We start from the raw sequence: 57671 nt of genomic DNA on the forward strand, positions 1-57671 counted from the left end.
GGCCGGGCCCGTCCTGAAGGAGAACCGCCGGGAGCGCCGCCGCCGCGAGGCGCCGGTGGCCGCCACCGCCGCGCTCCCCGCGCCGTCGGCGTCGTCGACGCCGTCCGCGCCGGGCCCACGCCTTGAGGACGAGCCGTCCACGCCCACCCCCGCTCCAGCCCCGCCGCCGTCGCCCGAGCCGGAGCCCCACGCGCCCGCCGCGCTGGAGTTCGAGGAGGCCGAGCCCGTCCTCGCCCCGCGCCGTCCGCCCAGGTCGAGGGCCCGTTTCGAGGACGATCTCCCCGGCCTGATCGACGGGCGCACACCGCCCCCCGAGCCGCCCGCGCCCAAGGCGCCCGTCCCGGCCCCACGGGTCGTCGAACACGCGTCCGAGCCGGAGATCACACCTGAGCCGGAGGTCACGTCCGGGCCGGATCCCGAGCCGGGCGAGACGGACGTCCCACGCCGGCGTCCCGAGGAGCCCGAGCGCACCGAGACCCGCGGCGGCGCGATCTACGTCCTCAGGGACGACCCCCGCGACGACGCTTGAACCCCTGTTGGAACAGAACGGGCCGGAACCGCACCAGCGATTCCGGCCCATCCGCGCTGCTCCGCGGCTCAGCGCGTCTCCGCGCGCTCAGCGGGTCACAGCATGCCCTTCAGCGGGTCGAGGTCCGAGACGCGGACGTGCAGCTTGTGCGCGATCTCGGGGAGCCACTTGTCCTCGCACGCCTGCCGGTCGGTCTGCGTGTTGGCCGTGGCCTTGCAGTCCTCCAAGCCGCTGACCTCGGGCCACAGGTAGACGGCGAAGCCGAGCATCAGCACGCCCAGCACCACCGAGATCGCCCCGGTGACCATGCCGCCCGCGAGGCCGGGCAGGGTCCCCGTGCGGCCGGACGCCAGGCGGCGCGCCTTGGTGCCGACGACGATCGCGGCGATCCCGAGCGCCAGGCCGAGCGGCCAGAAGAACAGGGTGATCACCAGGGAGCCGACACCCAGCCACAGCGCGCGCCGGGCGGTCTGCTCGGCCGGGCCCGGCGGGAGCGCGCCGCCCTGCTGCGGGCCCTGCTGGGGGCCCTGCGGCCCGGGCCGGCCCCACGGGTCCTGGCCGGTGGGCTGCCCGGTCGGCTGGCCGGACGTCCCCGGCTGGTCGTTCACTTCTCGTCCCCCCGCTGGCGTGCTGGTCGGTCGGTTCGGGCGCACGGCACCACGGGCCGGAGAGGCCGCGGGCGGGCCGGTGGCCTCATCGCGGCGCCGGGTGATGCGCGCCGAGCAGGGCCGATAGGCTTTGGTCGCCCGATCCGCCCCGACGTCACCGCTGAGGAGTCATGGTGTCCGCCCGGCTCGTCGTCCTCGTCTCCGGCGCGGGGACCAACCTACAGGCGCTCCTCGACGCGTGCGCAGATCCAGCCTACGGGGCGTCCGTCGTTGCTGTGGGCGCCGACCGTGACGGCATCGCCGGTCTCACGCGCGCGCACGAGGCGGGTCTCCCCTCCTTCACCCTCCGGATCCCCGACTTCGCCGACCGCGGAGGCTGGGACGCCGCGCTGGCCGACGCCGTCGCCGCGCACGAGCCCGATCTGGTGGTCTCCGCCGGGTTCATGAAGATCCTCGGCCCGGCGTTCCTGGCCCGGTTCGGCGGCCGGACGGTCAACACCCACCCCGCCCTGCTGCCCTCCTTCCCCGGCGCCCACGCCGTCCGGGACGCCCTGGCCTACGGCGTGAAGGTGACGGGCTGTACCGTGCACTTCGTCGACGAAGGCGTGGACACCGGACCCGTCATCGCCCAGGAGGCCGTCCAGGTGCTCCGGCGTGACGACGAGGACTCCCTGCATGAGCGCATCAAGCAGGTGGAGCGCCGCCTCCTGGTGGACGTCGTCGGTCGGCTCGCCCGGGACGGCTGGACCACCGAGGGCAGGCGGATCTCCGTGAAGAGCAGTGCCCGATGAAGCGCAGTGCTCGATGAAAAGCAGTACGTGAGAAACGTCCGCTGACGATTGAGGGGAGCTCGGCCGGTGAGTCGGGTGGCTATCAGGCGCGCGCTGATCAGCGTGTACGACAAGACGGGGCTGGAGCAGCTCGCCAAGGGGCTGCACGAGGCGGGGGTGGAGATCGTCTCGACCGGCTCCACGGCCGGGCGGATCGCCGCCGCGGGCGTCCCGGTGATGAAGGTGGAGAAGCTCACCGGATTCCCCGAGTGCCTGGACGGGCGGGTCAAGACGCTGCACCCGAAGGTGCACGCGGGCCTGCTCGCCGACCGGCGCAAGGACGACCACCTCCAGCAGCTCGACGACCTGCACGTCGAGCCGTTCGACCTCGCGGTGGTGAACCTCTACCCGTTCTCCGACACCGTGGCGTCCGGGGCGAAGCCGGACGAGTGCGTCGAGCAGATCGACATCGGCGGCCCGACCATGGTCCGCGCCGCCGCCAAGAACCACGCCAGCGTCGCCGTCGTCGTCTCGCCGGACGCCTACGGCGAGGTCCTGGAGGCCGTGAAGGCGGGCGGGTTCACGCTCGAGGAGCGCCGCCGCCTGGCCGCGCGGGCGTTCTCCCACACCGCGTCCTACGACGTGGCCGTGGCGTCCTGGTTCGCCTCGTCCTACGCGCCGGACGCCGAGGCCGCCGAGACCGGCTGGCCCGACTTCGCGGGCGCGACCTGGGAGCGCAAGAACCCGCTGCGGTACGGCGAGAACCCGCACCAGCGGGCCGCGCTGTACACCGACCCGGGCGGCGAGGGCGGCCTGGCGAACGCGGAGCAGCTGTACGGCAAGGAGATGTCGTACAACAACTACGTCGACACCGACGCCGCGCACCGCGCCGCCTACGACTTCACCGAGCCGTGCGTCGCGATCATCAAGCACGCCAACCCGTGCGGCATCGCGGTCGGCCCGGACATCGCGGGCGCGCACCGCAAGGCCCTGGAGTGCGACCCGGCGTCGGCGTACGGCGGCGTGATCGCGGCGAACCGGCCGGTCAGCGCGGCGATGGCCCAGCAGATCACGGGCAGCTTCGCCGAGGTCGTGGTCGCGCCGTCCTTCGACGACGAGGCCGTGACGATCCTCACCGAGCGGTTCAAGAACGTCCGGCTGCTGGTCTGCCCGGACGGCCCTGCGAACCCGACCGAGTCGCGCCGGATCGACGGCGGCCTGCTGATCCAGACCGTCGACCGGGTGGACGCGGACGGCGACGACCCGGCGAACTGGGAGCTGAAGACGGGCACGCCCGCCGACGAGGCGACCCTGCGCGACCTGGCGTTCGCGTGGAAGGCGTGCCGTCCGGTCAAGTCCAACGCGATCCTGCTTGCCAAGGACGGCGCGACCGTCGGCGTCGGGATGGGGCAGGTCAACCGGGTCGACTCGGCCCGCCTGGCCATCGCGCGCGCGGGCGAGGAGCGGTCGCGGGGCGCGGTCGCCGCGTCCGACGCGTTCTTCCCGTTCCCGGACGGCCTGGAGATCCTCATCGAGGCCGGTGTCACGGCGGTCGTCCAGCCGGGCGGCTCGATCCGGGACGAGCAGGCGATCGAGACGGCCGAGAAGGCCGGGATCACCATGTACTTCACGGGCGTCCGGCACTTCTTCCACTGATCCGGTTCCCCTGACCGGGTCCGCCCGGTGGGCGGAGAGACCCCGGTGGCCCTGCGGCCACCGGGGTCTTCGCGATCTTGGCGGGTTTTACTCTTCCGGTCGTTTAGCCTCGGTCGAGGCCGCGTCACTTTGCGTCACCCTGCCCATCGCGCGGCCGTCGCTTGGGAGAACCGCGCATGGAAAACCTCATCGGCCTCGTGCTGGGCTCCGTCCTCCAGGCCCCGGTGCTGATCTCGGAGTCCCGGCAGGTCGTCGGGCTGCTCGCCGCCGCCGCGGTGGCCGTCCTCGCCGCCCGTCTCGGCTGGCTCGGCACCGACCGGCTCATCGCCCGCCGCGGCCGCGCCGACCAGGACTGACCCCGCCCACCGCCTGCCCACCGCCTGCCCACCGCCCACGACGCACCGCCTGCGGGCGGCGGCGGATCAGCGGAGCTTGGCGCGCAGGGCCGCTCCGGCCTCCGGCCACTCGGTGTCGATCATCGAGAAGACCGCGGTGTCGCGGAAGGTGCCGTCCGGGCGGATCTTGTTCTTGCGGTGGAAGCCCTCGAAGGACGCCCCGAGGCGTCCGATCGCCGCGCGTGACCGCTCGTTCCTCCGGTCGGTGTGCCAGCCGACCCGCAGCGCCCCGAGCCCGTCGAACGCGCGTTCCAGGAGCAGCAGCTTGGACTCGGTGTTCAGCCCCGTCCGCTGCCAGCGCGGGCCGATCCAGGTGTAGCCGATGTACAGGTTCCGGTTCGCCGGATCGATCTCGTAGTAGGACGTCGTCCCCGCGATCTCCCCGGTGGCCGCGTCGATCTGCACCCAGGGCAGCCGCTCGCGGCGCTCGCAGGCGGCCAGCGAGTCCGCGACGATCCTCTTCATCTCGGCCGGGTCCGCGGGCGGCGGGGTGCTGAGCCACCGCCACACCTCGGGGTCCTTGCCCGCCTCGAACATCCCCTCGGCGTGCTCCGGCGAGAGCGGCTCCAGCCGCACATGACGGCCGGTCAGGACGGGTCGGTCGTACCACGCGTCGTTCATGCCACCGACCTTAGAAACGATTTCGGACAGCCGGAACGGCCACTTCGGCCCGATTCCCGGAGACCACTCCAGCCGGTCCCAGCCGGTCCCGGCCCGTCCCGGCCGAACGGCGAGGGCCCGGCCTCCGAACCGACGGGTAGCATGTGCGGGACGCGACTGGCGCAGGCAAGGTGGATTCGACCACCGGGGAGCGACGACGGTCCGGCCACCGCGCGCCTGGGTGGACGGAGTCTGCAGACCGAGGCGCGCGCGTGCGCGGCCCCGGCGAGATCCGGAGGTACCGATGACCGCGAACATCCTGGACGGCAAGGCCACGGCGGCGGAGATCCGCGCCGACCTGACGGTGCGCGTCGCCGCCCTCAAGGAGTGCGGCGTGAACGTCGGGCTCGGCACGATCCTGGTCGGCGACGACCCGGGCAGCCACGCCTACGTGAACATGAAGCACCGCGACTGCGCCGAGGTCGGCATCGAGTCGATCCGCCGCGACCTGCCCGCGACCGCCACGCAGGACGAGGTGGAGCAGGCCGTCCGCGAGCTCAACGAGGACCCGGCCTGCACCGGCTACATCGTCCAGCTGCCGCTCCCCAAGGGCCTGGACGAGTTCCGCGTGCTGGAGATGATCGACCCGGCCAAGGACGCCGACGGGCTCGCGCCGATCAGCCTCGGCCGCCTCACCCTCATGCAGCCCGGCTCGCTGCCCTGCACGCCCAAGGGCATCGTCGAGCTGCTGCGCCGCTTCGAGGTGCCGATCGCGGGCGCCGAGGTCGTGGTCGTCGGACGCGGCATCACCGTCGGCCGGTCGCTCGGCCTGCTGCTGACCCGCCGCACCGAGAACGCGACGGTCACCCTCTGCCACACCGGCACCCGCGACCTGGCCGAGCACACCCGCAAGGCCGACATCATCGTCGCGGCGGCCGGTGTCCCCGGCCTGATCACCGGCGACATGGTCAAGCCCGGCGCGGCCGTCCTGGACGTCGGTGTCTCCCGCGTGGACGGCAAGCTGGCCGGCGACGTCGCCGAGAGCGTCCGCGAGGTGGCCGGGTGGGTGGCCCCGAACCCCGGCGGCGTCGGCCCCATGACCCGCGCCATGCTCCTCGCCAACGTGGTGGAGCTCGCCGAGTCGACCGCCCGCTCCTGAGGACCCCGATCCGCCGAGGGCCCTGATCTCCTGCGGCCCTGAGCCTCCGAGGGCCCTGGGTTTCCGAGGGCTCCTGGTCTTCCGAGGGCCCTGGGTTTCTGAAGGTTCTGGGTTTCCGAGGGTTCTGGTCTACGTGTGATCCCGCCGGGGCCGGGTGGCGGCCCCGGCGGGGGAAAGCACGGTCGCTCCTTGCGCTGCCGGGTTCGGGAGCGACCGCGTGATCGTGCCGCCTGGAACAGGCCCTAGGTCAGCTCGCCCTGCGTGCCGCCGCGCTGTGGCGGCCGGGGCCGCCGTTCAGGGGGTGGCCGTGGGTCGCGCCCTGGGGCGGGACGGGCCGGCGGATCTCGCCGGTGGCCCTGGCGTCCGCGGGTGGCCTGCCCTGCTGCGGGACGTGCACCGGCGGCAGCGGCCGGACCAGTCCCATCGCGATCACCTCGTTGGCCAGCCGGGTGCGCCGGTTGGCGCCCTCCGGGATGCGGAACTTCTGGTAGAGGCGCAGCAGGTGCTGCTTGACGGCGGCCTCCGTCACCACCAGGTCGGCGGCGATCTCGCGGGCCGTGGCCGGTGCGACGAACGCCTCGTCCGACAGGGCGGGACGGCACAGCGAGGTCAGCACGTCGACCTCGCGGCGGGTGAGTTCCGGTGCCACGGCGCGCCGCAGCTCGACGTCGGGATCGACCTCCTCGCGGGGGATGCCCCCCATACGGCAGCGCGCCGTGCCGAAGCTCACGACGTCACCGTCCTCCAGGACACGGCGCGCGATCGGGCGGCCGTTGACACGGGTCCCGTTGCGGGACAGCCCCATGTCGACGACGTACACGTACGGGCCGCGTCGAATGATCTCTGCGTGCAAACGGGACACACTCGGGTCGTCGAGGCGGATGTCGACTCCTCGCCCTCGGCCGACCGTCGTTACGTCGGGGCGCAGCGGCATGACCAGTCCGCTGTCCTCGATCCGCATGAACGGCCCCTCCACGGCAGTCCTCCCAGCTAGTTAGCGACCCCTGTCTGCCGGGTTACCCGTGCCGATGATCGTCACACCCACCTACCGGTCAGTAGGGCCGATGACGCAGGGGTTTCCGTGTTCTCCGGTTTTCGTCGGAAATCGAGTCCGACGGGCGTTATCCGGAGGTCGGGACGCCTCCTCGACACGTGTTCGATAGCGCCGTGACCTCGGCCCGGACCGCCGCCCGTCGTGTCCATGACGGTTCGGCGCTACCGTGGAGGCGGAGAACGGTTCACTCCGGCGTGCCGCACGGCGGCGCGCCGTCCCGTGAGCCGGACCACCGGACCGTAGGACGAGGGGCCATTCGGCATGAGCACGCAACTGCACCGGCGACGGCGCACGCCGCGCGGCGGCGATGTGGGCCCGAACTGGCTCGGCCAGCTCCCGTACCTGATCGTCCTGTCCGGGGTCGGGGGCGGTCTCGTGCTGTGCGCCCTCCACTACTTCCGCAAGGGCTCCGGGCTGCTCGCCGCCGCCGTCCTGCTGGGCGCGCTCGCCCGGCTGGTGCTGCCGCCGAGCCAGGTCGGCATGCTGGAGACCCGCAAGCGCTGGGTGGACGTCACGATCATGGCCGGGTTCGCGGTGGCCATCGCCGTCACCGCCCTGGTCGTCCCGCGCTGAGGCCTTCGCCCGATCTCGCCGCGTGAGCCCGTACGGGGCCTCGGTGGGGTTCGCGGCGGCTTTGCGACGGGGTTCCGCGATGACCCCGGGTGACCGCCCCAGTGCGTGGGGTCACCGTTGAGTTTCGCGGCGTTTTCCCAGGTCAGAGCATGTGCAGGCAGAGGGCTTGGAGTGTGCTCGCTGGTCTACACCAGAGCCCGTCCGGAGGGGGCTTCAACACCGGATATCTTGATATCGAGCAATGATGCCGCCATGTAATGAGGGAGTGTCCGGGTGACAGACTCGACGATCATCTACACGCATACCGACGAGGCTCCGCTCCTGGCGACCTATTCGTTCCTGCCCATCATCGAGGCGTACGCCTCGACCGCCGGGGTGGGGGTCGAGACCCGCGACATCTCCCTCGCGGGCCGGATCATCGCGGTGTTCCCGGAGTACCTCGAGGAGGGCCAGCGCGTCGGTGACGCGCTCGCCGAGCTCGGCGACCTCGCCGAGACCCCCGGGGCCAACATCATCAAGCTGCCGAACATCTCGGCGTCCATCCCGCAGCTGAAGGCGGCCGTCGCCGAGCTGCGCGAGCAGGGCTTCGCGCTTCCGGACTACCCCGACGACCCGAAGACCGACGAGGAGCGCGACGTCCGCGCCCGTTACGACAAGGTCAAGGGCAGCGCCGTGAACCCGGTGCTCCGCCAGGGCAACTCCGACCGCCGCGCCCCCGCCGCCGTCAAGCAGTACGCCCGGACGCACCCGCACCGCATGGGCGCCTGGACGGCCGACTCCAAGACCAACGTGGCGACCATGGACGCCGACGACTTCCGCACCACCGAGACGTCCGCGGTCGTCCCGGCCGACGGGAGGCTGCGGATCGAGCTGGCCGCGGCGGACGGCTCCACGACCGTCCTGCGCGAGTCGGTGCCGGTGCTGGCGGGCGAGGTCGTCGACGCTTCGGTGATGCGAGTATCCGCGCTGCGCACGTTCCTGGACGCGCAGATCGCGCGCGCGAAGGCCGAGGGCGTCCTGTTCTCGGTCCACCTGAAGGCCACGATGATGAAGGTCTCCGACCCGATCATCTTCGGCCACGTCGTCAAGGCGTTCTTCCCCCGCACGTTCGAGACCCACGGCGCGGCCCTGGCCGCCGCCGGGCTGTCCCCGAACGACGGCCTCGGCGCCATCCTGTCCGGCCTGGACGCGCTGCCCGAGGGCGCGGCGATCAAGGCGTCCTTCGAGGCCGAGATGGCCGAGGGCCCCGAGCTCGCCATGGTCGACTCCGACCGCGGCATCACCAACCTGCACGTCCCGAGCGACGTCATCGTGGACGCCTCCATGCCCGCGATGATCCGCACCTCCGGCCACATGTGGGGCCCGGACGGCCAGGAGCACGACACCCTCGCCGTCCTCCCCGACTCCAGCTACTCGGGCGTCTACCAGGCCGTCCTGGACGACTGCCGGGCGCACGGCGCGTTCGACCCGTCCACCATGGGCTCGGTCCCGAACGTCGGCCTGATGGCGCAGAAGGCCGAGGAGTACGGCAGCCACGACAAGACCTTCGAGATCCCGGCGGACGGCACCGTCCGCGTCGTGGACGAGCAGGGCTCGGTCGTCCTGGAGCAGGCCGTCGGCGCCGGCGACGTCTTCCGCATGTGCCAGACCAAGGACCTGCCGGTCCGCGACTGGGTCAAGCTGGCCGTCACCCGCGCCCGCCTGTCCGGCGACCCGGCCGTGTTCTGGCTCGACGCCGACCGCGCGCACGACGCCGTCCTGATCGAGAAGGTCGGCAAGTACCTCGCCGAGCACGACACCGACGGGCTCACCATCGAGATCATGGCGCCGGTCGAGGCCACCGTGTTCTCCCTGGAGCGCATCCGCCGCGGCGAGAACACCATCTCGGTCACGGGCAACGTCCTGCGCGACTACCTGACCGACCTGTTCCCGATCCTGGAGCTGGGCACCAGCGCCAAGATGCTGTCGATCGTCCCGCTGATGGCGGGCGGCGGCCTGTTCGAGACGGGCGCGGGCGGCTCGGCCCCCAAGCACGTCCAGCAGCTGGTCAAGGAGAACTACCTGCGCTGGGACAGCCTGGGCGAGTTCTTCGCGCTGGCCGCGAGCTTCGAGCACCTGGCCCGGACGGCCGGCAACGCGCGGGCGCGGATCCTCGCCGACACGCTCGACCGCGCCACCGCCGAGTTCCTCAACGAGAACAAGTCGCCGACGCGCCGCCTCGGCGGCATCGACAACCGCGGCAGCCACTTCTACCTGGCCATGTACTGGGCCCGTGAGCTCGCCGGCCAGACCGAGGACGCCGAGCTCGCGACCGCGTTCGCGCCGCTCGCCGCGACCCTGGGCGAGCAGGAGCAGACCATCGTGGACGAGTTGCTCGCCGTCCAGGGCGCCCCGGTCGAGCTCGGCGGCTACTTCCGTCCGGACCCGGCCAAGGCCGCGGCCGTGATGCGCCCGTCCGCCACGTTCAACCGCGCCCTGGAGACCCTCGCCTGAGGTCCGCCTGAGAGGTTCGCCTGAGAGTCACCGCGCACGCGCGGCACGGAAGCGAGATGGTTCGGTGTAGGAACGATCTCCTCCGGCCGTGAGAGGGCCGCCCCCGCCGGGACACCCGGTGGGGGCGGCCCTCGCCCTTTCCGGGCCTTTCCGCAGGTGTGAGCCGTCAGTCATCGCAGGCGCGGCCCTGACGGACGGCGCGGGCCGGGGCGAGGTATAGCCTGGCCGGTGGATATCTCGATGGCGAGAGATCCTCGGGAAGGCCGCCTGAGCCCCGTCCAGCAGGAGATGAAGAAGGCTATGACGCGCACGCCAGTTTCCGTCACCGTCACCGGAGCCGCGGGCCAGATCGGCTACGCGCTGCTGTTCCGCATCGCGTCCGGGCACCTGCTCGGCGCGGACGTACCGGTCAAGCTGCGGCTGCTGGAGATCCCGCAGGCCGTGAAGGCCGCCGAGGGCACCGCCATGGAGCTCGACGACTGCGCGTTCCCGCTGCTGTCCGGCATCGACATCTTCGACGACGCCACCAAGGCGTTCGAGGGTGCCAACGTCGCCCTGCTCGTCGGCGCCCGCCCCCGCACCAAGGGCATGGAGCGCGGCGACCTGCTCGAGGCCAACGGCGGCATCTTCGGCCCGCAGGGCAAGGCCATCAACGCGGGCGCGGCGGACGACATCAAGGTCCTCGTCGTCGGCAACCCGGCGAACACCAACGCGCTCATCGCGCAGCGGAACGCCCCGGACGTCCCGGCCGAGCGCTTCACCGCGATGACCCGCCTCGACCACAACCGCGCGCTCGCGCAGCTGTCGAAGAAGGCCGGCGTCACGGTCTCCGACATCAAGAAGATGACCATCTGGGGCAACCACTCCGCCACCCAGTACCCGGACCTGTTCCACGCCGAGATCGGCGGCAGGACCGCGGCCGAGGTCGTCGGCGACCAGGACTGGCTGGAGAACACCTTCATCCCGACCGTCGCCAAGCGCGGCGCGGCGATCATCGAGGCGCGCGGCGCGTCCTCGGCCGCGTCCGCCGCGTCCGCCGCGCTCGACCACGTCAACACCTGGGTCAACGGCACCGCCGAGGGCGACTGGACGTCCATGGCCGTCGTGTCGGACGGCTCCTACGGCGTCCCCGAGGGCCTCATCTCGTCCTTCCCGGTCACCACCAGGGACGGCGAGTGGGAGATCGTCAAGGGCCTCGAGATCGACGAGTTCTCGCGCGGCCGCATCGACGCCTCGGTGAACGAGCTCGCCGAGGAGCGCGACGCCGTCGGCAAGCTCGGCCTCATCTGAGCCCGAACGCCTCGATCGCGCCGATCGCAGCGGATCGCCTGATCCGCCCGTGATCCGACAACGCGACGGAACGACCCCGGACCTTCGGGTCCGGGGTTTTCTCGTTTCCGCGAAAAACGGCCCCCGAAATTGTCGGTCGGACGCGGCATGCTTGGCGCTAGGGTGCGTGGACGTGCCAAAACGGGCGAATTGGGAGGCATTTCGGGTGGAACAGGCGTTCCAGGTCGATCTGCGGGGAGTGGTCGACCTGCTGAGCAGGCACCTGTACTCGAGTCCCCGCGTCTACCTGCGGGAATTGTTGCAGAACGCGGTCGACGCGGGCACCGCGCGGGCGTCGCTGGACGACCCCTCCGCCTTCGGCGGCGCGGGTGGCCGGACGGGCGGCGGGCGGGTGCGGATCGAGACCGGCGGCGGGGCGCTGCGCGTCCATGACGACGGCATCGGCCTGACCGAGGACGAGGTGCACCGGCTGCTGGCCACGATCGGCCGCTCGTCCAAGCGGGACGAACTCGGCTTCGCCCGGTCGGACTTCCTCGGCCAGTTCGGCATCGGGCTGCTGTCGGCGTTCCTCGTCGCGGACGAGATCGAGGTCGTGACCCGGTCGGCGCGTCCGGGCGGCGCCGCCGACGGAGGCGGTGACGGTGACGGTGAGCGGGGCGGGCACGCGGCCGTCCGGTGGATCGGCAACGCGTCCGGCCACTACCGGGTCGAGCCCGCCGAACGCGACGAACCAGGCACGACGGTCACGCTACGCCCGCGTCCCGGCGCGTCCGACCTGATGGCGCCCGCGACGGTCGCCGACCTCGCGCGGACCTACGGCGGCCTGCTGCCCATCGACCTGACCGTCGACGGCACGGAGATCACCGGCGAGGGCCCGCCCTGGCGCGCCTCCCACCCGGACCCGGCGCGCCGCCGCCGCGCGCTCGACGCCTACTGCCGCGAGGTGTTCGGCTTCGACCCGTTCGACGTGATCGACCTCGACGTCCCGGAGGCGGGCCTCAGCGGCGTCGCGTTCGTGCTGCCGCAGGCCGTCCCGCCGACCGCGCGCGGCGCGCACCGCGTGTACCTGCGCCGCATGCTGCTCGCCGAGAACGTCGAGGGCCTGCTGCCCGAATGGTCGTTCTTCGTGCGCTGTGTCGTGGACGCGGGCGAACTGCGCCCGACCGCCAGCCGCGAGGCCCTGTTCGAGGACGAGCTGCTCGACTCCACCCGGCAGGCCCTCGGCGAACGCGTCCGGCAGTGGCTGGTCGGGCTCGCCGAGACCGACCCGTCCCGCATGCGCGCGTTCCTGCGGCTGCACCAGCTCGGCGTGAAGGCCATGGCCCTGCACGACGACGACATGCTCCGCATCGTCGACCGCTGGCTGGAGTTCGAGACCTCCGCCGGGCCCATGACGCTGAACGAGTTCCGGCGGAGGCACTCCGACGCCCGGTTCGTCACCGGCGTCGACGAGTTCCGCCGCCTCGCGGCCGTGGCGGGCGCGCAGGGCGTCGGCCTGGTCAACGGCGGCTACGTCCACGACAGCGAGATCATCGGGCGGCTGCCCGCGATCGACCCGGACGCCCGGCTCCGCCGCCTCGAACCGGCCGAGCTGACCACCCACTTCGGCGTCGTCGACCCCGACACCGAGCTGCGGCTGCGGCCGTTCCTGGCCGCCGCGCAGCGCGCCGTGGAGCGGCTCGGCTGCGAGGTCGTCGTCCGCGACTTCGACCCGGCGTCGCTGCCCGCGCTGTACCTGACCAGCCGCGCCGCGCAGCACCGCGCCGAGCTGGAGGAGGCCCGCGAGCTGGCCGACGACCTGTGGTCGGACGTGCTCGGCGCGCTCGGCGGCATGTCCGCGGCCGACCGCCCGCAGCTCGTGCTGAACCACCGCAACCCGCTGACCCGGCGGATCGCCTCGCTGGCCGACCCGGCCCTGGTCGAGGTCGCGGTGCAGGCCCTGTACGGGCAGGCGCTGCTGCTCGGCCACCATCCGCTGCGCCCGGCCGACAGCGCCGTGCTGAACCGCTCGTTCCTCGGCCTGCTCGACTGGGCCGTGCACACCCCCGTCCCGGAGGCCGACCAGTGACCGCCGACGTCTACGAGCTGATGACCCGGGCCGAGGAACTGCCCTACGGCGAGGCCCGCACCCTCCTGGTGGAGGACGCGCTGCGCCGCGCCGAGGCCGCCGCCGACGCCGAGCTCGCCTTCCGCGTCCGGATGGGGCTGACCACCGCCTACCAGTACGGCGGCGAGCCCGCCAAGGCGTTCACCACGTTCAGCCGCTGCCTGGCCGAGTACGACCGCGATCCCGGACGGCACGACGCCGAGCACCGGCTGCTGTGGCAGATGAAGTGGATCGTCAACTCGCTCACGCTGTTCCCGGAGATCCCGCTCGACCGCACCCGCGCAGTCCTCGACGACATGGAGCGGCGGTACCGCCTCGGCGGCCACAGCCTCCAGGCCGTCCACCACTACCGGCACGTCGTGGCCCAGCACATCGGCGACGTCGAGGCGGCCGACGACCTGTTCGCCAAGTGGCGCGCGGCCGAGCGCGACGCGCTGTCGGACTGCGAGGGCTGCGACCCGTCCGCGCTGGCCGACCACCTGGCCGACCGCGGCCGGTACGAGGACGCGCTCGCCGTCGCCGCGCCCGTCCTGTCCGCCGAGCTGAACTGCACCGAGCAGCCGCAGGACATGCTCACCACGCTGCTGCCCGTCTACCTGCACACCGGTCGGCTGGCCGAGGCGCGCGACGCGCACCGCCGCGCCTACCGGCTGTTCCGGCCGAACCTCGGCGACATGACCCACGTCGCCGACCACGTGTGGTTCTGCGCGGTGACCGGGAACGAGCCGCGCGGCCTGGAGATCCTCCAACGGCACCTCGGCTGGCTCGACCGCGCGCCCAGCCCGTACGCGGAGATGCGGTTCGCCGCCGCGGGCGCGCTGCTGCTGCGCCGCCTCGCGGAGATCGGCGCGGACGACCTGACCGTGCACCGTCCGGAGGCGGGCGACCGTCCCGCCGCCGACGTCGCCCTGCCCGTCCTGCGCGCCGAGCTGGAACGCCGCGCGGTCGACCTCGCCGCGCGCTTCGACGCCCGCAACGGGACGTCCCACCAGAGCGGCGAGATCCGCGCGGTGATCGACGCCGAGCCGCTGGTCGAGCGCCTGCCGCTGACCGAGCACGCCCGCGCCGCCGCCGCTCCGCCGCGTCCGCCGGCGGTCGTCCCGCTGCCGCCCGAGCGGCCCGACCCCGCCGTCCTGGACGACCCGGACGAGCTGCTCGACCTCGCCGAACGCCGCTGGAACGAGCAGGACACCGAGGCCGCGCTCGCCGCCTACGCGCGCTTCGACGCGATCACCGGCACCGAGCCGGGCACCCCGCCCGCCGACGGCGCCACGCCCGCCGAGTGGCTGCGCGCCGCCCGCCGCCTGGACGGCCACGGCGTCGGCCCCATCGAATCCGGCGCCCTCCAGGAGGCCCACGACGTCTGGGAGAGGTCCCGCGCCTGGTTCGAGGAGGCGGGCGAACCGGCCCGCGCCCTGTCGGTCACCAGCCGCCTCGGCGCGATCCTCGCCAGGCTCGGACGCCGTGACGAGGCGCTCGTCATGCTCACCGAGGCCGCCGAGCGCCTCCCCGGGCTGGACGCGCCCCCCGAGCGCGTCCTGGGGGCCCGCCTGCGGCTCGCCCAGTTCCACCTGATGGGCGACGACCCGAGGACCGCCCTCGCCGTCCTCGAGACCGTCCGGGGCCCGGACGCCGAATCCGACTTCAACCTCGGCGAGGCCGACTTCATGCGCGGCCAGGCCCACGCCATGCTCGGCCACCCCGAGGAGACCGAGGCCGTGCTGCGCGCCGCCCGCGACGCCTTCCGCGAGGCCGGGCGCGGCGACCGGCTCGCCCAGGCGGCCATGATGTACGCGCAGGTCGTCGGGCACGGCCCTGCGGCCAACGAGCTGGAGGTCCACGCGGCGCTCGACGAGGCCGTCGCCCACGCGCCCGCCGCCGCCGAGGCGCCCCTCCTGCGTCCGTTCGCGCACTGGGAGCGGGGCCGCTTCCTGCTCGCCGACGAGCGCGCCGACCTCGCGGTGCCCGACCTGGTGGAGGCCGTCGCCGCGTTCACCGGCCACGGCCAGGGCGGCGACGCCGACCGGGCGCGCGTCGACCTCGCCGCCGCCTACCTGGGCGCGAGCCGTCCACTGGAGGCCGCCGAGACGATCGAGGAGGCCCTCGCGGGCCTGACCCCGGACGCCGAGGAGTGGCCGCGCGCCCGGGTGATCCTCGCGAGCGCCCAGCGGGACCTCGGCGAGGCCGAGGCCGCCGACACCTTCGCCGAGATCGCGGACGCCGAGACCGAGCCCGCCGCGGTCGGCCACTTCCTGGAGGAGTCCGCGAACGTCCTCACCGACCGCGACAGCGACGCGCAGGCCGCCGAGCGCTTCCTGGCGGCCGCCGCCGCGTTCACGCGGGCCGGGGAGCCGTTCCGGGCGATCGAGTGCCGCCGCCGCGCCGCGCTGTGCCACCTGTGGGCCCAGCAGGTCGACGAGGCCCTGGAGAAGATGGCCGAGGCCCGCGCGGCCCTGGCCGGGCTGCCCGCGGAGGCCCCCGCCGCGATCACCTGGCACACCGCCCGGGTCGACTACGACGAGGCCCGCCTGCTCGCCCGCCTGGGCCGCCTGTCCGAGGCCCTGGAACTGGCCGACGCCGCCGTCGAGGGCTTCCTCGCCCTCGACGAGACCGACGCCGCCGACACCGTCCGGGCCCTCCGCGCCCACATCGCCGACGACCTCCAAGCGGAGGACTGACCGCGCATCCGCCCCGCCCCGCCCCTGTCCCGCGCAGCGCGCGCGACAGGGGCGGATGTGCGTGTCAGGCGGCCGTCGCGGAGCGTCGCGCCTATGCTGCGGAGGGTGTTCTTCGGGGTGATGGCGCGGACGGTGGTCGGCGCGGGGGTGACCGTCGGGGTGCTCGGGGCCGGGGCGGGGCCGGTGCCCGCGGTGCAGGCCTCCGGACGGAAGACCGATCTCGGGGTGACGCTGTCGGCGTCGCCGCGTCAGGTGCGGGCCGGTGACCTGGTCGGATACACGCTGACCGTGTGGGACGCGGGCCCCGGCGCGGGGACGCGCGCGGCCGGGTTGCGGCTCCCGGACGCCGTCGACGTCGTCGGCCTGCGCGAGAGCGGCTGCGTCGACTCCGGCCGGACGGTCCGCTGCGCGTTCCCCAGGATCGCGCCGGGGCACGCGCGGTCCGTCCACATCCTGGGGATCGTCCGGCCCGGCGCGTCCGGGACGCTCCGCGCGAGGGCCCGCCTGCTCGGCCCCGCCGACCGGGTCGCGCGGGACGACACCGCCGAGGCCGACACCCCGATCGTGCCGAGCACGAACCTCGCCGTCCGTCTCGCCACCCCCAGCGCGGGGCACAGGGCCTCGCGGGAGGGGAGTAGAGGAGTCGTCCCGGTTCGGGCGACCGTGGCGAACCGGGGCCCGCGCGCGGCGGGCCGGGTGAACCTGGACCTCGGCGTCCACGGCGCCGACCTGGTCAAAGTGGCCGGCGCCCGGTGCGCCCACGTGCGGAAGAACAAGCTGGGACGGTTCCTGAGCTGCTTCCTCGGACGCCTGCGTCCCGGACGCGGCCGGACGGTCGTCGCCTACCTCAGGCACGGGTCCGGCACCGGGACGCTCGCCGCGTCCGCCGGGCTCGACCTGAGCGACAGCGACCCGTCCGACAACGTGGCCGTGGCCACGATCCGCTAGGCGAGCCGATCCGCTGAACGGGCCGATCCGCTAGGCGAGCCGGTGCGCTCCCGCGGAGGGGGCGGTGTCGGCGAGGAAGACCGGGGGAGTCCAGGAGCGGGACTCGTAGGCCGCGTTGATGCCGTCCCGGACGCGGTCGGCGCGGTCGGTGTGGGTGAGCACGATGACCGATCCGCCGAAGCCGCCGCCGACCATGCGCCCGCCTCGCGCGCCCGCGCGGACGGCCGCGTCGACCGTGACGTTCGCCTCGTCCCAGGAGACCTCGTACTGGTCGCGCAGGGACATGTGGGACGCGAGGAGCAGCCCGCCGATCTCGGCGACCGCGCCCGCGCGCAGCAGGCCCACGGTCGCCTCCACGCGGTGGTTCTCGGTCACCACGTGCTGGACGCGCCGCCGCAGCACCGGGTCGGAGAGCCGTCCGAGCGCGGCGGGCAGGTCCGTGACGTCGCGGAGCGCGTCCACGCCGAGGATCCCGGCGGCCTTCTCGCACTCGGCGCGGCGCTGCGCGTACTCGCCGCCGGTCAGCTCGTGCGAGGCCCGGGTGTCGATCACCAGGAGGGTGAGCCCGGCGTCGCCCGGAGCGAACGGGACGTTCGAGGTCAGGCCCGTCCGGCAGTCGAGCAGCAGCGCGCTGCCCGCGGTCGACAGCATCGAGGCCGACTGGTCCATGATCCCGCTGGGCACGCCGACGTGCTCGTTCTCGGCGCGCTGGGCCAGCCGGGCCAGCGCGGCGGGCGCGATCTCCACGCCGTGCAGGTCGCAGAGCGCGATCGCCGTCGCGCACTCCAGCGCCGCGGACGACGACAGGCCCGCGCCCTGCGGCAGGTCCGAGTCGATCAGCAGGGTGGCCCCGCCCACGCCGTGCTCGCGCAGCACCCGGGCCATGCCGACCGGGTACGCCGCCCACCCCCGGACGTCGCCGGGCGTGCCGGAGAGCGGGGCGGTGACCGTGCCGTCCGCCTGGAGCGACCGCACCTCGACCAGGTCGTCGTCCCGCCGGGACGCGGCGACCGAGACGCCGAGCGGTAGCGCGAACGGCAGCACCAGCCCGTCGTTGTAGTCGGTGTGCTCGCCGATCAGGTTGACGCGGCCGGGCGCCCGCCAGACGCCCTCGGGGGCGTGCCCGAACGCGTCGGCGAAGGCGGCGGCGAGCCCGGAGGGGGTGGGCGCGGTGGGGGTGGACAAGGCTTACTCCTACGAAAAACGTGCCGACTACAGCGTGCCGGCTGAGGAAGGCCTGGCGGCCGCCCGCCGCTCAGCGGCGGGCGAAGGCCCAGGCGTCGGCGACCATCTGGTTCAGGTCCCGCTCGGGCTTCCAGCCGAGCGCCGCGTTGATCCTCTCGGACGAGGCGACCAGCACGGCCGGGTCGCCCGGACGGCGCTCCCCGTACTCGGCCGGGATCGGGTGCCCGGTGACCGCGCGGCAGACCTCGACGACCTCGCTGACCGAGTAGCCGCTGCCGCTGCCCAGGTTGTAGATCTTGTGCGCGCCGGACTCGGTGTCCTCCAGCGCGAGCAGGTGCGCGCGGCCCAGGTCGACGACGTGGACGTAGTCGCGGACGCAGGTGCCGTCGGCCGTCGGGTAGTCGGTGCCGAAGACGCTGACCGCGTCCTTCTCACCGAGCGCGACCTTCAGGACGTTCGGGATCAGGTGCGTCTCGACCGTGTGCCGCTCGCCCTGGGCGCCGAGCGCGCCCGCCACGTTGAAGTAGCGCAGGGAGACCGCGCCGAAGCCGTACAGCCGCGCGTACTCGGTCAGGATCGTGTCGATCGCCAGCTTCGACGCCCCGTACGGGTTGGTCGGACGCGTCGGGTCGGTCTCCAGGATCGGCGTCGACTCCGGCTCGCCGTAGGTCGCGGCCGTGGACGAGAACACGATCCGGCCGACCCCGGCCCGCCGCATCGCGTCGAACAGCGCCAGGGACTCGCCGACGTTGCCGTCCCAGTACTTGGCCGGGTTCGCCACCGACTCGCCCACCAGGGACTTGGCCGCGAAGTGCAGCACCGCGTCGAAGCCCGCGCCGTCCAGCACCTCGAAGGCGGTCTTGCGCAGCGTCCCCCGGACGAAGCGCGCGCCCGCCGGGACCGCGTCGTCGTGCCCGGTGGACAGGTCGTCCAGGACGACCACCTCGTGTCCCGCCTCCACCAACTGCGCGGAGACGACGCTGCCGATGTACCCGGCGCCTCCCGTCACGAGCAGCTTCAAGGTCCGACCTTTCGTAGACGACGCGTGGCGGAGGCGTGCGCCCCCGGTCGGGCCCAGGGTATCGGCCGGGCCAGGGCTCCCGGCCCGTCCCGGCGACTCGGACCGGGCGGCGGGCGCGCATAGGATGTGGACGATTAGCGCGGGCGCACTTCGAGACGCCGGTCCCCGCGGCCCGCGGCGGTGATCGGCCCGACGACCCCGACTCCCGGGTCGCGGCGTGGGAGGCGGCCGTCCGCGCCGTCCGGCGGCCGCGCCCCGAGACGGACGGGTCGGCAGCCGCCGCCCCGGAAGGGGCCTGAGAGAATCGGTCCGTGCCCATGTCCGAGCCCACGTCCGGGCCCTCGTCCGCATCCACGACGCAGCCCGCGGACTCCGCGGACTCCGCCGCCACGCCGGGGTCCGGCCCCGCCGCGGCGCCCCGCGTCCTGTCCGGGATCCAGCCGACCGCCGACTCCTTCCACCTCGGCAACTACCTCGGCGCGCTCCGGCAGTGGGTCGCGCTCCAGGAGACGCACGACGCGTTCTACTGCGTGGTGGACCTGCACGCGATCACCGTGGAGCACGACCCGGCCGCGCTGAGGCGCCGCACCCGGGTGTCGGCCGCGCAGCTGCTCGCGATGGGCGTGGACCCGGACCGCTCGACCTTGTTCGTCCAGAGCCAGGTCCCCGAGCACGCCGAGCTGGCCTGGGTCCTGAGCTGCCTGACCGGGTTCGGCGAGGCCAGCCGGATGACCCAGTTCAAGGACAAGGCCGCCAAGCAGGGCACCTCCGGCGCCAGCGTGGGCCTGTTCACCTACCCGATCCTCCAGGCCGCCGACATCCTGCTCTACACGCCCGAGCCGGGCGTCGGCGAGCGGCTGTTCCGCGTCCCGGTCGGCGAGGACCAGCGGCAGCACGTCGAGCTCACCCGCGACCTCGCCGGGCGGTTCAACCACCGGTTCGGCCCCACGTTCATCGAGCCGGACGCCTACATCCCCCAGGGCGCCGCCAAGATCACCGACCTTCAGGACCCGACGAGCAAGATGAGCAAGTCGGCGTCCTCCCCGCAGGGCATCGTCGACGTTCTCGAGGAGCCCGGCCCGATGCGCAAGAAGATCATGCGCGCGGTCACCGACACCGGCTCGGAGGTGCGGTTCGACGAGGCGGAGAAGGCGGGCGTCAGCAACCTGCTGCGCATCCACGCCGCCCTGTCCGGCGAGACGATCGCCGAGCTGGAGGCCCGCTATGAGGGCTCGGGCTACGGCCGGTTCAAGAAGGACCTCGCCGAGCTGCTCACCGGGACCTTCACCCCGATCCGCGAGCGCACCCACAAGCTGCTGGACGACGAGGACGCCCTGGACAAGATCCTCGCGCACGGCGCGACACGGGCGGGCGAGGTCGCGGCGCGGACCATGGACGTCGTGCGCGACCGGGTGGGATTCGTCGGGCGTGGGCGCTGAGCACCGCTCGCTCGCGACCGATCCCGACCACGCCGGGACCATCGGCGTGTCCGTCCCGATCCCGGATCCGTTCGGCGCGTTCCTCCAGGGGAGGCGCGAGTCGTTCGGCGATCCGCTGGCCGGGAAGATCCCGACGCACATCACCCTGCTCCCGCCGACGAGGGTGGACGTCGCGGCGCTGCCCGCGATCGAGACCCACCTGACGTCGGTGGCGGGGGAGTTCACGCCGTTCTGGATCAGGCTGCGCGGCACCGGGACGTTCCGCCCGGTGTCGCCGGTCGTGTTCGTCGCCCTCGCCGAGGGCATCGGCGGCTGCGAGGCCGTCCAGTCCCGGGTGCTCACCGGGCCGCTCGCCCGGGAGCTGTCCTTCCCGTACCACCCGCACGTCACCGTCGCCCACCACCTGCCGGAGGAGGTCCTCGACCGGGCGTTCAAGGACCTCGCCGGCTACCGGGCCGACTTCGAGGCGTCCGGGTTCTCGCTCTACGTGCACGGCGAGGACGGCATCTGGCGCCCGCACCGCCACTTCGCCTTCCGCGGCCGTCCCTGACGTCCGCCGGACGCCTGCCGGAGCCCCAGGTCAGCGGCCGTCCCGGCGGGCCGGTCTCCGGACGGGCGTATTCGGACTGATCACCGATCCGCCGGGTACGTTGCGTGCATGCCCGTGATCGCATCGCTCCGGCGCGGGGCCGGCGCGCTGATGGACGCCGTGAAGGCCGTGATCGCGGCGCTCCGCGCCCGCTGGGCCTGGTTCGACCACCTCGGCCGCGCCTACGAGCGGTACCAGGACCGCGGCGGCGACCGGCTCGCCGCCGCCATGACCAGCTACGGGTTCCTGTCGTTCTTCCCGCTGCTCGCGCTCGCCTACGCGCTGCTCGGCTACCTGGTCGGGCTCAGCGAGAAGGCCCGCGACTACCTGATCAAGGCGATCGAGGAGCTGCTGCCGGGCCTGTCCGGCCCGCTGGAGGTCCAGCGGATCGCCGAGTCCCGCGCCACCATCGGGGTGTTCGGCCTGGTCGCTCTGGTGTTCACGGGGCTCGGCTGGGTCCGGGTCCTGCGCGAGTCGCTGCGCGGTGTCTGGGGCTACGAACCCGCCCCGGAGGGCAACTGGTTCGTCCTCAAGCTGCGGGACGTCGCCGTCCTGATCTTCCTCGGGACGACCCTGGTGGTGAGCGTGGCGGTGTCGTCGGTGGCGTCCGCGGCCACGCAGAGCGTGCTGGACGTGTTCGGCCTCGCCGACGTCGCCGGCGCCCGGACGATGCTGCGGCTGCTGTCGCTGCTGGTCGCGGTCGCCTTCAACACCCTGATCTTCCTGGTGCTGTTCAGCCGCCTGTCCGGGACGCGCGCGCCGTGGCTGCGGATCCTGCGCGGCGCCCTGTTCGGCGCGATCGGCTTCGAGGCGCTCAAGCAGGTCGGGACGCTGCTGGTCGCGCACACCACGCGCAACCCCGTCTACGCCTCGTTCGCGGTCCTCGTCGGGCTGATGGTGTGGATCAACATCGTGTCCCGGTTCGTCCTGTTCGCGGCCGCGTGGACGGCGACCCGCCGCGTCGTCCTCAAGGCGGACGACCAGCCCGACGACCCGGCCGACGAGGCCCGCCCCGCCAAGCACGGTCCCGCCAAGCACCGTCCCGTCGAGAACCGCTCCGTCGAGAACCGCCCCAGGCGCGAGCACCGGGCGGAGGCCCGTCGCACCGCGTGAGGGCGTGACCTACTGCGGGTGCTCGTCCACGGGGCGCGGGTCGAACGGCGCCACCCTCTCGGCCGGACCGTCCTCGTCGTGGAGGTCGGGCGCGTCCGCGGGCTGCCGCTGGGGCGGCGACGCGAGGCGGACGTTCCCGGACGGCGCGCCCGGCCCCCCGGCGACCGGGGCGTCCGGCTTCGGAAGCCGCAGGTCACCGCGCCGGTGGCGGCGGTGCAGCACGAGGAACAGCACCCCGATCGCGATCAGCGCGCCGACCGCGCCGCCGCCCACGACCATCCAGGTGCGGGACGAGCTGGCCTTCTCGATCGCCGACTGCCCGCCGTCCTTGCCGCCGGTGGCGTCGGCCTTCAGGCCCTCCGCGCCGGGCGAGACGAGCGTCCCGACCGGCTTGACCTTCCCGCGCGCCGCGAACCCCCAGTCGAGCAGCTTGGCCGCGTACGGGGACGGCGGGATGTCCGCCTTCATCAGCGAGACCAGGATCGTGTGCCCGCCGCGCTTCGCCTCCGCCACGAAGGTCTGCTCGGCGGTGACCGTGTAGCCGTTCTTGCCGCCGAGCATCCCGTTGTAGGCGTACGGCTGGCCCGGCAGCATCCGGTTGTGCGTGTAGATCGGGTAGCCGCCCGGCTTGTGCTTCTTCTTCTGCTGCTTGTCCGGCGGGGCCGGGAACCAGAAGTTCAGGGCCTGCACGTACTTGCGGTAGGCCGGGTCCTTCATGCCCTGGCGCAGGATCAGCGCCAGGTCGTAGGCCGAGGTGTGCTGCGTCTTGACGGTCAGCCCGAGGTCGACGTCCAGGCCGTTCGGGGACCCGGCGAGCGTGTCGTCGGCGTGCAGGGTGCGGGCCTGCTCGTTCATGTCGGCGACCGTCTTCTTCAGGCCGCCGTTGGCCTCCGACAGCGTGACGGCCGCGTCGTTCGCCGACATCATCATCAGCGCGTGGAAGAGCTCGTCGACCGAGTAGGACATCTTCGGCGTCATGCCGACCTTGGTGCCCTCGACGTCGCACGCCGACTGGGACGGCTTGACCTTGCGCGCCGCGTCCAGCTTCGGGACGAGGGTGAGCGCGGTCAGCGTCTTCAGTGTGCTCGCGGGGAGGTACCGGCCGTGCGGGTCCCTGGCGGCGAGGATCTCGCCGGTGTCGGCGTCGGCGATGACCCAGGACGCGGCGTGGATGTTCGGTGGCGCGGGCACCCCGGCCGCCGGGTTCACGATCACGCCGCGGCCGGCGAGCTGGGCTCCGCCGACCGGGCCGCCGTCCGCGCAGGCCGCGCCGGGGAGGGCCAGGACCGTCCCGGACGCGATCGCCGCGGCGGCGGCTAGCAGGCGGGTTGGACAACGCAGTGCCGTACCGGGTCGCTGTGCTCGCAAGCTCCTGCCGTTCCTCGCTCCGGCCATCTCGAACCGATGACGCATGTCCCTCTTGTCTTCCGGAAGATTAGGCGACCGGTCGCGGAGTCCGATACCCGTGGCGGACGAATGGGTTTCCCGGTCTGGCCAAGTACTAGTCACATTGGGGCATGTCCGCCCGGTACGTCGTGACCGAAACCGGTGACGCCGCGTGAAGGGCGGTCGTCCAACCGGGCCAAATGCTCCGCAAAGGACGGGGAACCCGGCGGCGCCGGGCCCCCGCGCGCCATGATGGGGGTCGCCGGGGGACGCGTACAGAACACGCCCTACCTGGGCAGGCGTTTGTCCAGGCTTAGGGACCCGCTGGCGGAATCGCCCCACGTGCCACGCATCGACCTGCAAGGATTGTGGACGGAGGTTGGCCGTGGCCATTGTCTTCAACCCGTCGCGCGGCGCGACGCTGGGTGTGGAGTGGGAGCTCCAGCTCGTCGACGTCGCGACCCGGCACCTGCGGCAGGACGCGCGCGAGGTGCTCGCCGCCCTGCCGTCGCTCAGCGCGGCCGGGCAGGACGCCAAGCTCCGCCACGAGATCATGGAGTCCACGGTCGAGGCCGTCACCGACATCTGCGAGACGGTCGCCGAGGCCCAGCGCGACCTCGCCGCCACGGTGGACGCGCTGCGCGCCGTCGCCGCGCCCCGCGGCATGGCGGTCGCCTGCACCGGCACGCACCCGATCTCCGACTGGCGGGACGCCGAGCTCTCGCCGCTCCAGCGCTACTCCGACCTGGTCGAGCGGGTGCGGTGGCCCGCCCGCCGGATCCAGACGTTCGGCGTGCACGTCCACGTCGGCGTCACCGACCCGGCGAAGGCGATCCCGATCGTCAACGCGCTGGCCGGCTACCTGCCGCACTTCCTCGCGCTCACCGCGTCCAGCCCGTTCTGGAGCGGGGACGACACGGGGCTGGCGTCCACCCGCGCGGTGGTGTTCGGCCAGCTCCCGACCGCCGGCCCGCCCCACCTGCTGGACGACTGGGCGGCGTTCGAGGACTATATGGACACCTTGCTGCGCGCGGGAACGATCCGCAGCATCAAGGAGGTGTGGTGGGACGTCCGTCCGCACCCGGAGTTCGGCACGGTCGAGATCCGGATGTTCGACGGGATACCCACACTCCGCGAGGTGGGGATGGCGACGGCGCTGTGCCAGAGCCTGGTCACCCTCTTCGAGCAGCAGCTCGACCGCGGCTACACGCTGCCGCGCCCGGCCGCCTGGGTGGTGCGCGACAACAAGTGGCGGGCCACCCGGTACGGCCTGGACGCCATCGTCATCACCGATGACAGCGGGCACACCGCACCCCTCCGCGACGAGGTGTACGAGCTGGTCGCGGAGCTGGAACCGGTCGCGGCCCGGCTCGGCTGCGCCGACGAGCTCAAGGTCGCCGGGGAGGTCCTGGAGCACGGGGCCCCCTACGAGCGCCAGCGCGCCATCCGCGCGGGCGGCGGCACCCTGGAGGACGTGGTCGACGCCGCGATCCTCGAGCTCGCGGAGGACCGGTTCGTCACCCGCGGGGAGGCCGGCCGTGCCGGGAACTGAGGATCCGGGCAGGTCGACCGTTCCGCGTACCGAGACAGGCGGGAGGCCGCGAGGCGGGCCCGCCCACGCGCAGGGGGCGCACATGACACACACGGGACCCGGGGTGATCCCCGGCCCTGGACCGGCCACCGCCCCGGGGGCGGCGAAGGCCGCCGGCCACTCCGGCGGGAGCGCGAGGCGGATGCCCGCGCGGCCGCCCGGGGAGGCGGAAGGGACGGGAGAGATCGTGCAGGTGGGAGACGCGGCACTGCGGGTGCGGCTCGACGGGTTCCTGGACGCCGCCGAGCCGGAACTGATCGCGTTCCGCCGCGACCTGCACGCGAACCCGGAGCTCGCGAACAACGAGTTCCGCACCACCGAGCGGATCGCGTCGCGGCTGAAGGAGGCCGGGCTCGAACCGCGGATCCTGCCCCGCGGCACGGGCCTGTACTGCGACATCGGCCCGGAGGACGGCTACACGGTCGCGCTCCGCGCCGACATCGACGCCCTCCCGCTCCAGGACGAGAAGGCGCACGCGCCGTACCGGTCGACCGTGCCGGGCGTCGCGCACGCCTGCGGGCACGACGTGCACACCGCGATGGTGCTGGGCGCGGGCCTGTTCCTGGCGCGGCAGGCGGAGGCCGGGCTGCTGCCGGGCCGGGTCCGGCTGCTGTTCCAGCCCGCCGAGGAGATGCCCGGCGGGGCGCTGGACGTGATCGCGGCGGGCGGCATCGCGGGCGTGGACCGGGCGTTCGCGCTGCACTGCGACCCGCGCGTCGAGGTCGGGCGCCTGGGGCTGCGGACCGGGGCGATCACCGCGGCCTGCGACAAGGTGTACGTGAAGGTCACCGGCCCCGGCGGGCACACCGCCCGGCCGCACCTGACCGCCGACCTCGTCTACGCGCTGGCCAAGATCGTCACGGAGCTGCCGGCGGCGCTGTCCCGGCGGGTCGACCCGCGGTCCAGCCTGTCGCTGGTGTGGGGCCGGGTGGCGGCCGGGTCGGTCGCCAACGCCATCCCGGACGACGGGGTCGCCGAGGGCACCATCCGCTGCCTGGACGACGAGGCGTGGCGCCGGGCGCCGGAGATGATGAGGGCGCTGCTCCAGTCGGTCGCGTCCGCCTACGACGTGGAGGCGTCGCTGGAGTACGTCCGGGGGGTCCCGCCGACGGTGAACGAGGCCGTCAGCGTGGACCTGTTCCGGGACGCGGCGACGCAGGTGCTCGGTGAGGAGGGCGTGGTGCCCACCCCGCAGAGCCTCGGCGGCGAGGACTTCGGCTGGTATCTGGAGTCGATCCCGGGGGCGCTGGCCAGGCTCGGCGTCCGCGCGCCCGGGTCGTCCGCCGAGTACGACCTGCACCGGGGCGACTTCGACGTGGACGAGCGGTGCGTGGCGGTCGGCGTCCGGGTGCTGGCGGCGACCGCGCTGACCGCGCTCTGGGACGGCCGGCTCGACGCGGGCCCGGACGCGCCGGTCGGCGGCGCCGCCGAGGGGGCGGCCTTGAGCTGACCCGACCCCCGTCCTGATCAGCGTCCTGATCAGCGTTCTGATCACCGCTCCGGACGCCGGACCCGTCGGCGCCGCGGTCACGATCTGATCGCCGGGCCGATCGCCCGCCCGGTCACCGAAATGATCGTCTCCGGAGTAGGGTCGCTTCCGTTCCTCCCCCCGAGAAGCGGGCCCCGGGCCGGATTCCGCCCCGGGTTTCACGCCCCGACCTGCGCCGATATTCCTACGCGTTGGTAACGGACGCGTTGCGAAACGGTGCACACCGGATGTTTCACCACCTACCTCGGGGTAGCGTCCGATCGGTTTGTGTGGCCGGGCACGCTCACGAGCGGGTCCGGCCGCGTTGTTCTGGGTGGGGAACGGAAGGAGCGCGGCAATGCGCCGTGTACTCAAGATCACGCTCGTCTCCGTGACGGGCGCCGTGCTGGCGCTGAACGCCGCCGCGTGTGGCGGTAAGAAGTCGGACTCCGGCAGCAGCGGTGGCGACGGCAAGAAGAGCATCAAGGTCGGTCTGGCCTTCGACATCGGCGGGCGCGGTGACCAGTCGTTCAACGACTCGGCCGCCGCCGGCCTCGACCGGGTCAAGAAGGACCTGGACGTCACCACGGAGGAGATCTCCGCCAAGCCGGACGAGCCGGACGCCGACAAGGAGTCCCGCCTGCGCCTGCTGGCCGGTAAGGGCTACAAGGCCATCGTCGGCGTCGGCTTCGCCTACACCAACGCGGTCATCAAGGTCGCCAAGGACTTCCCGGACACCAAGTTCCTGGTCGTCGACGCCGACCAGTGCCAGGTGACCGGCGCCAACGTCGAGGGCGCCTGCTTCTCCGAGGAGCAGGGCTCCTACCTGGTCGGCGCGGCCGCCGCGCTGAAGTCCAAGACCGGCACCATCGGCTTCATCGGCGGCGTGAACACCCCGCTGATCCAGAAGTTCGAGGCCGGCTACGTGGCGGGCGCCAAGGCCGCCAAGCCGGGCATCAAGGTCCTGCCGTCCAAGTACCTGACCCAGCCGCCGAACTTCGACGGGTTCAAGAACCCGGCGCTCGGCAACGAGGCCGCCAAGGGCCAGCTGGACGCGGGCGCCGACGTGATCTACCACGCGGCGGGCGGCGCGGGCATCGGCGTGATCAAGACCGTCGGCGCCGCGGGCAAGTGGGCCATCGGCGTCGACTCCGACCAGTACAACCAGCCGGCCGTCAGCTCGGTCAAGGACCACATCCTCACCTCCATGGTGAAGCGCGTCGACACCTCGGTGTTCGACTTCGTCAAGGGCGTCTCCGAGGGCACCTTCCAGGCCGGCATCAAGAAGTACGACCTGTCGAACGACGGTGTGTCCTACGCGACCACCGGCGGCTTCGTGGACGACATCAAGGCGAAGCTCGACCAGTACAAGGCCGACATCGTCAGCGGCAAGATCAAGGTTCCGACCAAGCCCGGAGCCTGACGCCGCACCGGTTCCGGCGTCGCCCCGCGCATGATCGCGGCGCGACGCCGGTCCGTGTTTCCACTGGCTTTTCTTCACAGGGGGGCACTCGTGCCTGACCAGGTGCCGGCCGTCCGGCTGACATCCATCACCAAACGGTTCCCGGGCGTGGTGGCCAACCGGGACATCGACCTCGAGATCCAGCGCGGCGAGGTGCACGCGCTCTGCGGCGAGAACGGCGCGGGCAAGTCCACGCTGATGAAGATCCTCTACGGGATGCAGCGTCCCGACGAGGGCACCATCGAGATCGACGGCGAGAAGGTGTCGTTCCGCACCCCCGCGGACGCCATCGCGCGCGGCATCGGCATGGTCCACCAGCACTTCAAGCTCGCCGACAACCTGACCGTCCTGGAGAACGTGATCCTCGGGGCGGAGCCGAGGAAGGCGGGCCGGATCGACTTCGGCGCCGCCCGCACGCGGATCCGCGCGATGTCCGAGCAGTACGGGATGCGTCTCGACCCGGACACGCTGGTCGAGGACCTGGGCGTCGGCGACCGGCAGCGCGTCGAGATCATCAAGGTGCTGTACCGGGGCGCCAAGGTGCTCATCCTGGACGAGCCGACCGCCGTGCTCGTCCCGCAGGAGGTCGACGAGCTGTTCGGCAACCTGCGCGAGCTGCGCGCCGAGGGCCTGACCGTGCTGTTCATCTCGCACAAGCTGGACGAGGTGCTGTCGGTCGCCGACTCGATCTCGGTGATCCGGCGCGGGACCACGGTCGCGACCCGGCTGAACCCGCGCGAGGTCACCTCGCGGCGGCTGGCCGAGCTGATGGTCGGGTCCGAGCTGCCGACGCCGGAGCTGCGCGAGTCCACGGTCACCGAGGACGTCGAGCTCTCGGTGAAGGACCTGGTGGTGCTCACCCCCGAGGGCCGTCCCGTCGTGGACGGCGTCACCCTGGACATCCGGCGCGGCGAGATCGTCGGCCTCGCCGGGGTCGAGGGCAACGGCCAGGGCGAGCTGATCGAGACGATCATGGGGATCCGCACCGCGGACTCCGGCACGATCGGCTTCGCCGGCGAGGACGTCACCGGCTGGACGACCCGCCGCCGCCGTGAGGCGGGGATCGCCTACATCCCCGAGGATCGGCACCGGCACGGGCTCGTCCTCGAGGGGTCGCTCTGGGAGAACCGGATCCTCGGCCACCAGACCGAGAAGCCGAACTCGCGGGGTCCGTGGATCGACCGGCGCGGCGCGCGCCGGGACACCACCCGGATCGTCCGCGAGTACGACGTGCGCACGCCCGGCATCGAGGTGCCGATCGGGGCGCTGTCCGGCGGCAACCAGCAGAAGCTGATCGTCGGCCGGGAGATGTCCGGCGAGCCGAAGGTGCTGATCGCGGCGCATCCGACCCGCGGCATCGACGTCGGCGCGCAGGCCGCGATCTGGGAACACCTGCGCCAGGCGCGGGCGGCGGGCCTCGCCGTCCTGCTCATCAGCGCCGACCTTGAGGAACTCATCGGTATGTCCGACACGCTGCACGTGATCCTGCGGGGGCGGCTGGTCGCCGAGGTGGATCCGGCGAACGTCACCCCGGAGGAGCTGGGCTCCGCCATGACCGGCGCCACCGTCGAGGACGCGTCATGAGCGACGACAAGCGCGAACCGTCCCCCGAGGACGTTCCGGCCGAGTCCCCGGCGGCCTCGGACGCGCCCGCGGTGGCGAAGCCGGAAGGGGCTCCGGACACGCCCGCGGTGGCGAAGCCCGAGGGCTCCGACCAGGTGCCCGGCTGGCAGGCGATCCTGCGGGGCCTCGGCCCGCGCGGGCTGGCCCTGAAGGTCGGCGCGCCCGTCCTGGCGTTGCTGATCTCGCTGCTCATCACCATGGGCGTGCTGCGGCTGACCGGGGCCGACCCGGTCAGCTCGATGCAGTCGATGGTCGACTACGGCACCACGTCCAACTCGATCGTGGACATCCTGAACCGCGCGACCCGGTACTACCTGTCGGCGATCGCGGTCGCCATCGGGTTCCGGATGGCGCTGTTCAACATCGGCGTGGACGGCCAGTACCGGCTCGCCGCGCTGCTGGCCGCCTCGCTCGGCGGCGCGATCGCCCTGCCCGCCCCGTTCGGGCAGATGCTGGTGATCGTCGCGGCGATGGTGATCGGCGGCGCGTGGGCGTCCATCGCGGGCATCCTCAAGGTCACCCGCGGTGTCAGCGAGGTCATCTCGACGATCATGCTGAACGCGATCGCGACCGGCATCATCGCCTACCTGCTGAACACCGACCGGCTCGCGGCGAACCGCCCGGGCAGCAACAACGTGTCCACCCCGGACATCCCGTCGTCCGGCCGGGTCGGCCCGCTGAACGGCTTCCTGTCGAGCATCGGCATCGACCTGCCGGGCCGGCTGTACGGCCTGCTGCCGGTCGCGGTCGTGATCGGCATCGTGTTCTGGGTGGTCATCAACCGCACCCGGTTCGGCTTCGACCTGAAGATCTCCGGGATGTCCCCGACGGCGGCGCAGGCCAGCGGCGTCTCGGCCAAGCGGATGGTCGTCATCACGATGGTCCTGTCCGGCGTGGTCGCGGGCCTGATCGGGATGCCCGAGCTGCTCGGCGCGTCCTACAACTACTCGCTGAACTTCCCGGCCGGGCTCGGCTTCACCGGCATCACCGTCGCGCTGCTCGGCCGCAACCATCCGGTCGGCATCGCGCTCGCGGCGATCCTGTTCGCGTTCCTCGACCAGTCCTCGGACATCCTCCAGGAGGTCGACGTGCCGAAGGAGATCGTCGGCGTGATGCAGGGCGTGGTCGTCCTGACCGTCGTCATCGTCTACGAACTGGTCCGCCGCTGGGAGATCAGACTCCAGCAGAAGAGCGTGGCCAGCGAGCTCGCCGCCGGTCACACCGTCGCGGGGGAGGCCGCCCAGTGAGTACCGCCACCGTCGCGGAGAAGGTCTCCGGCGCCCGCGCCAAGCTGAACCTGCGCTGGCCGCACTACCTGCTGATCGCGGGAGCGCTGCTGGTGCTCCTGTCGGCCGTCCGGGTCCTGGACGGCGCGAACGACGTCACCTCGTCCGGCACCGTCTCGGCCGCGCTGCGGCTCGCCGTCCCGATCTTCCTGGCCGGGCTCGGCGGGCTGTGGGCCGAGCGGTCCGGCGTGGTCAACATCGGGCTCGAGGGCATGATGATCCTCGGCACCTGGACCGGCGCCTGGGCGGGCTACCAGTGGGGTCCGTGGGCGTGCGCGCTCGTCGGGATCCTCGGCGGCATGCTCGGCGGCCTGGTGCACGCGATCGCGACCGTCACCTTCGGCGTCGACCACATCGTGTCCGGTGTCGCGATCAACATCCTCGGCCTCGGCCTCACCCAGTTCCTGGCCGGCCTGGTGTTCAACACCGGCCACGCCAAGGCGCTGGGCGGCGGCCCGCGGCAGTCGCCCCCGGTGGACGCGATGCCGACGCTGACCGTCCCGTTCCTGTCCGGCGGGAAGATCGGCTCCTGGCAGTCCCCGGACTGGCTGGGCTCGCTGGAGAAGCACCACTGGTTCCTGCTGTCGGACGTCGCGGGCGTGGTGCGCGGCGTCACCTCGGGCATGTCGGTGCTGACGCTGATCGCGGTCCTGCTCGTCCCGGCGACGTTCTTCGTCCTGTGGCGGACGCCGTTCGGGCTGCGCGTGCGGTCCTGCGGCGAGGACCCGTACGCGGCCGAGTCGCTGGGCGTCAACGTGTACCGGATGAAGTACGCGGCCGTGCTGATCTCGGGCGGCTGCGCGGGCCTGGCGGGCGCGTTCATGGTCACCGTGTCGTCCCTCTACCAGGACGGCCAGACCGGCGGCCGCGGGTACATCGGCCTCGCAGCGATGATCTTCGGTAACTGGCGTCCGGTCGGGCTCGCGTCCGGCTCGCTGCTGTTCGGCTACACCGACGCGATGAACGTCCGCGGCGGCGGCGACTCGGCGCACGCCCTGCTGCTGTTCGTGGCGGTCATCTTCGTCGCGGTGGCGGGCTGGCAGATGGTGCGCGGCTCCCGGCTGCGTCCGCTGGTCACGACCGACCTGGAGCGGCGCACGGTGCGCGGCGCCTACGTGGCGTCCGGGGTCGCGATCGTCGCCGCGGCGGCGCTGGCCGTCTGGTTCGTGCTGAGCAAGACCGTCCCGGGCGAGCTGGTCTCGACCATCCCGTACGTGACGACGCTGCTGGTCCTGGCCCTGGCCAGCCAGCGGCTGAGAATGCCCGCCGCCGACGGCCTGATCTATCGCCGCGGCGAGGCGAGGTAACCCTCCGAACCCGGGCCCGGCATCGCACCGTCGATGCCGGGCCCGATCCACGACCACCGAATGGGATCATTGTGCGATGAGTGAAATCGACTGGGATGTCCTTCGTGGCGCGGCCCGGGACGCGATGAAGCGGGCCTACATTCCGTATTCGAAGTTCCCGGTGGGAGCGGCCGCGCTGGTCTCCGACGGCCGTGTCGTCACCGGCTGCAACGTGGAGAACGCCTCGTACGGGCTCGGCCTGTGCGCGGAGTGCAGCGTGGTCAGCGCCCTGTACGGCCCGGACGCGGACCTGAGCGGCGACCGTCCGCGCCTCATCGCGATCTCGGTCGTGGACCGCCACGGCGAGCCCCTCATGCCCTGCGGGCGCTGCCGTCAGCTCCTCTGGGAGCACGGCACCCCCGACACCCTGCTGGAGTCCGTCTCCGGCATCCGGCCGCTGTCGGCGATCCTCCCGGACGCCTTCGGCCCGGACGACCTGATCACCCGCTCCTGAAAGAGGTCCCCGACGTGGACGCCATCGACGTCATCCGCGCCAAGCGGGACGGCCACGCGCTGTCGAACGAGCAGATCGACTGGGTGATCGACGCCTACACCCGGGGCGCGATCGCCGAGGAGCAGATGTCGTCGCTCGCGATGGCCATCCTGCTGAACGGCATGACCCGCGCCGAGATCGGCCGCTGGACCGCCGCGATGATCGCCTCGGGCGAGCGGATGGACTTCTCCTCGCTCAGCCGCCCGACCACCGACAAGCACTCCACCGGAGGCGTCGGAGACAAGATCACGCTGCCGCTGGCCCCGCTCGTCGCGGCGTGCGGCGCGGCCGTCCCGCAGCTGTCCGGACGCGGCCTCGGCCACACCGGCGGCACGCTGGACAAGCTGGAGTCCATCCCCGGCTGGCGCGCGAACATCACCAACGCCGAGATGATGGACGTGCTGGACAGCGCGGGCGCGGTCATCTGCGCGGCGGGCAGCGGCCTGGCCCCGGCCGACCGCAAGCTCTACGCGCTGCGCGACGTCACCGGCACGGTCGAGTCGATCCCGCTGATCGCGTCCTCGATCATGTCCAAGAAGATCGCCGAGGGCACGGGCGCGCTCGTCCTGGACGTCAAGGTCGGCTCCGGCGCGTTCATGAAGACCGTCGAGCAGGCCCGCGAGCTCGCCGAGACCATGGTCGCCATCGGCACCGACCACGGCGTGAAGACGGTCGCGCTGCTCACCGCGATGGACCGTCCGCTCGGCCGCGCCGTCGGCAACGCCGTCGAGGTCGCCGAGTCCGTCGACGTCCTGGCGGGCGGCGGCCCCGAGGACGTCGTCGAGCTGACCGTCCGGCTGGCCCGCGAGATGCTCGAGGCCGGCGGCATCACCGGCAAGGACCCGGCGGACGCCCTGCGCGACGGCTCCGCCATGGACGTGTGGCGCCGCATGATCTCCGCCCAGGGCGGCGACCCGGACGCGGCCCTCCCGGTGGCGCCGGAGACGCACACGATCACCGCGCCGTCCTCGGGCGTCCTGACCAGGCTGGACGCGTTCGCCGTCGGCGTCGCCGCCTGGCGCCTCGGCGCCGGCCGCGCCCGCAAGGAGGACGCGGTGTCCGCGGGCGCGGGCATCATCTGCCACGCCAAGCCGGGCGACAAGGTCACCGAGGGCCAGCCCCTCCTCACCCTCCACGCCGACAACGCGTCCCTCTTCGAACGCGCCCTCGATTCCCTCGAAGGCGGCTACGACATCGGCCCCGGCACCCCCGACCTCCTCCCCTTGATCATCGACCGCCTGTCCTGATCCGAGTAGCACTCATGTTCGAAGTTCACACTACGCATGTCTTCGAACACCCTTAGTGTTCGAGCATGCCGACTCGAGAGCATGAGTTCCCCCTCGCTCTGATCGAGGAAGACCCACCCCTGGCCGCCCGCCTCCTGCACTGGGCGGGCGGCCCCGCCATCTCCCCCAACGCGAGGTTCCGCCTGGAATCGGCGGACCTCTCCGAGTTCGACCCCACCGAGTACCGCGCCGACCGTGTCGTCGGCGTCTACGCGAACGCCGACGGCCACCCCGAATGCGGTGTGATCGTCGAGTCCCAGCGTCGCCACGATCCGGACAAGTTCTGGTCGTGGCCCGCCTACGTCGCCAACTTCCGCGCCCGCCGCCGGTGCGAGGGCTACCTCGTCGTGCTCTGCTACGACGAGAAGGTGGCCGAGAGGTGCCGCATGCGCATCCCCCTCGGCAACCCGGGCTCCTACCTGTACGTGCTCGTCGTGGGGCCCGGCGAGATCCCCCTCATCACCGACCCGGACGAGGTCGAGGACCCCCTCGACGCCGTCCTGTCCACCCTCGTCCACGCCGCCGGCCCGCACGGCCGGGACGTCGCCGAGGCGATGCTCGACGCCCTCGCCCGTCTCGTCCCGGACGGTGACCGGCGCAAGACGTATATTGACAACGTCACCGCCCTGCAGTCCGACGACGTCCGAAGCATGCTGGAGGAGCTCATGATGACCCGCGACACCGAGCCCAAGACCCAGCTCTTCAAAGACTGGAAAGACGAAGGCAAGGCCGAGGGCAGGGCCGAAGGCAAGGCCGAGGGTAGGGTCGAAGGCAAGGCCGAGGGCAAGCTGGAGGAATCGCGGCAGCTCCTCCTGGATCTCATGGACGCGCGCGGGCTCCGGGTCGACGATGCTCGGCGTGAGCTCGTGGAGGCCTGTGCGGATCGGGAGCGGCTGCACGCGTGGTGCCTCCGCGCCGCGGTCGCGTCGTCGGTTGACGAGGTGTTCGCGGACTAGGGCTTCTCAGAGGTTGAAGCGGGTCTCGATGCCGTCCAGGACGGCATTGAGGCCTGTTTCGAATTGCCAGTCGTTGTCGTCCTTGCGGACGCCTTCGTGCAGGTAGCGGCGGTAGGTGGGGTAGCGGCCGGTGTCCATGAGGTAGCGCATGTGCGGGCCCAGGGCCGCGCGCAGGTGGCCGGGGGACTCGAAGTCGTGGCGCTTCATGAAGTGCTGGTAGGAGAGCTCGGAGTTCGTCGCGCCGTAGGTGTAGTAGTCGACGGAGCGGTAGACGGCCATCATCGTGTCGGCGTCTAGGCCGAGGCCGTCGAGGGAGGCGAGGGCCTGTTCGGCGGCCGCCATGCGGTTGGGTGACAGCGGGGAGATCGTTGCCGGGAGTTCCGTCAGCCACGGGTGGGCGTGGAGGAGCGCGCGGGTGCGCACGGCGTGCTCGCGGAGGGTCTCGCGCCAGGTGCCGTGCTGGACGACCTTCAGCTCGCGGTAGACGCGGTCGACCATGACCTCCAGCAGTTCGTCCTTGTTCTGGACGTGCCGGTAGGGCGCCATCGGCGCGACGCCCAGCTCGTTGGCCAGGCAGCGCATGGTGATCGCGTCGAGGCCCTCGGCGTCGGCGACGCGGACGGCGGTGTCGGCGATCCGGTCGAGGGTGAGCGTCTGGCGGGGCGCGGCGGCGGGGCGCTCCAGGCGCTCCCACAGCGGCGGCAGGTCGGCGGGCATGTGTACATCGTATCCGGAGTAGACGGTGTACACATCGATGTGTACGCTGTATTTCGCCGGATACGACGTACACACTCAAGGGGTTTCCATGTTGAAGGTCGCGGTCATCGTCGGCAGCACCAGGGAAGGACGCTTCGGGGGCACGGTCGCCGCCTGGATCGAACGGCATCTCGCGAAGCGGGACGACATGGAGGCGGACGTCGTCGACCTCGCCACCACGCCGCTCCCGACCGTCCTGCCCGAATTCGGGAAGCCGCCGTCGGACCCGGAGGCGTTGTCGCAGCTCGCGGCCGTGTCGCCCCGGCTCGCGGCCGCCGACGCGTTCGTGGTCGTGACGCCCGAGTACAACCGGAGCTTCCCGGCGTCCCTGAAGAACGCGATCGACTGGCACAACCAGGAATGGCACGCCAAGCCGATCGGATTCGTCTCCTACGGCGGCTTCTCGGGCGGGACCCGCGCCGTCGAGCAGCTGCGGCTGGTCTTCGGCGAGCTGCACGCCGTCACCATCCGGGACGGCGTCGGGTTCAACGGCGTGTGGGGCGCGTTCGGTCCGGACGGCGAGGTCACCGACCCGTCCTCCGACGCGGCCGCGACGAAGATGCTCGACCAGCTCGCCTGGTGGGCGGAGACCCTGCGTGAGGCCCGGGCGGCGCGCCCGTACGCGGCATGAGCGCCCCGGAGGAGGCGGCACCCGCGGAGGACGGCTCGGCGTACGACCGGCTCGGGGTGTTCGGGCTGCTGCTCGGGATGTTCCTCGCCATGCTGGACGGCACGATCGTCGGCACGGCGCTCCCGACGATCGTCGGCGACCTCGGCGGCGTGAAGGAACTGTCGTGGGTGGTGACGTCCTACCTGCTGGCCGCCGCCGTCACGACGCCGCTGTGGGGCAAGCTCGGCGACCTCGCCGGACGCAAGGGCGCGTTCATGGCGTCCATCGGGGTGTTCCTGGCCGGCTCGGCGCTGTCCGGGATGTCCGGGTCGATGGCCGAGCTGATCGCGTTCCGCGCGGTGCAGGGGCTCGGCGCGGGCGGGCTGATGGTCGGCGCGATGGCGATCATCGGGGAGCTCGTGCCGCCCCGCGAGGGCGCCCGGCTCCAGTCGATGATCGGCGTGATCGTGCCGGTCGCGTTCGTGGGCGGGCCGCTGCTCGGCGGGCTCCTCACCGACCACCTGGACTGGCGCTGGACGTTCTACGTGAACCTGCCCGTCGGGGGGATCGCGCTGCTGGTGGTCGCGACGCGTGTCCGGCTCGCCGCGCGGCGCGTCCGGGCGCGGATCGACCTCACCGGGGCCGCGCTGCTGACCGGCGGGATCGTCGCGCTGACGCTGCTCGGCAGCTGGGGCGGCGTCCGGTACGGCTGGACGTCGCCGCAGATCATCGGGCTCGCGGTGGCCGCGGCAGTGGCGCTGGCGCTGTTCGTCCCGGTGGAGCGGCGGGCCGCCGAGCCGATCGTCCCGCCGCGGCTGTTCGCGTCCCGGAACTTCGCGCTCGCGCAGGTGCTGAGCTTCCTGGCGGGCGCGGTGATGCTGGGGCTGATGACGTACCTGCCGCAGTACATGCAGGTCGTGCGCGGAGCGTCCCCGGCGGGCGGCGGGATGCTGCTGCTCCCGCTGATGTTCGGGATGCTCACCGCGCAGCTCGGCACCGGGCGGATCGTCGGGAAGACCGGCCGCTACCGCTGGTTCCCCGTGCTCGGCGGCGCGCTGGCGGCGGCGGGCTCGCTGGTGATGCTGCCGCTCGGGACGCACACGCCGACGCCCGTCGCGTCCGCGCTGACCGCACTGGTCGGCGTCGGGATCGGCCTGCTCACCCAGTCCACGATGCTGATCACGATGTACGGCGCGGACCCGCGCGACATGGGCGCGGCCAGCGGGACGGTCAACCTCATGCGGACGCTCGGCGGCTCGCTCGGCGTCGCGCTGCTGGGCGCGATCTACGCGTCCCGGCTGGACGGCCCGGTGAACCTCACCCCGGCACAGGTCAACGCGCTGCCCGAGGCGGCGCGGGACACCGTCCGGGACGCGGTCAGCTCCGGCCTGCACGGCGTGGTGATCGGCTCCGCCGTGGTCGCGCTGCTGGCCTTCGCCGTCGCCTGGCTCGTCCGGCAGGAGACGCTGCGCGGCGACACGCCGGACGCCGGAACGGAGGGGGAGGACAACGGAACGGAGGGTGAGGACGCCGCCGAACCTGCGCATTTGTGAAAATTAACCGTTGACGGGCACCGGAACGATCGCCAGGCTTTCTCTGATCTTCACACCCCCCGAGGAGTTCAGCTTGCGCCTTTCCCGACTCGTCCCCGTGGCGGCGGTCCTGGGTGCGTCCGGCCTGGTGGCCGGGGCCCTGCCCGCTGTCGCCGCGCCGGAGCGCCCGCACGTGACCGTCAAGGACGGCCGCACCCAGCCGACGTTCTCCTTCCAGGACGCGATCCGGCAGCAGGTCTACGTCGAGACCGACGTGGACAGCGACAACGACGGCAAGAAGGACCGGGTGGCGGTCTTCGTCACCCGGCCGAAGGAGACCGACGGCGGCCTCAAGGTCGCCTCGATCATGGAGGCCAGCCCCTACTACGCCGGCCTCCAGGACCCGCCGTACCACCCGGCGGACGTCACCGACTACCCGCGCCTGTCGCCGTGGACGCCGCCGACCGAGCCGCCCGCGCCGACCAGCTACACGCGGATGTACTACGACAACTACTTCGTCTCGCGCGGCTACGCGGTCCTGGCCGCCGACACGCTCGGCACCGGGAACTCCGACGGCTGCCCCACCGCCGTCGGCCCGAACGAGGTCGACGGCATGAAGAAGGTCGTCCTCTGGCTGACCGGCAAGGCCAAGGCGTACGACGCGTCCGGCAAGGAGATCCGCGCGGACTGGTCGACCGGTGACGTCGCGATGGCCGGCAAGTCCTACGACGGGACGCTGCCGCTCGCGACCGCCGCGACCGGCGTCAAGGGCCTCAAGACCGTCGTGTCGGTGTCCGGCGTGGCGAGCTGGTACGACTACTACCGCGCCAACGGCGGCGTCGTCGCCCCGGACGGCTACGAGGGCGAGGACCTCGACCTGCACGCCAAGGCCGTCCTGAGCCGGAAGAACCCGCAGGTCTGCGCCCCGGTCATCCACGACCTCGAGCAGAAGATGGACCGGGTCACCGGCGACTACAACGCCACCTGGGACGTCCGGAACTTCGCGAAGAAGGTCGGGAACTTCAAGGCCAGCGTCTTCATGACCGGCGGCCTGAACGACTGGAACGTCAAGCCGTCCGAGATGGCGCTGCTCTGGAACTCGCTCAAGAAGACCGACCTGAACCGCAAGCTCTGGCTGCACCAGGGCCAGCACGACGACCCGCTGGACGTCCGTCAGGGCGCCTGGCTGGACGCGCTCAACCTGTGGTTCGCGCACGAGCTGTACGGCGTGAAGAACGACGTCATGCGTCAGCCGAAGGTCGACATCGAGCGCAGCCCGGGCGCCTGGGAGACCTACCGTGAATGGCCGTCGCCGTCGGCGCGTCCGGTCTCACTGGGCTTCACGCAGGGCGTGGACGGCGCGTCCGGCGCGCTCGGCGCCCGCGGCAAGGGCGAGGCGGGCTTCGTGGACGCCCCGGCCCGCGCCGCCGAGGACCTGGTCACCGCCGAGTCCCAGGCCGACCCGAACCGCCTGCTCTACGTCACCCCGGCGCTGAAGCAGGCGACGAAGTTCTCCGGCACCGCGAACATCAAGGTGCGCGCGTCGGTGGACGGCCGTTCCCCGTACCTGTCGGCGATCCTGGTCGACTACGGCACCGACACCCGGCCGAAGGCGCTCGTGTCCACCCAGGACAAGTGGTGCTACGGCGACTCGACGCCGACCGACCCGGGCTGCCGCGCCATCCGCAAGTACACGACCGAGACCGCGCCGTTCAAGATCGTCACGCGCGGCTGGACGGACATCCGCAACCGCACCTCGATCAGCCACCAGAAGTCCGTCAAGGCGGGCAAGGACTACACCTACTCGTGGAACCTCGTCCCCGAGGACTACGTGTTCAAGGCGGGCCACCGGATCGGCGTCATGCTCGTCGCCACCGACCACGCCTACACGCTCCGCTACCCGGCGGGCACCAAGGTCCAGGTCGACCTGGGCGCCAGCGCCATCACCCTGCCGCTGACCAGCGACATTCAGGGCTGAGGTAGGAGATTCCGCCGCGATCGTCCTTGTGTGGGCGGTCGCGGCGGGTATCTTGCGTAGATGAACGAACGTCTGACTCTTGAGGACATCAGGCGCGCCCCGAAGGTGCTGCTGCACGACCACCTCGACGGTGGCGTGCGGCCGGAGACCGTCGTGGACCTGGCGCGCGAGGGCGGCTACGACGACCTGCCCAGCACGGATCCGGCGAAGCTGGGAACCTGGTTCGCCGAGGCGTCCAACTCCGGATCGCTCGAACGGTACCTGGAGACCTTCTCGCACACCGTCGGCGTGATGCAGTCGACCGAGGCGCTCGCCCGCGTCGCCTACGAATGCGCCGAGGACCTGGCCAAGGACGGCGTCGTGTACGCCGAGGTCCGCTACGCGCCCGAACTGCACACCCGCACCGGGCTCGCCCTGGAGGAGATCGTCGAGGCGGTTCTCGACGGCTTCGAGCGCGGCGGACGCGACCACGGGATCCGGGTCGGCGCACTGGTCACCGCGATGCGGCACCAGGCCCGGTCGATGGAGATCGCCGAGCTGGCCGTCCGGTACCGGGACGCGGGCGTCGTCGGCTTCGACATCGCCGGCGCCGAGGCCGGGTACCCGCCCACCCGCCACCTGGACGCGTTCGAGTACCTCCAGCGGGAGAACGCGCACTTCACCATCCACGCGGGCGAGGGCTTCGGGCTCCCGTCGATCTGGCAGGCCATCCAGTGGTGCGGCGCCGACCGGCTCGGCCACGGCGTCCGGATCATCGACGACATCGAGGTGGACGCCGACGGGCGGGCGACGCTCGGACGGCTCGCCTCCTACGTCCGGGACAAGCGGATCCCGCTGGAGCTGTGCCCGACGTCCAACATCCAGACCGGCGCGGCCACCTCGATCGCCGAGCACCCGATCGGGCTGCTGCGCAAGCTCCACTTCCGGGTCACGGTCAACACCGACAACCGGCTGATGAGCGGCACCTCGGTCTCCGAGGAGTTCGCCAAGCTCGCGGACGCCTTCGGCTACGGCTGGGACGACCTCCAGTGGCTCACGGTGAACGCGATGAAGTCCGCGTTCGTCTCCTTCCCGGAGCGGCTGGAGCTGATCAACACCGTGATCAAGCCCGGATTCGCGGCCCTGAAGGCCGAGCGGACGAACTGAGCCTGGCCGCCGGACCCGGTCACGCGTGTGGCCCGGTCCGGCCCCGGGCCGCCGGACGGCGTGAGCATCCGGGTCGCGATGGCATGATCTGAGCCATGACCCCGCTCTACACCGTCCGGTCGCCCGTCGCGCGGGTCGCGGCCTGGGCCTGGGTGGCCTTCACCGTGCTGAACCTGCTGGACCTGGGCCTCGGGCTGACCGGAAAGCCCGTCCGGGACACGACCGGCGCGGTCATGGCCGCCCTGCTGCTGGTCGGCTGCGGCATCGCCTACGTCCTCGGGCTGCGGCCCGGGATCGTCGCCGACGAGGCCGGGGTGACCTTCCGCAACCCGCTGCGCGACGTCCGCGCGCCGTGGCGGGCGGTCCGCGAGATCAAGGCCAAGGACGCCATCACCGTCACGTTCGCCCAGGCGGACGGCACGGACCGGACGATGCGCGCCTGGGTCCTCCAGACCTCCCCGCGCGCCGCCGCCCGCGCCGAGGCCCGCAGTCAGCGGGAGGCCGCGAAGCTGCCGAAGGGCGCGGAGAAGGCCCTGAAGGGCCGCACGCCCACGCTGTACGCCGTCGAGCAGCTCACCGAGATCGCCGAGCGCGAGCGGCCCAAGACCGACGAGGACGCCACGACCGGGACCGTGAAGTGGTCCCCGGTGGCCGTGGCGTCCCTGGTCGTGCCGCTCGTCCTGCTGGCGGTCGCCGGCGTCCTCTAGGCGTTCAGGCTCGCCGGCGTCCTCCGGGCGTTGCGGCCGGCCGGCGTCCTCCGGGCGCTCAGGCGAGGAGCCCGGCGAACGCCTCGCGGAGCGCCGCGAGGTCCGCCGCCGCGCGGGCGCGGGCCGCGTCCACGTCGTCCCCGGCGGGGGCGACGACCTCCAGGTAGCACTTCAGCTTCGGCTCGGTCCCGGACGGCCGCACGACCACGCGCGCGCCGTCGAGCCGGAACCGCAGGCCGTCGGTCGGCGGCAGGCCGTCCACGCCCTGGGCGAGGTCGTCGACCGCGTCGACCGGGCGTCCGGCCACCTCCTTCGGCGGCTCGGCGCGCAGCCGGGCCATCGCGTCGGTGATCAGCGACAGGTCGTCCACGCGGATCGACAGCTGCGCGGTCGCGTGCAGCCCGTACCGGCGGGCCTGGTCGTCCAGCAGGTCGAGCAGGGACCTCCCCTGCGCCCGCGCCTCGGAGGTGAGCGACGCGGCCGCGACGGCCGCGCTCACACCGTCCTTGTCGTGGACGATCACGCCGCCCTCGGCGCCCACGCTGTAGCCGAGCGCCTCCTCGTAGCCGAAGACCAGCCGCCCCTCCGCCTTCATGATCCACTTGAAGCCGGTGAGGGTCTCGGCGAACCGCACCCCGTGCCCGCGCGCGATCGCGCCCAGCAGCGAGGACGACACGATCGTCGTCACCACGAGCCGGTCGTCGCCCGAGGTGTGCCGCAGGACGTGCTCGGCGAGCAGCCCGCCGACCTCGTCGCCGGTCAGCGCCCGCCAGCCGCCGTCCCGCGTCGGGACGGCGAGGGCGAGCCGGTCCGCGTCCGGGTCGTTCGCGATCACCAGGTCGGCGCCCGTCCGCGCGGCCAGCGCGAGGACGAGGTCCATCGCGCCCGGCTCCTCCGGGTTCGGGAACGCGACGGTCGGGAAGTCCGGGTCGGGCTCGGCCTGCTCGGCGACCACGGCGGGCGCCGGGATCCCGGCCCGCTCGAACGTCCGCAGCAGCACGTCCCGCCCGACGCCGTGCATCGGCGTGTAGGCGACCTTCAGCCCGTCCGCGTCCGCGACCGGCAGCACGCCCAGCGCGTCCAGGTACGCCTCGACGATCTCGTCGCCGAGGACCGTCCAGCCCTCGCCGAGGGGCAGCCCGTCCACGCGTCCGACCGCGTCGATCGCCTCGGAGATCTCCCGGTCCACCGGCGGGACGATCTGCGCGCCGTCCGACCAGTACACCTTGTAGCCGTTGTCGCGCGGCGGGTTGTGGCTGGCGGTGACCATGACCCCGGCCGCCGCGCCCAGGTGCCGGACGGCGAACGCCAGCACCGGCGTCGGCAGCGGCTCCGGCATCAGCCAGGCCCGCAGCCCCGCCCCGGTCACGACCGCCGCGGTGTCCTCGGCGAACCGGCGCGAGTTGTGCCGCGCGTCGAACCCGATCACCACGCCGGACCCGGCGGGCAGCCGGGCGGCGAGCCCGGCCGCGGCGCGCATCACCGTCACCCGGTTCATCCGGTTCGGGCCCGCGCCCAGCTCGCCGCGCAGGCCGGCCGTCCCGAACGCCAGCCGCGTCCCGAACCGGTCGCGCAGCTCCGCCCCGCCGTCCAGCGGCTTTGCTTCGTTGCTCAGCGGCTCCGCCGTGTTGTTCAGCGGCTCCGCCGCGGCGTCCAGCAGCGCCGACAGCTCGGCCCGCGTCTCCGGATCCGGGTCCTGGGCGAGCCAGAGCTCCGCGCGCGCCCGCAGCTCCGTCAGGTCGGGAGCGGTCATGCCTTGGCCAGGACGTCCGCGAGCAGGCGGCCCATCCGGGACGCGGCGGCCTGTCCGGCCTCCAGGACCTCCTTGTGGTCCAGGAGCTTGTCGCTCAGCCCGGCCGCGATGTTGGTGACGAGGGAGATGCCCAGCACCTCCGCGCCGCCCTGCCGCGCCGCGACCGTCTCCAGGACGGTCGACATGCCGATCATGTCCGCGCCCATCGTGCGCAGCATCCGGATCTCGGCCGGGGTCTCGTACGTCGGGCCGCGGAACGCCGCGTACACGCCCTCGGCGAGCGTCGGGTCGGTGGCCTTCGCCAGGGCGCGCAGCCGCTTGGAGTACGCCTCGGTCAGGTCGAGGAACGTCGCGCCGGTCAGCGGGTTCGCGCCGGTCAGGTTGAGGTGGTCGGAGATCAGCACCGGGTCGCCGACCGACTGCGTCTCGGGCCGCAGCCCGCCCGCCGCGTTCGTCAGGACCACCGTCTTCACCCCGGCGGCCAGGGCCGTCCGGACGCCGTGCACGACCGGCTCGACGCCGCGTCCCTCGTACAGGTGGGTGCGGCCGAGGAACACCAGGCAGCGCCGCCCGCCGACCTCCACGATCCGGATCCGGCCCGCGTGCCCGGCCACCCCGGGCGCGGAGAACCCGGGCAGCTCGGTCACGGGGATCTCCGCGACCGGCTCGCCCAGCTCGTCCGCCGCCGGGACCCAGCCCGACCCCATCACCAGGGCCACGTCGAAGGCGTCGAAACCGCTCATCCGGCGGATCTCGCGCGCGGCGGCCTCGGCCACCTCAAAAGCGTCGTTGCTCACGACCCGACATTACCGGCCGAGATCACCCGGCCGGACGGGCGCCCTGACCGGGCGCCGGCCGGGCCGCCGTCAGTCGCCGAGGGACTTGCAGGGCCGCTCGCGCAGGGACTTGACGTAGTCGTCCGGCGCGCCCGCCCTCTCCGCCGCGTCGGCGAGGATGCCCAGGTAGCGCGCGGACGGCAGGCCGCCCTCGTAGTCGTCCAGGACGTAGATCCACGCCAGCGCGTCGCCGTCGAGGGTCTGCACCCGGATCCTGATCTTGCGGTAGACGCCGAGCGCCGCGCCCTCCCAGGCGTCGAGCTCCTGCTCGTCCCAGGACGGCACGTCGTACAGGACGACGAACACCTGGTCGAAGCGGTCCTCGACGACGGTGGCGAGAGCGCCCTCCCAGCCCTTGTCCTGACCGCCGAAGGTCAGCCGCCAGCCGGACAGCCAGCCCGTCCCGCGCATCGGCGAGTGCGGGGCCCGGGAGGCCATCTGCTCATGATCCATGTTGGAGGCGTACGCCGCGTACAGTGCCACGTCCACCGAGGGTACGCCCCTCCATACCCGGTCGGGGTCCGAGCATCGGACCGCGTGCAGAAGAATGGGAGGCGTGACGCGCATTGTGATCATCGGAGGAGGCCCAGGCGGCTACGAAGCCGCCCTCGTCGCCGCGCAGCTCGGCGCGGACGTGACCGTGGTGGAGCGTGACGGGCCCGGCGGCGCGTGCGTGCTGACCGACTGCGTGCCGTCCAAGACGCTGATCGCGACGTCCACCCGCATGGCGGTGATGAGCGAGTCGTCGGCCCTGGGCCTGCGGTTCAACGGCGGCCCGGACGGCATCGTCGGCGGTCTCGAGGTCGACATCGAGACTGTGAACAAGCGCGTCAAGGACCTCGCCCGCGCGCAGTCGTTCGACGTCGCCGAGCGGCTCGCCTACGAGGAGGTCAAGATCGTCCGGGGCGAGGCGCGGCTGGTCGAGCCGCACGTCGTCGCCGTCGGCGACCGCCGCATCCGGGCCGACATCATCCTGCTCGCGACCGGCGCGACCCCCCGGGTGCTGCCCAGCGCCGAGCCGGACGGCGAGCGCATCCTCACCTGGCGGCAGCTCTACGACCTGCCCGAACTCCCCGAGCACCTGATCGTCGTCGGGTCCGGCGTGACCGGCGCGGAGCTCGCCGGCGCCTACCTGTCGCTCGGCTCCAAGGTCACCCTGGTCTCCTCGCGCGACCGCATCCTGCCGTCCGAGGACGCCGACGCCGCGTCCGTCCTCCAGGAGGTCTTCCTCCGCCGCGGCATGAAGGTCATGTCCCGCTCCCGCGCCGCGGGCGCCGAGCGCACCGGCGACGGCGTGACCGTCACCCTCGAGGACGGCACGAAGGTCGAGGGCTCGCACTGCCTGATGACCGTCGGCATGATCCCCAACACCTCCGGGATCGGCCTGGAGGACGTCGGCGTCGCCCTCGACAGCCGCGGCTTCGTCGTCGTCGACAAGGTGTCCCGGACGTCCGTCCCGCACATCTACGCCTCCGGCGACTGCACGGGCGTGCTCATGCTCGCGTCCGTCGCCGGCATGCAGGGCCGCATCGCCATGTGGCACGCCCTCGGCGAGGCCGTCCAGCCGCTCAAGCTCGGCTGGGTCTCCTCCAACATCTTCACCGACCCCGAGGTCGCGTCCGTCGGCGTCACGCAGCAGATGGTCGACTCCGGCGAGGTCAACGCCCGCACGGTCATGCTGCCGCTGTTCACCAACGCGCGCGCCAAGATGCAGGGCTTCGAGGACGGCTTCGTCAAGCTGTTCTGCCGCCCGTCCACGGGGATCGTCCTCGGTGGCGTCATCGTGGCCCCGCGCGCGTCCGAGCTGATCCTGGGCGTCTCCCTGGCCGTCCAGCAGCACCTCACGGTCGACCAGGTCGCGCACACCTTCGCGGTCTACCCGTCCCTGTCGGGCTCGATCACCGAGGCGTCCCGCCGCCTGATGTCCGAACACGCCTTCTGATCTCGTCGCGACTCGAGCGGCCCGTCCCTCCCGGGGTGGGCCGTTTCGCGTTTTCGCACGTCAGCGGCGCTGGCCGGGTGGGACTTCGAGGCCGTGGCGGTGGAGGCGGGAGCGGCGGAGGTCGTCGGCGCTGACGGCGACGGTGAGGGTGCTGGCCATGAACGCCAGCAGCGCGACCATGAGGCGCACCCACCAGGGGCCGGGGAGCAGGGCGAGCGCCAGGGAGACCGGGATCATCAGCGCGATGTGCCGGACGACCAGCCGCGTCCGCCAGCCCGCGTCGGTGAGGTCGTGCCGGACCCAGTCCAGGTTCTCCCGGGGCAGCCGGAACCCCAGCGTGTACCGCACACGCCGCAGCGGGCCCGGGTCACCCGGAAGACGCCTCATGATCGTCCTATCTGTCCCGACAGGGGTTATGTGCCCGGTTCGGACGGCCCTGCACCCCCCGACCGCGACGGCCGGTCCTGTTCTCTCTCCGGGGCGCCGGACGGGGACGGGAACGGGACCGGCCCGCGTCCTCCGGTGAGGAGGACGCGGGCCGGTCCGTGGTGTTCGCGCGGTGCTGCTCGGAACAGGTGCTCAGAACGGGCGCTCGGAACGGGGAGCGAGGGTTACCAGTCGCCTCCGCCGCCGAAGTCTCCGCCTCCGCCGAAGTCGCCGGAACCGAAGTCCCAGCCGCCGCCGGCGTCACCGGAGTCGCCGCCGAAGCCGCCGAACCCTCCGCCGCCGCCACCGATGTTCGCCATGTCGTGGTGACCGCCCCAGCCGCCCATCATCGAGCCGAGCATGGTGCCGATCATCATTCCGGACAGCAGGTCCATGCCGCCGTACGACTGGTAGTAACCGCCCGCGTAGGGCGCGTAGGCAGGGCCCGCGTCCCAGTAGGGACGGCGTCCGTCGCCGTAGGGCACCATGCGGACGTCGGGCTGCCCGCCGCTCAGCACCGCCTGGGCGTCGGACGCGCAGGCCGGGACGGAGCGCGGGGCGCCGCCCGCCGGGGCCCACATGACGTCCTGGACGGACGGCCCGTGCTGCGGGTTGAAGAAGCAGGGCGCGCGCCGCTCGGGCACCGGACGGCCGTCCAGCAGGGCGCGGCAGGCGATCATGTGGAAGCGGCCGCCCTCCAGCGCGGTCGTGACGGCCTGCATGTCCTCGGGACGCCGGGCCCCGTCGGTGGCCGTCTTCGCCGCGTCGTAGGAGTTCATCGCCTGCTCGTACTCGGACTTGGCCTCGGCGTTCAGGCTCGGGTCCATGACGTTGAGGTCCAGGGCGGCGATGTCCTCGCCGAGCTTGGTCACGTCCTCCTCGACGCCGCGCTTGAGCTCGGCCATCTGCCGCTCCTGGCGCGTCCGGCGGCGCTTGCGCACCACCAGGAACGCCGCGACGCCGCCCGCGACGACCAGGACCAGCAGGCCCAGGACGACGAACATGCCGACCGTGCCGGCCTTCTCCTTGTCGGCGGCCTTCTGCTCGGCCTTGTCGGAGAAGTCGATCACGCGCTGCTTCAGCGGCTCGCCGGACACCTGCGACACCAGCTTGTTGGCGTCCTTCGCTGAGAGGTACGAGCCCTTCTTGGTGAGGGCGAGCATGTGCTTGCCGTCGGACGCGATGGCGACGTAGACCTGTCCCTTGTCCACGCGCGTGGCGACGGCCTTCAGCATCGACACGGTCCCCGACTGGGAGTTGTTCCCGTCGGTGACGACGACCCTGATGTCCGCCTTCGAGTTCTTGTCGAGAGCCGCGTTCATCTCGGCCACGTCGGACGACGGGACCTGAGAGGCGACACTGGTGTCCACGTAGACGCGCGAACTCGTCAGGCCCTTGGCGATCTGGCTCGCCGAGTCGTCCGCGCGGGCGCCGGTGCCCCACAGACTCACCAGCAGGACGGTCAGTACGGCGACCCCCGCCGCGAGAACACCACGCCTGGCCGTACGCCGTGGTCTGTTTTCGGATCTCATGATGGTCAGTGTGCCTCCTTGCTGAATAAGACGAGCTCAGCCCCGTGGTCGTTCCGGCGCCGCCCGCGACTCCGCGGCTTTTGGTGAGACCTTCGTCACACTCTCGCGGTTTTCACCCCGGAAAGGTCCCGCATTCCCCTCAACACCGGCAACCCGCCCGGACCATCCCCGACCCGGAGCAGACGGCCAGGATGAAACGCCTGAACACGCACGAAACCCGCGCCCTGCGGCCGCAGGACACGGGTTCGTGGACGCGAGGAGACCCTGATGTGGCCCCCGCGGGGGTCAGGAGTCCTTGATCTCGCAGATGACGGCGCCGCTGGAGACCGTCTGGCCGACGCCCGCGGACAGCCCGGTGACGGTCCCGGCCTTGTGCGCGGTGAGCGGCTGCTCCATCTTCATGGCCTCGAGGACGACGATGGTGTCGCCCGCGGCGACGGCCGCGCCGTCCTCGGCGACGATCTTGACGATCGTGCCCTGCATGGGGGAGACCAGGGCGTCACCGGACGCCTGCGCCGCCGCCCCGCCCTTCCTGCCGCCGCGCCGCCGGGCCGGGCCCGCCTTCGCCGCGGGAGCCGCGGAGACGCCCAGCGAGGACGGCAGGGTGACCTCGATCCGCTTGCCGCCCACCTCGACGGTGACGGTCTCACGGGCCCCTCCGGCCTCGTCGTCCTCACCGGCGGCCGGGGTCGCGAACGGCTCGATGTCGTTGGCGAACTCGGTCTCGATCCACCGGGTGTGGACGGTGAACGAGGACGCGTCGTCCGCCGGGACGAACGCCGGGTCGTCCAGGACGCGGCGGTGGAACGGCAGGACGGTCGGCATGCCGTCCACGACGAACTCGTCCAGCGCGCGGCGCGCCCGCTCGACGGCCTGGCGGCGCGTCGCGCCCGTCACGACCAGCTTGGCGATCAGCGAGTCGAACTGCTGCGGGACGGTCTGCCCCTTCACGTACCCCGAGTCGAGCCGGACGCCCGGACCCGACGGCGGCTGCCAGTCGGTCAGCGTCCCGACGGCGGGCAGGAACCCGCGGCCCGCGTCCTCGGCGTTGATCCGGAACTCGATGGAGTGGCCGCGCAGGACGGGGTCTCCGTAACCGAGCTCCTCGCCGTCGGCGACGCGGAACATCTCGCGGACGAGGTCGATCCCCGCGACCTCCTCGGTGACGGGGTGCTCCACCTGGAGACGCGTGTTGACCTCGAGGAACGAGATCGTGCCGTCCTGGCCCACGAGGAACTCGCAGGTGCCCGCGCCCACGTAGCCCGCCTCGCGCAGGATCGCCTTCGACGAGCTGTACAGCAGCTCCATCTGCGCGTCGGTCAGGTAGGGGGCCGGGGCCTCCTCCACGAGCTTCTGGTGGCGGCGCTGGAGCGAGCAGTCGCGCGTCGACACCACGACCACGTTGCCGTGCTTGTCGGCGAGACACTGCGTCTCCACGTGCCGGGGCTTGTCGAGGTACCGCTCGACGAAGCACTCGCCGCGTCCGAACGCGCCGATCGCCTCGCGGACCGCCGACTCGTACAGCTCCGCGACCTCGCCCAGCTCGCGGGCCACCTTCAGGCCGCGCCCGCCGCCGCCGAACGCCGCCTTGATCGCGATCGGCAGGCCGTGCTCCTCGGCGAACGCGACGACCTCGTCCGCGCCGGACACCGGGTCCTTGGTGCCCGCGACCAGCGGCGCGCCGACCCGCTGCGCGATGTGCCGGGCCTGCACCTTGTCGCCGAGCGCCGTGATCGCCGCCGGGGGCGGGCCGATCCAGGTCAGCCCGGCGTTCTCCACCGCCGCGGCGAAGTCGGCGTTCTCGGCCAGGAACCCGTACCCGGGGTGGACGGCGTCCGCGCCGGCGTCGGCGGCGATCTTCAGCAGCTTCTCGATGTCCAGGTAGGACTCGGCGGCCGTCGTCCCGCCCAGGGCGTACGCCTCGTCCGCCACCCGAACGTGCAAGGCGTCCAAGTCCGGCTCGGCGTACACCGCGACACTGGTCAACCCGGCGTCGCGGCAAGCGCGGGCAATACGGACCGCGATCTCCCCGCGGTTGGCGATCAAGACCTTGCGCACGTGGGTCTCCTCCCTCGACTCGCACGCGCAGTCTAGATAAGAGCCTCGAAGTCGCCGACGGTAAGCCCCTCCTTATGAACCGCCCGGTCGCGGGCGTCCGTCCCCGGGGATGGCGAGCCCGCTCACGGGGCGGCGGCGAAGGGCCGTCCGAACCGGGTAGGTGAGCGTTCACTTATGGCCTGCACGCTGGGCGGACGCGGCCATGCCCGGCTTCTCCCGCGATTCCTCGGGACCTGCTCCGCTCCGCCCGGGTGAAGGGGGGCGCCGGGCGGGCGAGCGCTCAAGATCACACTGCGTCGGGGGCGTTCACCGCGTCACGGCGTACGCGGAAGTGCCGTCCGCGAACGTGCGGACATGAGGAAGCCCCCGGCGTCGCGCCGAGGGCTCCTGGGGTGACGGGGTGCTCTTGTGTCAGCTCTTGCGGCTGTAACGCCGGTTGAACTTCTCGACGGCTCCGGTCGAGTCGACCAGGCGGCTGCGCCCCGTGTAGAAGGGGTGGCTCGCCGCGGACACGTCGACGTCCACCACCGGGTAGGTGTTGCCGTCCTCCCAGGTCACCGTCTGCGACGGCCGGACCGTGGAGCGCGTGAGGAACGCGAACCCGGCGCCGCGGTCGCGGAACACGACCGGCTGGTACTCGGGGTGGATGCTCTGCTTCATGATCGCCTCCGGGGTGGACGGATGGTCGGTGGTCGCCGCGCTGCCGGTGGGACGGTTCAGGCGGTTCGCCCCGCCCGCATCGCGGACGCCCCGTACAACCGGGTGGCAATGGTTTTCATTCCAGTCATCCGAAACGGGTCTCCCTGAGAGGTGATCAACCGGTGTATCTTCTGCGGGGATCCGCGGAGATTCGCAGGGAGACGCATGGTTCGGCACGGATCGCGGCTGGTGCTGCTGGCCGCGCTGGCCTGTTTCGTGGCGGTGCCGTCGTCGGCGCGCCCGAGCCGTCCGTCGGTGGACGCCGACACCACCCGGCAGCTCACCGTCGCCGCCGGGGCCCTGCTCGAGTTCCGCTCCCAGGCGCTCGTCGACCGCCGCCGCCAGGACCGCCGCCCGCCGACCGAGGTCCTCGGCGTCAAGATCGCGCCCGACCTCGCCGAGGACCAGGAACGCGCCGTCCGCGAACTGTCCAACCGCAACCGCGCGCCCGTCCCCGGCGGCCCCGCCTACGTCGCCGCGAAGACCCGGCTGTCCGCGGGACGCGCCGTCCGGCACGGCGACCACATCACCCTGGACGTCACCGAGCACACCGACCTCAGCTACGGCGGCGGGCGCATCGAGCAGTCCGTCCGGCGCCGGTTCGAGTTCGTCCGGCGGGGCGAGCAGCTCGTCCTCGTGGGGGAGCGGGTCACCGACCCGGGCGCGCACCCCGTGAACGACCCGGACCCGGTGGACGAGCCGTCCCCGTCCACGCCGAGCCCGGAACCCGAGCCGCCGAAGCCGTCCGCGCCCGAGACCGTGACGCCCGACCCCTCGCCGACGCCGACCACGCCGAGCCCGACGCCGTCCAGCCCGTCGGCGACGCCGACGGCGCCGTCCGGCTCGCCGACCTCGCCGACCCCGTCCCCGACGCTCCGCACGCCGGAGCCGGGCCCGGTACCGGTCATCCCGCCGATCACGCTGACGCCGCCGTCGTTCTGACCGTCCGGGATGTTGCGCATTCCTCTTTCGTCCGTCAGAAGGCGGGTCAGAATCCGTCCGGAATGCGATCTCCTGGCCGCATCCGGCCAGCGCGAGCCGACCTGAAAGGGGCTCAAACGGCGCGGGAGGACCGTGGCGCGCCTGGCCTCCTGTGATCCGTGGGGCGTAGGCTGGCGGGCATATTCTTCGGGGCCCGGAGAACGCGCCACGGCGAGGCGGCGAGCGCCCGGCGTGGTCCAGCGATCGCAACCAGCGACGAAAGGGTCGGAGCATGAGCGGTGACAAGCGCGGCGCCAGCATCGGGGCACTCGAAGACATGTCCCGGATGTTCAGCAAGCACTCCCGGAACCTCGACGCCCTCATCAAGGACCTCAACGGCCGCACCGTCGGCAGCACCGAGGTGTGGTGGGGCCCCGGCGCCGACCGCTTCCGCAGCGCCTGGGCGGAGGCCAAGACCGCCTTCGACAAGATGGCCCTCGCCCTCGAGGAGGGCGGCCAGGACATCAAGCGGTCGCAGCAGAACATCGAGGCCGCCACCCGCTGACCGCACCCGCTGACGGCACCCGCTGATCGCGGGCCCCCTGGACCGCGGGTCCCGGCCCATCCCCCCGAGGCCGGGACCCGCACCCGCGGTCCTCACCCCGTTCCTCGTGACATGTCGGGACATCCGTCGCGACACGGAGTCACGATCCAGGAACAGGCCGCCGCGCGCACCGGCGCGCGTGCGACAGTCGTCCTCGTGACGACGGAGGGTGACGATGAGCGGACCTGACGCGCTGGAGCTCCGGATGCTCCTCGGCCGGGCGCAGAACCTCTCGGACGAGCACTGGCGCCTGCTGACCGGACCGCGCCGCGCCATGGACGACCACGCCTGGGTCGGCGGCCCGTCCGCCACCGGCTTCGCGTCCCGCCTCGAGGACGCCGAACGCCGCCTCCAGACCCAGCTCGCCAAGGCCGTCCAACTGCTCCGCGACAAGTCCAACACCCCGGCCCTCTGATGGGCGACGCCTGGCTCGCCCCCGACACCTGCGGCGTGAAGCTCGCCGAGTTCGAGGCGATGACCCGCCAGATGACCCGTGCCGCGCCCGCCCTCGCCACCCTCGCCGACCAGCTCTGGCAGACCCTGCACGCCGCCGGCGTCTCCACCGCCCCCGCCCTGGAGATCCGCCGCCTCGCCGCCTGGGCCACCGACGCCGCGTCCGACCTGCGCCGCCGCAACCTCCTCGCCCACGACATGGACCGCCGCACCACCGCCCCGAAACTCTGCGCCCCGGACGGCACCTACCTCACCCTCCCGGACCGCTTCGGCGACCAGGTCTCCCACTTCGAGGGCATCAGCCTGGCCGACGTCCTCCGGCGCGCCGCCGCAGGAGACCGCTCCGCCTGGAAGGAACTGGACCGCATCCGTCCCGAGGACGTCACCCCCGCCTTCGCGAAGGCCCTGACGACGTCCCTCGGCGCCGACGGCCTCCTCGCCGTCCCGGTCGCCCTCGCCGAACGACTCGCCGCCGACATGAACCTCGAACCCGCCGACGGAAGCCTCCACCTCGTCAGCGACACCCAGATCAACGCCGACGCCGAACGAGCCCGCGGCGCCCTGTCGATCCTCACCCGCTGCCTCGCCCTGACAACGGACCCGCAAGGCAAAGGCTCCATGGGCGACCAATTCCTCATCCGACTCCGCGAAGCAGGCCGCTCCCGATTCACGAATGGCGTGGACGGATACCAGTCCCTCTCCACCCTGCTCGCCGCCGACGCCACCACCGCGTTCTCTCCGGCCTTCTTCCGCGTCATCGGCCACGACATGATCGCCTACGACCGGGACCGCCGAAAGACCTCCCCCGACGTCGTCACCGACCTCAGCGGCCACTTCCACCTGGGCAACGCCCTCGACGCGGGCACCACCAAGGTCGTCCGCGAATCCGGCGGCCTCCTCGACCGCCACGACGTCCACCCCCAGCGCGAAATCCTCTCCCCGCTCCTCGAGACCGCCGCCCACTCAGGCCGCGACGCCGCCCAAACCCTCCTGACCGGCTGGCACGGCCCCTTCGCCCCCAAGGACCCCACCCTCAAACCCGACTCCGACCTCTACTACCTCATCCACGACCTCCGTCACGACTGGGGCCGAACCGACCACGGCAAGTCCCTCGGCAACGCCCTCCGCACCGCCACCACCTCCCAAGACGAAGCCTCAACAACCCTCACCCTCCAAGCCGCCAAGGTTCTGGCCGATGACGCTCGCACTCACTTCGGCGTCGATGTGTCGGGAAACAGGATCACGATCGGGGACGGCGCCGATGACCTGGCGGCAATGCGTCCTGCCATGGCTGATGTCCTTGCCCAGCACATCGGCAAGGTTCAAGAGGTCTATCGGTTCTTCCAGAGCACGACGAGAGAGGAAGGGGCGACACCTCTCCGCAACGGCGATCTCGACTATGCGCTGCTCGACATCTGCCGTGACGCCAACGCCTACGACACCTTGCTCAAGGCCCAGGTCGCTCACGCTCGCATCCAGATCGACCGGACGATCGCGGAGGGACAGGACCTCCCCAACGCGCTGAAGGGCGAGGGCCGGATGCTCGGCCATCTGATCGAGGCCCGCAACCGGGCGGTCGGCGGAGAGAAGGCACGGCTCGCAGAGGACCTGGCCAGGTTGAACGCCGAAGCGGACAGATTGACCGGCCTCATCCCTGTCGCGGGAACCTACGCCCGGTACGCGGCAACGCTGCCCAAAGGAGAGCAGGCGGCGACGTGGCTCACGGGCAAGGTCATGGCGGCGATGAAGGCGCAGGTCGTCCAGCACCTCGCGGAGAAGCCCGACCCGACCGTCCTCGCCTCCAAGGACAATGCCGAGGCCGTCGAACGCCTCTTCACCCAGATGGTCACCTCCAGCCTCGTGGAGCACGGCAAATACTCAGCGGCAGACGTGAGTGGACAACCATTCGCCGACCCGACCCATCCTGGCAAGATAAAGGCGATCGATTCGATGAGCGGGACTGAGCTAAACTCTCTGCTTTCCTGGGCGAATGAATCGGTGAGCCTAGGCAATATGAGTGATGATCTTTCTGGTGCACTGGAGCGTGGAAGGGTAGATACTTCGGGCCACTATCGTGATGATTCCGGTGATAATCTGCCGCCGAGTGTGAGTAGGTGATCCTTGTTCAGAGGGGTTCTCGGCGTCTGCTGCTCTGTTGCTCTTGTCGCATCCTGCTCGGGTTCTGGCGGTGAGCGGTCTGTGAGGCTGCCGTCCAAGCCCTTGGTGGAGAGCGCTCCATACCTGTGTGACCTGGTGCCGAAGCTGGCGTTCCAGATGGCCGTCGGCATCACGGGGGATATTGATGCCCGATGGGTCAGTGCACCGCAGGCGGTCAAGCACATTTGCCTGGGTGATGTCGATGGTAGATTCCCACTCGGGGTGAATTGGTCCTTCGCTGACGGGGATACGGTTATTGAAAATCAGTGGAGGCAGCGAAATGGGGTGGGGGTGCATCGGCTGCCACGAGAGCTTGGGAACGGCATTGCCTCGACGTCCCCTGGGAGATTTACGCCTGAGCGTCCCAACTATGTGATTGCTGCCTTCTCGTGTGGTCGGCGTCGGCCCTTCCTGCGTATTGATTTTGTTTCGGTGGTGGGGGGGCGGGATGCTTTGGGGGACATGGTGGGGTTCATGCGGATTGCTGAGAGGCGGTTCGGGGAGATTCATGGGTGTACGCCGCGTCCGGAGTGAGGCGTGGGTGGTGGAGTGGAGGTCGTGGTGGGGGAGAAGCGGTCGTGGGGGGAGTTGAGTGTGGGGCAGCGGCGGATGATCGTGGGGGCGGCTGTGGTGCAGTGGGGGCTGGCCATCGCGGCGCTGGTGGATCTGCGGCGGCGGACGGCTGAGGAGGTTCGGGGGTCGAAGCGGGTCTGGCGGGTGGTGGCGTTCGTGAACTTCGCGGGGCCGTTGGCGTACTTCCTGTTCGGACGGCGGAAGCGGGACGGCTGAGAATCGGGGTTGCATCTCCAGCCGCTGGAGGTCGCAGGGTTGGGGTCATGGCGGACGGACTGGTCTTTTCCATCGGGGAGTTGGCGCGGCGCACCGGGTTGTCGGTGAAGACCGTGCGGTTCTACTCGGATGAGGGGCTGGTGCCGCCCGCCGGACGTACAGGCGCAGGTCACCGGCTGTACGACGTGCGCGCGCTGGCTCGGCTGGAGCTGGTGCGGACGCTGCGGGATCTCGATGTCGATCTGGCGACCGTCCGGCGGTTGCTGGAGCGGGGCGTCACGTTGCCCGAGATCGCGGCGGTGCACGCCGAGGCGCTGGACGCGCAGATCCGGACGTTGCGGTTGCGGCGGGCGGTGTTGCGGGCGGTGGCCAGGCGCGGATCCGACCCTGAGGAGTTGAAGATCATGCATGATCTGGCGCGGTTGTCCGCGGAGGAGCGGAACGCGATCATCCACGAGTTCATCGACGCGACGTTCGGTGGGCTGGACGCGAATCCGGCGTTCGTGGAGATGATGCGGGCGGCGATGCCGGAGCTGCCGGACGATCCGGAGCCCGAGCAGGTCGAGGCGTGGATCGAGCTGGCCGACCTGGTGCGGGACGAGGACTTCCGGGCGTCGGTGCGGCGGATGGCCGAGCATCAGGCGGAGCGGGCCGAGGCGGAGCTGCATCACGAGTTGACGCGGGCGGTCGTGGAGAAGGTCGAGGCGGCGCGGGAGGCGGGGGTCGCGCCGGCGGACGCCGGGGTCGTCGTGGACGAGCTGCTCGGGCTGTACGCGGAGACGTTCGGGGAGCGGGATTCGCCCGAGTACCGGCGGAGCGTCCTGCTGCGGGTGGAGACGGCGAACGACCCGCGGGCGGCGCGGTACTGGGCGCTGCTGGGGAAGATCAACGGGTGGCCCGCGCAGCCCGATCTGACGCCGGTGTTCGCGTGGTTCGTGGCGGCGCTGCGCGCTCACCTGGACGGCTGAGCCGCCGGTTCGGAGCGGACGAGTTCGAGTGGGCGGCCCATCCGGTCGGGGGCTCAGCATGACCCGGTGAGTTCCTGTGGTCCTCGGGGGAGGCCCCGGTGTTTCGGTGGCCGGTTTCGGCAAGGGGTGGGCTGTCTGCGGGGACGTGGTGCGGCGGGAGGTTCGGTGGTGCGCGGGGGCGGTGACGGGGGGACGATCGGGGCGAGCCCGCGACCGCCGGGCACGGAGGTGAGGGACCGGTGCGGACCACGAACGAACGCGTGCTCGCGGTGTTCGACGCCGTCGCCGACCGTTACGACCGTCAGATGGCGACCTGCGAGCGGTGGCTGTTCCCGGGCAGTCGTGCGTGGGTGACCGGCCGCGCGGAGGGACGGGTCGTGGAGATCGCCGTCGGGACGGGGCTCAACCTGCCGCTCTACCCGGAGGCGGCCCGTTCCGTCGTCGGGATCGATCTGTCGGGGGCGATGCTCGCCGTCGCGCGCAAGCGGGTCGAGGACGAGAAGCTCGGTGACCGCGTCGAGTTGCGGCGGGGCGACGCGCAGCGTCTGGACCTGCCGGACGGTTGTGCCGACACGGTCGTCTCCACGTTCACGCTGTGCTCGATCCCGGATGCGGACGCCGCCGTCCGGGAGGCGTTCCGGCTGCTCAGGCCGGGTGGACGGTTCGTCCTGGCTGAGCATGGGCCGTCGTCCGACCTCGT

General features: G+C 72.2%; 49 protein-coding genes, 1 pseudogene and 1 riboswitch (1 of these 51 running past the window's edge). Of the genes and pseudogenes, 36 read left to right on the forward strand and 14 right to left on the reverse strand.

What is annotated here, in order from left to right; all coding sequences use genetic code 11:
- A pseudogene (locus EBO15_RS44415) lies at positions 1 to 529 on the forward strand (hypothetical protein); the annotation flags it as partial.
- Between the two features lie 95 nt (positions 530 to 624).
- Here the strand turns inward: EBO15_RS44415 and EBO15_RS24765 are convergent.
- A complete protein-coding gene (locus tag EBO15_RS24765; protein WP_122196840.1) occupies positions 625 to 1137 on the reverse strand; it encodes a DUF4190 domain-containing protein in 513 nt (170 codons plus the stop codon).
- A 170-nt stretch (positions 1138 to 1307) separates the two neighbouring features.
- Here EBO15_RS24765 and purN point away from each other — a divergent pair, with 170 nt between their 5' ends.
- The 3 genes from purN to EBO15_RS24780 all read left to right on the forward strand — a co-directional run bounded on the left by purN (position 1308) and on the right by EBO15_RS24780 (position 3919).
- On the forward strand, positions 1308 to 1928 hold the full coding sequence (gene purN / locus EBO15_RS24770; RefSeq protein ID WP_122196841.1) for a phosphoribosylglycinamide formyltransferase: 621 nt from the start codon (positions 1308 to 1310) through the stop codon (positions 1926 to 1928).
- A gap of 66 nt (positions 1929 to 1994) precedes the next feature.
- Complete coding sequence (purH, locus tag EBO15_RS24775) at positions 1995 to 3563, forward strand: bifunctional phosphoribosylaminoimidazolecarboxamide formyltransferase/IMP cyclohydrolase (protein WP_122196842.1); 1569 nt, start codon at positions 1995 to 1997, stop codon at positions 3561 to 3563.
- 176 nt (positions 3564 to 3739) lie between these two features.
- Positions 3740 to 3919, forward strand: coding sequence for a hypothetical protein (locus tag EBO15_RS24780; RefSeq protein WP_122196843.1), 180 nt, complete (start codon positions 3740 to 3742; stop codon positions 3917 to 3919).
- 66 nt (positions 3920 to 3985) lie between these two features.
- Here EBO15_RS24780 and EBO15_RS24785 read toward each other — a convergent pair whose 3' ends face one another.
- On the reverse strand, positions 3986 to 4579 hold the full coding sequence (locus EBO15_RS24785) for a GNAT family N-acetyltransferase (RefSeq protein ID WP_122196844.1): 594 nt from the start codon (positions 4577 to 4579) through the stop codon (positions 3986 to 3988).
- A gap of 142 nt (positions 4580 to 4721) precedes the next feature.
- Positions 4722 to 4808: riboswitch (ZMP/ZTP riboswitch) on the forward strand.
- 54 nt (positions 4809 to 4862) lie between these two features.
- Here EBO15_RS24785 and EBO15_RS24790 point away from each other — a divergent pair.
- Positions 4863 to 5717, forward strand: coding sequence for a bifunctional methylenetetrahydrofolate dehydrogenase/methenyltetrahydrofolate cyclohydrolase (locus EBO15_RS24790; RefSeq protein WP_122196845.1), 855 nt, complete (start codon positions 4863 to 4865; stop codon positions 5715 to 5717).
- Between the two features lie 247 nt (positions 5718 to 5964).
- On the opposite strand, the gene EBO15_RS24795 is transcribed toward EBO15_RS24790, so the two are convergent.
- Positions 5965 to 6693 (reverse strand): FHA domain-containing protein, encoded by a 729-nt coding sequence (locus EBO15_RS24795; RefSeq protein WP_122196846.1) that lies wholly within the window; start codon positions 6691 to 6693, stop codon positions 5965 to 5967.
- Between the two features lie 339 nt (positions 6694 to 7032).
- Between EBO15_RS24795 and EBO15_RS24800 the strand changes: the two genes are divergently transcribed.
- The 6 genes from EBO15_RS24800 (at position 7033) to EBO15_RS24825 (ending at position 16860) form a co-directional block, all read left to right on the forward strand.
- Positions 7033 to 7344 (forward strand): DUF3017 domain-containing protein, encoded by a 312-nt coding sequence (locus tag EBO15_RS24800; protein WP_122196847.1) that lies wholly within the window; start codon positions 7033 to 7035, stop codon positions 7342 to 7344.
- A gap of 273 nt (positions 7345 to 7617) precedes the next feature.
- Complete coding sequence (locus EBO15_RS24805; RefSeq protein WP_122196848.1) at positions 7618 to 9837, forward strand: NADP-dependent isocitrate dehydrogenase; 2220 nt, start codon at positions 7618 to 7620, stop codon at positions 9835 to 9837.
- A 300-nt stretch (positions 9838 to 10137) separates the two neighbouring features.
- The gene (locus tag EBO15_RS24810) at positions 10138 to 11127 is read left to right on the forward strand and encodes a malate dehydrogenase (protein ID WP_122196849.1); all 990 of its coding nucleotides are present in this window, start codon (positions 10138 to 10140) and stop codon (positions 11125 to 11127) included.
- A gap of 205 nt (positions 11128 to 11332) precedes the next feature.
- Positions 11333 to 13195, forward strand: coding sequence for an HSP90 family protein (locus EBO15_RS24815; protein WP_122196850.1), 1863 nt, complete (start codon positions 11333 to 11335; stop codon positions 13193 to 13195).
- Positions 13192 to 15912, forward strand: coding sequence for a hypothetical protein (locus EBO15_RS46885; protein ID WP_122196851.1), 2721 nt, complete (start codon positions 13192 to 13194; stop codon positions 15910 to 15912). Before EBO15_RS24815 ends, EBO15_RS46885 begins: the two co-directional genes overlap by 4 nt.
- 93 nt (positions 15913 to 16005) lie before the next feature.
- Positions 16006 to 16860, forward strand: coding sequence for a DUF11 domain-containing protein (locus EBO15_RS24825; RefSeq protein ID WP_122196852.1), 855 nt, complete (start codon positions 16006 to 16008; stop codon positions 16858 to 16860).
- A gap of 30 nt (positions 16861 to 16890) precedes the next feature.
- Here EBO15_RS24825 and galK read toward each other — a convergent pair whose 3' ends face one another.
- Together galK and galE are read right to left on the reverse strand one after the other, a co-directional pair.
- Entirely contained in the window at positions 16891 to 18045 is a 1155-nt protein-coding gene (galK, locus tag EBO15_RS24830; RefSeq protein WP_122196853.1) for a galactokinase, read from the reverse strand.
- Between the two features lie 70 nt (positions 18046 to 18115).
- Positions 18116 to 19066: a UDP-glucose 4-epimerase GalE gene (galE, locus tag EBO15_RS24835; protein ID WP_122196854.1), complete on the reverse strand. Its 951-nt coding sequence runs from the start codon at positions 19064 to 19066 to the stop codon at positions 18116 to 18118.
- Positions 19067 to 19377: 311 nt separating this feature from the next.
- On the opposite strand from galE, the gene trpS reads away from it, so the two are divergent.
- The 3 genes from trpS to EBO15_RS24850 all read left to right on the forward strand — a co-directional run bounded on the left by trpS (position 19378) and on the right by EBO15_RS24850 (position 22207).
- Positions 19378 to 20505: a tryptophan--tRNA ligase gene (trpS, locus tag EBO15_RS24840; RefSeq protein WP_233616410.1), complete on the forward strand. Its 1128-nt coding sequence runs from the start codon at positions 19378 to 19380 to the stop codon at positions 20503 to 20505.
- Entirely contained in the window at positions 20495 to 21055 is a 561-nt protein-coding gene (locus tag EBO15_RS24845; RefSeq protein WP_233616411.1) for a 2'-5' RNA ligase family protein, read from the forward strand. Before trpS ends, EBO15_RS24845 begins: the two co-directional genes overlap by 11 nt.
- A gap of 108 nt (positions 21056 to 21163) precedes the next feature.
- Entirely contained in the window at positions 21164 to 22207 is a 1044-nt protein-coding gene (locus EBO15_RS24850; protein WP_122196856.1) for a YihY/virulence factor BrkB family protein, read from the forward strand.
- A gap of 9 nt (positions 22208 to 22216) precedes the next feature.
- Here EBO15_RS24850 and EBO15_RS24855 read toward each other — a convergent pair whose 3' ends face one another.
- The gene (locus tag EBO15_RS24855; RefSeq protein WP_233616412.1) at positions 22217 to 23575 is read right to left on the reverse strand and encodes a D-alanyl-D-alanine carboxypeptidase family protein; all 1359 of its coding nucleotides are present in this window, start codon (positions 23573 to 23575) and stop codon (positions 22217 to 22219) included.
- Between the two features lie 403 nt (positions 23576 to 23978).
- On the opposite strand from EBO15_RS24855, the gene EBO15_RS24860 reads away from it, so the two are divergent.
- The 9 genes from EBO15_RS24860 (at position 23979) to EBO15_RS24900 (ending at position 35104) form a co-directional block, all read left to right on the forward strand.
- Positions 23979 to 25145, forward strand: a complete 1167-nt coding sequence (locus tag EBO15_RS24860) for a glutamate--cysteine ligase (protein WP_122196857.1) — start codon at positions 23979 to 23981, stop codon at positions 25143 to 25145.
- A gap of 232 nt (positions 25146 to 25377) precedes the next feature.
- Positions 25378 to 26634, forward strand: a complete 1257-nt coding sequence (locus EBO15_RS24865) for an amidohydrolase (protein WP_233616414.1) — start codon at positions 25378 to 25380, stop codon at positions 26632 to 26634.
- A 376-nt stretch (positions 26635 to 27010) separates the two neighbouring features.
- The gene (locus tag EBO15_RS24870; RefSeq protein WP_122196859.1) at positions 27011 to 28075 is read left to right on the forward strand and encodes a BMP family lipoprotein; all 1065 of its coding nucleotides are present in this window, start codon (positions 27011 to 27013) and stop codon (positions 28073 to 28075) included.
- Between the two features lie 30 nt (positions 28076 to 28105).
- A complete protein-coding gene (locus tag EBO15_RS24875) occupies positions 28106 to 29698 on the forward strand; it encodes an ABC transporter ATP-binding protein (RefSeq protein ID WP_122196860.1) in 1593 nt (530 codons plus the stop codon).
- Entirely contained in the window at positions 29695 to 30984 is a 1290-nt protein-coding gene (locus tag EBO15_RS24880) for an ABC transporter permease (protein WP_122196861.1), read from the forward strand. Before EBO15_RS24875 ends, EBO15_RS24880 begins: the two co-directional genes overlap by 4 nt.
- Entirely contained in the window at positions 30981 to 32330 is a 1350-nt protein-coding gene (locus tag EBO15_RS24885) for an ABC transporter permease (RefSeq protein ID WP_122196862.1), read from the forward strand. The genes EBO15_RS24880 and EBO15_RS24885 overlap by 4 nt, the downstream gene beginning before the upstream one ends.
- A gap of 76 nt (positions 32331 to 32406) precedes the next feature.
- On the forward strand, positions 32407 to 32823 hold the full coding sequence (locus EBO15_RS24890; RefSeq protein ID WP_122196863.1) for a cytidine deaminase: 417 nt from the start codon (positions 32407 to 32409) through the stop codon (positions 32821 to 32823).
- Between the two features lie 14 nt (positions 32824 to 32837).
- The gene (locus tag EBO15_RS24895) at positions 32838 to 34109 is read left to right on the forward strand and encodes a thymidine phosphorylase (protein WP_122196864.1); all 1272 of its coding nucleotides are present in this window, start codon (positions 32838 to 32840) and stop codon (positions 34107 to 34109) included.
- A gap of 65 nt (positions 34110 to 34174) precedes the next feature.
- Complete coding sequence (locus EBO15_RS24900) at positions 34175 to 35104, forward strand: RpnC/YadD family protein (protein ID WP_122196865.1); 930 nt, start codon at positions 34175 to 34177, stop codon at positions 35102 to 35104.
- Positions 35105 to 35110: 6 nt separating this feature from the next.
- Here the strand turns inward: EBO15_RS24900 and EBO15_RS24905 are convergent, their stop codons facing one another.
- Positions 35111 to 35821: a TetR/AcrR family transcriptional regulator gene (locus tag EBO15_RS24905; RefSeq protein WP_122196866.1), complete on the reverse strand. Its 711-nt coding sequence runs from the start codon at positions 35819 to 35821 to the stop codon at positions 35111 to 35113.
- An 88-nt stretch (positions 35822 to 35909) separates the two neighbouring features.
- Here EBO15_RS24905 and EBO15_RS24910 point away from each other — a divergent pair, with 88 nt between their 5' ends.
- The 5 genes from EBO15_RS24910 (at position 35910) to EBO15_RS24930 (ending at position 41833) form a co-directional block, all read left to right on the forward strand.
- Positions 35910 to 36491, forward strand: coding sequence for an NADPH-dependent FMN reductase (locus tag EBO15_RS24910; RefSeq protein ID WP_233616413.1), 582 nt, complete (start codon positions 35910 to 35912; stop codon positions 36489 to 36491).
- Positions 36488 to 38023, forward strand: a complete 1536-nt coding sequence (locus tag EBO15_RS24915) for an MDR family MFS transporter (protein ID WP_122196868.1) — start codon at positions 36488 to 36490, stop codon at positions 38021 to 38023. The genes EBO15_RS24910 and EBO15_RS24915 overlap by 4 nt, the downstream gene beginning before the upstream one ends.
- A 73-nt stretch (positions 38024 to 38096) precedes the next feature.
- Entirely contained in the window at positions 38097 to 39980 is a 1884-nt protein-coding gene (locus EBO15_RS24920) for a Xaa-Pro dipeptidyl-peptidase (RefSeq protein WP_199744788.1), read from the forward strand.
- A 60-nt stretch (positions 39981 to 40040) separates the two neighbouring features.
- Positions 40041 to 41126 carry an adenosine deaminase gene (locus EBO15_RS24925; protein ID WP_122196869.1) on the forward strand — a complete coding sequence of 362 codons (1086 nt, stop codon included), beginning with the start codon at positions 40041 to 40043 and terminating at the stop codon, positions 41124 to 41126.
- Between the two features lie 95 nt (positions 41127 to 41221).
- Complete coding sequence (locus EBO15_RS24930; protein ID WP_122196870.1) at positions 41222 to 41833, forward strand: PH domain-containing protein; 612 nt, start codon at positions 41222 to 41224, stop codon at positions 41831 to 41833.
- A gap of 58 nt (positions 41834 to 41891) precedes the next feature.
- Here the strand turns inward: EBO15_RS24930 and EBO15_RS24935 are convergent, their stop codons facing one another.
- The 3 genes from EBO15_RS24935 to EBO15_RS24945 all read right to left on the reverse strand — a co-directional run bounded on the left by EBO15_RS24935 (position 41892) and on the right by EBO15_RS24945 (position 44905).
- The gene (locus EBO15_RS24935) at positions 41892 to 43586 is read right to left on the reverse strand and encodes a phospho-sugar mutase (RefSeq protein WP_199744789.1); all 1695 of its coding nucleotides are present in this window, start codon (positions 43584 to 43586) and stop codon (positions 41892 to 41894) included.
- Positions 43583 to 44383, reverse strand: a complete 801-nt coding sequence (locus EBO15_RS24940) for a purine-nucleoside phosphorylase (RefSeq protein WP_122196871.1) — start codon at positions 44381 to 44383, stop codon at positions 43583 to 43585. The genes EBO15_RS24935 and EBO15_RS24940 overlap by 4 nt, the downstream gene beginning before the upstream one ends.
- 69 nt (positions 44384 to 44452) lie before the next feature.
- Positions 44453 to 44905, reverse strand: a complete 453-nt coding sequence (locus tag EBO15_RS24945; protein ID WP_122196890.1) for a gamma-glutamylcyclotransferase — start codon at positions 44903 to 44905, stop codon at positions 44453 to 44455.
- A gap of 73 nt (positions 44906 to 44978) precedes the next feature.
- On the opposite strand from EBO15_RS24945, the gene EBO15_RS24950 reads away from it, so the two are divergent.
- The gene (locus EBO15_RS24950) at positions 44979 to 46364 is read left to right on the forward strand and encodes an NAD(P)H-quinone dehydrogenase (RefSeq protein WP_122196872.1); all 1386 of its coding nucleotides are present in this window, start codon (positions 44979 to 44981) and stop codon (positions 46362 to 46364) included.
- 60 nt (positions 46365 to 46424) lie between these two features.
- On the opposite strand, the gene EBO15_RS24955 is transcribed toward EBO15_RS24950, so the two are convergent.
- The 4 genes from EBO15_RS24955 to EBO15_RS24970 all read right to left on the reverse strand — a co-directional run bounded on the left by EBO15_RS24955 (position 46425) and on the right by EBO15_RS24970 (position 51040).
- Positions 46425 to 46751: a DUF5313 family protein gene (locus EBO15_RS24955; protein ID WP_122196873.1), complete on the reverse strand. Its 327-nt coding sequence runs from the start codon at positions 46749 to 46751 to the stop codon at positions 46425 to 46427.
- Between the two features lie 224 nt (positions 46752 to 46975).
- Positions 46976 to 48322 carry a hypothetical protein gene (locus EBO15_RS24960; protein WP_122196874.1) on the reverse strand — a complete coding sequence of 449 codons (1347 nt, stop codon included), beginning with the start codon at positions 48320 to 48322 and terminating at the stop codon, positions 46976 to 46978.
- 285 nt (positions 48323 to 48607) lie between these two features.
- Positions 48608 to 50380: an acetyl/propionyl/methylcrotonyl-CoA carboxylase subunit alpha gene (locus tag EBO15_RS24965; protein WP_122196875.1), complete on the reverse strand. Its 1773-nt coding sequence runs from the start codon at positions 50378 to 50380 to the stop codon at positions 48608 to 48610.
- Between the two features lie 411 nt (positions 50381 to 50791).
- Complete coding sequence (locus EBO15_RS24970; protein ID WP_122196876.1) at positions 50792 to 51040, reverse strand: type B 50S ribosomal protein L31; 249 nt, start codon at positions 51038 to 51040, stop codon at positions 50792 to 50794.
- Between the two features lie 204 nt (positions 51041 to 51244).
- On the opposite strand from EBO15_RS24970, the gene EBO15_RS24975 reads away from it, so the two are divergent.
- The 7 genes from EBO15_RS24975 to EBO15_RS25010 form a co-directional block, all read left to right on the forward strand.
- A complete protein-coding gene (locus EBO15_RS24975; RefSeq protein ID WP_199744790.1) occupies positions 51245 to 52021 on the forward strand; it encodes a hypothetical protein in 777 nt (258 codons plus the stop codon).
- 271 nt (positions 52022 to 52292) lie between these two features.
- Positions 52293 to 52565: a WXG100 family type VII secretion target gene (locus tag EBO15_RS24985; protein WP_122196877.1), complete on the forward strand. Its 273-nt coding sequence runs from the start codon at positions 52293 to 52295 to the stop codon at positions 52563 to 52565.
- 214 nt (positions 52566 to 52779) lie between these two features.
- Positions 52780 to 53019 carry a hypothetical protein gene (locus tag EBO15_RS24990; RefSeq protein ID WP_122196878.1) on the forward strand — a complete coding sequence of 80 codons (240 nt, stop codon included), beginning with the start codon at positions 52780 to 52782 and terminating at the stop codon, positions 53017 to 53019.
- Positions 53019 to 55175 (forward strand): hypothetical protein, encoded by a 2157-nt coding sequence (locus EBO15_RS24995; protein ID WP_122196879.1) that lies wholly within the window; start codon positions 53019 to 53021, stop codon positions 55173 to 55175. The genes EBO15_RS24990 and EBO15_RS24995 overlap by 1 nt, the downstream gene beginning before the upstream one ends.
- A 576-nt stretch (positions 55176 to 55751) precedes the next feature.
- Positions 55752 to 56003: a PLD nuclease N-terminal domain-containing protein gene (locus EBO15_RS25000; protein ID WP_199744791.1), complete on the forward strand. Its 252-nt coding sequence runs from the start codon at positions 55752 to 55754 to the stop codon at positions 56001 to 56003.
- Between the two features lie 47 nt (positions 56004 to 56050).
- The gene (locus EBO15_RS25005; protein WP_122196881.1) at positions 56051 to 56971 is read left to right on the forward strand and encodes a MerR family transcriptional regulator; all 921 of its coding nucleotides are present in this window, start codon (positions 56051 to 56053) and stop codon (positions 56969 to 56971) included.
- Positions 56972 to 57210: 239 nt separating this feature from the next.
- A protein-coding gene (locus EBO15_RS25010; protein ID WP_122196882.1) for a class I SAM-dependent methyltransferase crosses the window boundary here: on the forward strand, positions 57211 to 57671 show its 5' portion. Its footprint extends 169 nt past the window's final position; the window shows 461 of its 630 coding nt (coding positions 1-461); the start codon lies at positions 57211 to 57213; its stop codon lies beyond the right edge, outside the window.

Origin of the sequence: Actinomadura harenae, assembly GCF_003696215.1 — a bacterium.
In the GTDB taxonomy this organism is placed as follows: Bacteria; Actinomycetota; Actinomycetes; order Streptosporangiales; family Streptosporangiaceae; genus Spirillospora; species Spirillospora harenae.

Bases quoted from the DNA above. Each gene is read 5' to 3' on its own strand.
- purN (WP_122196841.1), top strand. From the start codon at position 1,308: ATGGTGTCCGCCCGGCTCGTCGTCCTCGTCTCCGGCGCGGGGACCAAC.
- EBO15_RS24900 (WP_122196865.1), top strand. From the start codon at position 34,175: ATGCCGACTCGAGAGCATGAGTTCCCCCTCGCTCTGATCGAGGAAGAC.
- EBO15_RS24955 (WP_122196873.1), bottom strand. From the start codon at position 46,751: ATGAGGCGTCTTCCGGGTGACCCGGGCCCGCTGCGGCGTGTGCGGTAC.
- EBO15_RS24780 (WP_122196843.1), top strand. From the start codon at position 3,740: ATGGAAAACCTCATCGGCCTCGTGCTGGGCTCCGTCCTCCAGGCCCCG.
- EBO15_RS25005 (WP_122196881.1), top strand. From the start codon at position 56,051: ATGGCGGACGGACTGGTCTTTTCCATCGGGGAGTTGGCGCGGCGCACC.
- EBO15_RS24930 (WP_122196870.1), top strand. From the start codon at position 41,222: ATGACCCCGCTCTACACCGTCCGGTCGCCCGTCGCGCGGGTCGCGGCC.
- EBO15_RS24935 (WP_199744789.1), bottom strand. From the start codon at position 43,586: ATGACCGCTCCCGACCTGACGGAGCTGCGGGCGCGCGCGGAGCTCTGG.
- EBO15_RS24915 (WP_122196868.1), top strand. From the start codon at position 36,488: ATGAGCGCCCCGGAGGAGGCGGCACCCGCGGAGGACGGCTCGGCGTAC.
- EBO15_RS24890 (WP_122196863.1), top strand. From the start codon at position 32,407: ATGAGTGAAATCGACTGGGATGTCCTTCGTGGCGCGGCCCGGGACGCG.
- EBO15_RS24785 (WP_122196844.1), bottom strand. From the start codon at position 4,579: ATGAACGACGCGTGGTACGACCGACCCGTCCTGACCGGCCGTCATGTG.
- EBO15_RS24970 (WP_122196876.1), bottom strand. From the start codon at position 51,040: ATGAAGCAGAGCATCCACCCCGAGTACCAGCCGGTCGTGTTCCGCGAC.
- EBO15_RS24925 (WP_122196869.1), top strand. From the start codon at position 40,041: ATGAACGAACGTCTGACTCTTGAGGACATCAGGCGCGCCCCGAAGGTG.
- EBO15_RS24880 (WP_122196861.1), top strand. From the start codon at position 29,695: ATGAGCGACGACAAGCGCGAACCGTCCCCCGAGGACGTTCCGGCCGAG.
- EBO15_RS24875 (WP_122196860.1), top strand. From the start codon at position 28,106: ATGATCGCGGCGCGACGCCGGTCCGTGTTTCCACTGGCTTTTCTTCAC.
- EBO15_RS24825 (WP_122196852.1), top strand. From the start codon at position 16,006: ATGCTGCGGAGGGTGTTCTTCGGGGTGATGGCGCGGACGGTGGTCGGC.
- EBO15_RS24810 (WP_122196849.1), top strand. From the start codon at position 10,138: ATGACGCGCACGCCAGTTTCCGTCACCGTCACCGGAGCCGCGGGCCAG.
- EBO15_RS24990 (WP_122196878.1), top strand. From the start codon at position 52,780: ATGAGCGGACCTGACGCGCTGGAGCTCCGGATGCTCCTCGGCCGGGCG.
- EBO15_RS24870 (WP_122196859.1), top strand. From the start codon at position 27,011: ATGCGCCGTGTACTCAAGATCACGCTCGTCTCCGTGACGGGCGCCGTG.
- EBO15_RS24850 (WP_122196856.1), top strand. From the start codon at position 21,164: ATGCCCGTGATCGCATCGCTCCGGCGCGGGGCCGGCGCGCTGATGGAC.
- EBO15_RS24910 (WP_233616413.1), top strand. From the start codon at position 35,910: ATGTTGAAGGTCGCGGTCATCGTCGGCAGCACCAGGGAAGGACGCTTC.
- EBO15_RS24905 (WP_122196866.1), bottom strand. From the start codon at position 35,821: ATGCCCGCCGACCTGCCGCCGCTGTGGGAGCGCCTGGAGCGCCCCGCC.
- EBO15_RS24960 (WP_122196874.1), bottom strand. From the start codon at position 48,322: ATGAGATCCGAAAACAGACCACGGCGTACGGCCAGGCGTGGTGTTCTC.
- EBO15_RS24790 (WP_122196845.1), top strand. From the start codon at position 4,863: ATGACCGCGAACATCCTGGACGGCAAGGCCACGGCGGCGGAGATCCGC.
- EBO15_RS24985 (WP_122196877.1), top strand. From the start codon at position 52,293: ATGAGCGGTGACAAGCGCGGCGCCAGCATCGGGGCACTCGAAGACATG.
- EBO15_RS24800 (WP_122196847.1), top strand. From the start codon at position 7,033: ATGAGCACGCAACTGCACCGGCGACGGCGCACGCCGCGCGGCGGCGAT.
- EBO15_RS24995 (WP_122196879.1), top strand. From the start codon at position 53,019: ATGGGCGACGCCTGGCTCGCCCCCGACACCTGCGGCGTGAAGCTCGCC.
- EBO15_RS24975 (WP_199744790.1), top strand. From the start codon at position 51,245: ATGGTTCGGCACGGATCGCGGCTGGTGCTGCTGGCCGCGCTGGCCTGT.